At 59.2% G+C, this 52588-nt stretch carries 52 protein-coding genes (2 of these 52 only partly in view); 21 read left to right on the top strand and 31 right to left on the bottom strand.

The window, feature by feature from the left end:
* Window positions 1-478: the 3' portion of an elongation factor P gene (locus tag ACIONG_RS12310; protein WP_401299644.1), read on the top strand. It extends 38 nt beyond the left edge of the window; the window shows 478 of its 516 coding nt (coding positions 39-516); its start codon lies off the left edge, out of view; the stop codon is at window positions 476-478.
* Between the two features lie 176 nt (window positions 479-654).
* Here the strand turns inward: ACIONG_RS12310 and ACIONG_RS12305 are convergent, their stop codons facing one another.
* From ACIONG_RS12305 to ACIONG_RS12295, 3 genes are all read right to left on the bottom strand, one after another.
* Window positions 655-1074 carry an organic hydroperoxide resistance protein gene (locus ACIONG_RS12305; protein ID WP_007964807.1) on the bottom strand — a complete coding sequence of 140 codons (420 nt, stop codon included), beginning with the start codon at window positions 1072-1074 and terminating at the stop codon, window positions 655-657.
* Window positions 1075-1431: 357 nt separating this feature from the next.
* A complete protein-coding gene (locus ACIONG_RS12300) occupies window positions 1432-1887 on the bottom strand; it encodes a MarR family transcriptional regulator (protein WP_315445863.1) in 456 nt (151 codons plus the stop codon).
* A gap of 72 nt (window positions 1888-1959) precedes the next feature.
* Complete coding sequence (locus ACIONG_RS12295) at window positions 1960-2916, bottom strand: LysR family transcriptional regulator (protein WP_103304742.1); 957 nt, start codon at window positions 2914-2916, stop codon at window positions 1960-1962.
* A gap of 110 nt (window positions 2917-3026) precedes the next feature.
* Between ACIONG_RS12295 and ACIONG_RS12290 the strand changes: the two genes are divergently transcribed.
* On the top strand, window positions 3027-3776 hold the full coding sequence (locus ACIONG_RS12290; protein ID WP_401299639.1) for a sulfite exporter TauE/SafE family protein: 750 nt from the start codon (window positions 3027-3029) through the stop codon (window positions 3774-3776).
* Here ACIONG_RS12290 and ACIONG_RS12285 read toward each other — a convergent pair.
* Window positions 3766-4620, bottom strand: a complete 855-nt coding sequence (locus ACIONG_RS12285) for a LysR substrate-binding domain-containing protein (protein WP_177431414.1) — start codon at window positions 4618-4620, stop codon at window positions 3766-3768. The two genes, ACIONG_RS12290 and ACIONG_RS12285, sit on opposite strands and share 11 nt — an antisense overlap.
* Before the next feature lie 97 nt (window positions 4621-4717).
* Between ACIONG_RS12285 and ACIONG_RS12280 the strand changes: the two genes are divergently transcribed.
* Window positions 4718-4939 (top strand): DUF1127 domain-containing protein, encoded by a 222-nt coding sequence (locus ACIONG_RS12280; protein ID WP_103304745.1) that lies wholly within the window; start codon window positions 4718-4720, stop codon window positions 4937-4939.
* Window positions 4940-5003: 64 nt separating this feature from the next.
* Window positions 5004-6230: a winged helix-turn-helix domain-containing protein gene (locus ACIONG_RS12275; protein WP_401299636.1), complete on the top strand. Its 1227-nt coding sequence runs from the start codon at window positions 5004-5006 to the stop codon at window positions 6228-6230.
* Between the two features lie 132 nt (window positions 6231-6362).
* Here ACIONG_RS12275 and ACIONG_RS12270 read toward each other — a convergent pair whose 3' ends face one another.
* Complete coding sequence (locus ACIONG_RS12270; protein WP_103304747.1) at window positions 6363-7709, bottom strand: class II 3-deoxy-7-phosphoheptulonate synthase; 1347 nt, start codon at window positions 7707-7709, stop codon at window positions 6363-6365.
* 151 nt (window positions 7710-7860) lie between these two features.
* Here ACIONG_RS12270 and ACIONG_RS12265 point away from each other — a divergent pair, with 151 nt between their 5' ends.
* On the top strand, window positions 7861-8616 hold the full coding sequence (locus tag ACIONG_RS12265; RefSeq protein ID WP_401299633.1) for a spermidine synthase: 756 nt from the start codon (window positions 7861-7863) through the stop codon (window positions 8614-8616).
* Between the two features lie 107 nt (window positions 8617-8723).
* Here ACIONG_RS12265 and ACIONG_RS12260 read toward each other — a convergent pair whose 3' ends face one another.
* A complete protein-coding gene (locus ACIONG_RS12260) occupies window positions 8724-9515 on the bottom strand; it encodes a crotonase/enoyl-CoA hydratase family protein (RefSeq protein WP_103304749.1) in 792 nt (263 codons plus the stop codon).
* Window positions 9516-9938: 423 nt separating this feature from the next.
* On the opposite strand from ACIONG_RS12260, the gene ACIONG_RS12255 reads away from it, so the two are divergent.
* The gene (locus ACIONG_RS12255; protein WP_103304750.1) at window positions 9939-11612 is read left to right on the top strand and encodes a DEAD/DEAH box helicase; all 1674 of its coding nucleotides are present in this window, start codon (window positions 9939-9941) and stop codon (window positions 11610-11612) included.
* A gap of 117 nt (window positions 11613-11729) precedes the next feature.
* Here ACIONG_RS12255 and ACIONG_RS12250 read toward each other — a convergent pair whose 3' ends face one another.
* Window positions 11730-12497 (bottom strand): DODA-type extradiol aromatic ring-opening family dioxygenase, encoded by a 768-nt coding sequence (locus ACIONG_RS12250; protein ID WP_401299628.1) that lies wholly within the window; start codon window positions 12495-12497, stop codon window positions 11730-11732.
* Between the two features lie 102 nt (window positions 12498-12599).
* Here ACIONG_RS12250 and ACIONG_RS12245 point away from each other — a divergent pair, with 102 nt between their 5' ends.
* Window positions 12600-13256, top strand: coding sequence for a thiopurine S-methyltransferase (locus tag ACIONG_RS12245; protein WP_401299625.1), 657 nt, complete (start codon window positions 12600-12602; stop codon window positions 13254-13256).
* 200 nt (window positions 13257-13456) lie between these two features.
* Here ACIONG_RS12245 and htpX read toward each other — a convergent pair whose 3' ends face one another.
* Both htpX and ACIONG_RS12235 read right to left on the bottom strand, forming a co-directional pair.
* Window positions 13457-14344, bottom strand: coding sequence for a protease HtpX (gene htpX / locus ACIONG_RS12240; protein WP_007908619.1), 888 nt, complete (start codon window positions 14342-14344; stop codon window positions 13457-13459).
* A 304-nt stretch (window positions 14345-14648) separates the two neighbouring features.
* Window positions 14649-15860 carry a pyridoxal phosphate-dependent aminotransferase gene (locus ACIONG_RS12235; RefSeq protein WP_103304753.1) on the bottom strand — a complete coding sequence of 404 codons (1212 nt, stop codon included), beginning with the start codon at window positions 15858-15860 and terminating at the stop codon, window positions 14649-14651.
* A gap of 223 nt (window positions 15861-16083) precedes the next feature.
* Between ACIONG_RS12235 and msrB the strand changes: the two genes are divergently transcribed.
* From msrB to ACIONG_RS12220, 3 genes are all read left to right on the top strand, one after another.
* Window positions 16084-16479 (top strand): peptide-methionine (R)-S-oxide reductase MsrB, encoded by a 396-nt coding sequence (gene msrB / locus ACIONG_RS12230; RefSeq protein WP_103304829.1) that lies wholly within the window; start codon window positions 16084-16086, stop codon window positions 16477-16479.
* 101 nt (window positions 16480-16580) lie between these two features.
* The gene (locus ACIONG_RS12225; RefSeq protein WP_315445871.1) at window positions 16581-17066 is read left to right on the top strand and encodes a glutathione peroxidase; all 486 of its coding nucleotides are present in this window, start codon (window positions 16581-16583) and stop codon (window positions 17064-17066) included.
* Window positions 17063-17524, top strand: coding sequence for a MarR family winged helix-turn-helix transcriptional regulator (locus ACIONG_RS12220; protein WP_103304755.1), 462 nt, complete (start codon window positions 17063-17065; stop codon window positions 17522-17524). The genes ACIONG_RS12225 and ACIONG_RS12220 overlap by 4 nt, the downstream gene beginning before the upstream one ends.
* On the opposite strand, the gene ACIONG_RS12215 is transcribed toward ACIONG_RS12220, so the two are convergent.
* The gene (locus tag ACIONG_RS12215; RefSeq protein WP_315445873.1) at window positions 17508-19829 is read right to left on the bottom strand and encodes a response regulator; all 2322 of its coding nucleotides are present in this window, start codon (window positions 19827-19829) and stop codon (window positions 17508-17510) included. The two genes, ACIONG_RS12220 and ACIONG_RS12215, sit on opposite strands and share 17 nt — an antisense overlap.
* Window positions 19830-19995: 166 nt before the next feature.
* Between ACIONG_RS12215 and ACIONG_RS12210 the strand changes: the two genes are divergently transcribed.
* Both ACIONG_RS12210 and ACIONG_RS12205 read left to right on the top strand, forming a co-directional pair.
* Window positions 19996-20886 (top strand): ATP-binding protein, encoded by an 891-nt coding sequence (locus ACIONG_RS12210; RefSeq protein ID WP_103304757.1) that lies wholly within the window; start codon window positions 19996-19998, stop codon window positions 20884-20886.
* Window positions 20883-21365, top strand: coding sequence for a GAF domain-containing protein (locus ACIONG_RS12205; protein ID WP_401299616.1), 483 nt, complete (start codon window positions 20883-20885; stop codon window positions 21363-21365). The genes ACIONG_RS12210 and ACIONG_RS12205 overlap by 4 nt, the downstream gene beginning before the upstream one ends.
* On the opposite strand, the gene ACIONG_RS12200 is transcribed toward ACIONG_RS12205, so the two are convergent.
* From ACIONG_RS12200 to ACIONG_RS12165, 8 genes are all read right to left on the bottom strand, one after another.
* Complete coding sequence (locus ACIONG_RS12200; RefSeq protein WP_401299613.1) at window positions 21366-24311, bottom strand: HD domain-containing phosphohydrolase; 2946 nt, start codon at window positions 24309-24311, stop codon at window positions 21366-21368. It abuts the gene before it with no gap.
* A gap of 49 nt (window positions 24312-24360) precedes the next feature.
* Window positions 24361-28005, bottom strand: a complete 3645-nt coding sequence (locus tag ACIONG_RS12195) for a transporter substrate-binding domain-containing protein (protein ID WP_401299609.1) — start codon at window positions 28003-28005, stop codon at window positions 24361-24363.
* An 8-nt stretch (window positions 28006-28013) separates the two neighbouring features.
* Entirely contained in the window at window positions 28014-28640 is a 627-nt protein-coding gene (locus ACIONG_RS12190) for a response regulator transcription factor (protein WP_103304761.1), read from the bottom strand.
* A 392-nt stretch (window positions 28641-29032) separates the two neighbouring features.
* Window positions 29033-30361, bottom strand: a complete 1329-nt coding sequence (locus ACIONG_RS12185; RefSeq protein ID WP_103304762.1) for a deoxyguanosinetriphosphate triphosphohydrolase — start codon at window positions 30359-30361, stop codon at window positions 29033-29035.
* Window positions 30362-30431: 70 nt separating this feature from the next.
* Window positions 30432-31595: an EAL domain-containing protein gene (locus ACIONG_RS12180; protein WP_401299605.1), complete on the bottom strand. Its 1164-nt coding sequence runs from the start codon at window positions 31593-31595 to the stop codon at window positions 30432-30434.
* A gap of 124 nt (window positions 31596-31719) precedes the next feature.
* Window positions 31720-32058, bottom strand: coding sequence for a hypothetical protein (locus ACIONG_RS12175; RefSeq protein ID WP_103304764.1), 339 nt, complete (start codon window positions 32056-32058; stop codon window positions 31720-31722).
* Window positions 32055-32441: a phage holin family protein gene (locus tag ACIONG_RS12170; RefSeq protein ID WP_103304765.1), complete on the bottom strand. Its 387-nt coding sequence runs from the start codon at window positions 32439-32441 to the stop codon at window positions 32055-32057. The genes ACIONG_RS12175 and ACIONG_RS12170 overlap by 4 nt, the downstream gene beginning before the upstream one ends.
* Window positions 32442-32443: 2 nt before the next feature.
* Window positions 32444-32758: a YqjD family protein gene (locus tag ACIONG_RS12165; protein WP_103304766.1), complete on the bottom strand. Its 315-nt coding sequence runs from the start codon at window positions 32756-32758 to the stop codon at window positions 32444-32446.
* Between the two features lie 305 nt (window positions 32759-33063).
* Here ACIONG_RS12165 and ACIONG_RS12160 point away from each other — a divergent pair, with 305 nt between their 5' ends.
* Window positions 33064-34272 carry an ammonium transporter gene (locus ACIONG_RS12160; protein ID WP_401299600.1) on the top strand — a complete coding sequence of 403 codons (1209 nt, stop codon included), beginning with the start codon at window positions 33064-33066 and terminating at the stop codon, window positions 34270-34272.
* Here the strand turns inward: ACIONG_RS12160 and ACIONG_RS12155 are convergent.
* A complete protein-coding gene (locus ACIONG_RS12155; RefSeq protein WP_103304768.1) occupies window positions 34269-35981 on the bottom strand; it encodes a monovalent cation:proton antiporter-2 (CPA2) family protein in 1713 nt (570 codons plus the stop codon). The two genes, ACIONG_RS12160 and ACIONG_RS12155, sit on opposite strands and share 4 nt — an antisense overlap.
* 208 nt (window positions 35982-36189) lie before the next feature.
* Between ACIONG_RS12155 and ACIONG_RS12150 the strand changes: the two genes are divergently transcribed.
* The 3 genes from ACIONG_RS12150 (at window position 36190) to ACIONG_RS12140 (ending at window position 37810) form a co-directional block, all read left to right on the top strand.
* A complete protein-coding gene (locus ACIONG_RS12150) occupies window positions 36190-36426 on the top strand; it encodes a glutaredoxin family protein (protein ID WP_213026192.1) in 237 nt (78 codons plus the stop codon).
* Between the two features lie 111 nt (window positions 36427-36537).
* Window positions 36538-36855, top strand: coding sequence for a transcriptional regulator (locus ACIONG_RS12145; RefSeq protein WP_095189592.1), 318 nt, complete (start codon window positions 36538-36540; stop codon window positions 36853-36855).
* A 64-nt stretch (window positions 36856-36919) separates the two neighbouring features.
* Window positions 36920-37810 (top strand): pseudouridine synthase, encoded by an 891-nt coding sequence (locus ACIONG_RS12140; protein WP_213026191.1) that lies wholly within the window; start codon window positions 36920-36922, stop codon window positions 37808-37810.
* A gap of 77 nt (window positions 37811-37887) precedes the next feature.
* Here the strand turns inward: ACIONG_RS12140 and ACIONG_RS12135 are convergent, their stop codons facing one another.
* Complete coding sequence (locus ACIONG_RS12135; RefSeq protein ID WP_007908660.1) at window positions 37888-38109, bottom strand: YgdI/YgdR family lipoprotein; 222 nt, start codon at window positions 38107-38109, stop codon at window positions 37888-37890.
* Window positions 38110-38187: 78 nt separating this feature from the next.
* Window positions 38188-38790, bottom strand: a complete 603-nt coding sequence (gene mobA, locus ACIONG_RS12130) for a molybdenum cofactor guanylyltransferase MobA (RefSeq protein WP_401299594.1) — start codon at window positions 38788-38790, stop codon at window positions 38188-38190.
* A gap of 80 nt (window positions 38791-38870) precedes the next feature.
* On the opposite strand from mobA, the gene moaB reads away from it, so the two are divergent.
* Together moaB and glp are read left to right on the top strand one after the other, a co-directional pair.
* The gene (gene moaB, locus ACIONG_RS12125; protein WP_213026189.1) at window positions 38871-39410 is read left to right on the top strand and encodes a molybdenum cofactor biosynthesis protein B; all 540 of its coding nucleotides are present in this window, start codon (window positions 38871-38873) and stop codon (window positions 39408-39410) included.
* The gene (glp, locus tag ACIONG_RS12120; RefSeq protein WP_401299590.1) at window positions 39394-40620 is read left to right on the top strand and encodes a gephyrin-like molybdotransferase Glp; all 1227 of its coding nucleotides are present in this window, start codon (window positions 39394-39396) and stop codon (window positions 40618-40620) included. Before moaB ends, glp begins: the two co-directional genes overlap by 17 nt.
* A gap of 61 nt (window positions 40621-40681) precedes the next feature.
* Here the strand turns inward: glp and ACIONG_RS12115 are convergent, their stop codons facing one another.
* Window positions 40682-40990, bottom strand: a complete 309-nt coding sequence (locus tag ACIONG_RS12115; protein ID WP_103304830.1) for a hypothetical protein — start codon at window positions 40988-40990, stop codon at window positions 40682-40684.
* A 315-nt stretch (window positions 40991-41305) separates the two neighbouring features.
* On the opposite strand from ACIONG_RS12115, the gene yegS reads away from it, so the two are divergent.
* Window positions 41306-42223, top strand: coding sequence for a lipid kinase YegS (yegS, locus tag ACIONG_RS12110; RefSeq protein ID WP_103304774.1), 918 nt, complete (start codon window positions 41306-41308; stop codon window positions 42221-42223).
* Here the strand turns inward: yegS and ACIONG_RS12105 are convergent.
* The 3 genes from ACIONG_RS12105 to ACIONG_RS12095 all read right to left on the bottom strand — a co-directional run bounded on the left by ACIONG_RS12105 (window position 42207) and on the right by ACIONG_RS12095 (window position 44711).
* Window positions 42207-42866, bottom strand: a complete 660-nt coding sequence (locus ACIONG_RS12105) for a response regulator transcription factor (RefSeq protein ID WP_103304775.1) — start codon at window positions 42864-42866, stop codon at window positions 42207-42209. The two genes, yegS and ACIONG_RS12105, sit on opposite strands and share 17 nt — an antisense overlap.
* The gene (locus ACIONG_RS12100) at window positions 42863-43756 is read right to left on the bottom strand and encodes a sensor histidine kinase (RefSeq protein ID WP_103304776.1); all 894 of its coding nucleotides are present in this window, start codon (window positions 43754-43756) and stop codon (window positions 42863-42865) included. The genes ACIONG_RS12105 and ACIONG_RS12100 overlap by 4 nt, the downstream gene beginning before the upstream one ends.
* Before the next feature lie 481 nt (window positions 43757-44237).
* Window positions 44238-44711, bottom strand: coding sequence for a hypothetical protein (locus tag ACIONG_RS12095; protein WP_401299585.1), 474 nt, complete (start codon window positions 44709-44711; stop codon window positions 44238-44240).
* A 453-nt stretch (window positions 44712-45164) separates the two neighbouring features.
* Between ACIONG_RS12095 and ACIONG_RS12090 the strand changes: the two genes are divergently transcribed.
* Window positions 45165-46100: a chemotaxis protein CheV gene (locus ACIONG_RS12090; protein WP_003226705.1), complete on the top strand. Its 936-nt coding sequence runs from the start codon at window positions 45165-45167 to the stop codon at window positions 46098-46100.
* A gap of 211 nt (window positions 46101-46311) precedes the next feature.
* Entirely contained in the window at window positions 46312-47118 is an 807-nt protein-coding gene (locus ACIONG_RS12085; protein WP_401299582.1) for an MOSC domain-containing protein, read from the top strand.
* A gap of 73 nt (window positions 47119-47191) precedes the next feature.
* Here ACIONG_RS12085 and ACIONG_RS12080 read toward each other — a convergent pair whose 3' ends face one another.
* From ACIONG_RS12080 to atuC, 6 genes are all read right to left on the bottom strand, one after another.
* Complete coding sequence (locus tag ACIONG_RS12080) at window positions 47192-47476, bottom strand: pyrimidine/purine nucleoside phosphorylase (RefSeq protein WP_201237383.1); 285 nt, start codon at window positions 47474-47476, stop codon at window positions 47192-47194.
* A 71-nt stretch (window positions 47477-47547) separates the two neighbouring features.
* Window positions 47548-48090: an exonuclease domain-containing protein gene (locus ACIONG_RS12075; RefSeq protein ID WP_103304780.1), complete on the bottom strand. Its 543-nt coding sequence runs from the start codon at window positions 48088-48090 to the stop codon at window positions 47548-47550.
* A gap of 70 nt (window positions 48091-48160) precedes the next feature.
* Window positions 48161-50122: an acetyl/propionyl/methylcrotonyl-CoA carboxylase subunit alpha gene (locus ACIONG_RS12070; protein WP_401299577.1), complete on the bottom strand. Its 1962-nt coding sequence runs from the start codon at window positions 50120-50122 to the stop codon at window positions 48161-48163.
* A 68-nt stretch (window positions 50123-50190) separates the two neighbouring features.
* Entirely contained in the window at window positions 50191-50988 is a 798-nt protein-coding gene (locus tag ACIONG_RS12065; protein WP_401299574.1) for an enoyl-CoA hydratase/isomerase family protein, read from the bottom strand.
* Window positions 50985-52142 carry a citronellyl-CoA dehydrogenase gene (atuD, locus tag ACIONG_RS12060; RefSeq protein ID WP_401299571.1) on the bottom strand — a complete coding sequence of 386 codons (1158 nt, stop codon included), beginning with the start codon at window positions 52140-52142 and terminating at the stop codon, window positions 50985-50987. The genes ACIONG_RS12065 and atuD overlap by 4 nt, the downstream gene beginning before the upstream one ends.
* Before the next feature lie 30 nt (window positions 52143-52172).
* A protein-coding gene (atuC, locus tag ACIONG_RS12055; RefSeq protein ID WP_401299568.1) for a geranyl-CoA carboxylase subunit beta crosses the window boundary here: on the bottom strand, window positions 52173-52588 show its final stretch. Its footprint extends 1201 nt past the window's final position; 416 of the gene's 1617 nt are visible here — the last part of the coding sequence; its start codon lies off the right edge, out of view — the gene reads right to left on this strand; it ends in the stop codon at window positions 52173-52175.

Raw genomic sequence — 52588 nt, 5'->3', positions numbered from 1 at the left:
CCGTAACAGCGCTATCATTAAGACCAAGCTGAAGAACCTGCTGACCGGTTACAAGACCGAAACCGTTTACGGTGCGGACGACAAGCTGGACGACGTGATCCTCGACCGCAAAGAAGCGACCCTGTCCTTCATCAGCGGCGACACCTACACGTTCATGGACACCACTGACTACACCATGTACGAACTGAACGCCGAAGACATCGAAAGCGTTCTGCCTTTCGTTGAAGAAGGCATGACCGACGTTTGCGAAGCCGTGTTCTTCGAAGAGCGTCTGGTTTCCGTAGAGCTGCCGACCACCATCGTGCGCGTAGTTGACTACACCGAAGGTTCGGCTCGCGGCGACACTTCCGGCAAAGTCATGAAGCCAGCCAAGCTGAGCAACGGTACCGAGTTGCAAGTTGCTGACTTCATCGAAATCGGTGACAAGATCGAGATCGACACCCGCGAAGGCGGTTCCTACAAAGGCCGTGCCAAATAAGCACTGCTTTTTGCGGAAAGAAAAAGCCCGACCATTGAGTCGGGCTTTTTTGTACCTGCAATTTCACCTTCAACACCTATCCCCTGTGGGAGCGAGCCAGCTCGCGAATGCGGTGTGACATCCAATGAAGCGTTGTCTGACAGAACGCCTTCGCGAGCAGGGGTTTTGCATTTATCTCAAACGGTGGTGTGCAGGCGCACGTCAACGTTGCCACGGGTGGCGTTGGAGTACGGGCAAACCTGATGCGCCGCTTCAACCAGGCTCTGTGCATCGGCTTGTTCCAGACCCGGCAGGCTGATGTGCAGGTCGATGTCCAGACCAAAGCCGCCAGGGATTTGGCCGATGCCGACGTGAGCAGTGATCGAAGCATCGTCCGGGATTTTACGTTTGGTCTGGCTGGCAACAAATTTCAGCGCGCCGATGAAGCAGGCCGAGTACCCAGCCGCGAACAGTTGCTCAGGGTTGGTCGCCGCGCCGCCAGCACCACCGAGTTCTTTCGGGGTGGCCAGTTTGACGTCGAGGATGTTGTCGCTGGAGATCGCACGACCGTCACGGCCGCCAGTGGACGTTGCGATTGCGGTGTAGAGAGTTTGCATGGTGTGGGCCTCGTAGAGTGTTATGTGTTGCGCTAATTGTTTGCGCGCTAAGTAAGTGCGAGCTGAATGTAGCTCGCTAATATTTTGCGCGCAAGATAAATTTCGGAGGAAAGTGAGAATGCATGACGCGGCGTGGTGCATTACTTCACCGCAAGCATTGATTTAGAGCGCTGGACGGAAAGGAGGCTGACTGTAAAAAAATTCAGTCGGACAAGCATTCATCAGCAAATGAGGACCCTGTGGGAGCCGGGCTTGCCGGCGATAACGGCGTGTCAGTCGAAATCATGAAGGCTGACAGGACGCCATCGCGGGCAAGCCCGGCTCCCACAGGTTTTGTACTGCAACTGAATTGAGGATTCAGACCAGGCTGTCTTGCAGGTGGCTGCGCAGGGCTTGCAGTTCTGATTGCAGGTTTTGCAAACGCTCGATCGTGAAGCCGCTGGCGCCGAGAATGCATTGCGGGATGCTTTGGGCTTTGGTTTGCAAAGCGCGGCCCTGTTCAGTCAATTCGACAATCACCACTCGCTCATCCTCGCGGCTGCGGGTCCGGCTGAGCAAACCTTCGCCTTCCAGGCGCTTGAGCAGTGGTGTCAGCGATCCCGGATCCGTCAGCAGTCGTGTGCTGATTTCTCCCACGGTCAAACCATCTTTCTCCCACAACACCATCATCGCCAGATACTGCGGATAGGTCAGGCCGATGGCTTGCAGCATCGGTTTGTAGACTTTGGTCATCATCAGCGAAGTGGAATGCAAGGCGAAGCAGGCCTGGTTGTCCAGGAGCAAGTCATCGCAGGTGTCGCGTTCGGAAGTCATGTCAAAGCCTTGATCGGTGATGGGCATGAATCTAGCGCCCGAATGTTTAATGCGCCAGACAATTATCTGGGGCTAGTGCCGGCCAAAATCCCGCTGTAACGCCAGATCCCACGGCGGAACAGGGCTAAAGCGGGTTTTCAGATACTCCAGCAGCAAGCGGCTGCGCGAATTCGTCTGCTGTTCCATCCGCAAGGCATAGATCCCGGTGGACTCAGGTTTCGGCAGGCCGTTTTCGCAAAACAGCGGCAGCAGTTCGCCACGCAGCAGATATTCGCTGGCCAACCAGGTCGGCAGATGCGCAATCCCCAGTCCCGCCAACGCGCCGCAGACCAAGGCTTCGGCATTATTGGCGCTCATGCGGATGCGGGCCGGACGGTGCAGTTGCATCTGGCCATCCAGCTCGAAACGCCAGGCGAAGGGCGGGGCGAGGCCGTCCCAGTCCAGACCGTCGTGTTCACTCAATTGCGCGGGATGGCTGGGTACACCGCGATGTTTGAGATAGTCAGGACTCGCGCAGGCGATGCGCACCATGCTCGCCAGTGGCGTGGCAACCAATCGAGTGTCGGCCAGTTGACCGGCGCGCAGCACCAGATCGACCTTGCCCAGATTCGAGCCGTGCATGTCGACAAAGCTGTCGATCAGATGCAACTGCACGTCCAGTCCCGGATACAAAACCAGAAAATCGGCAATCACCGGTGCCAGGTGTCTGCGTCCGAACGCTGCCGGGGCATCGATGCGAATCAAGCCTTCCGGCGCATTGCTCAGGGAAACCGCTTCGGCTCGGGCCAGTTGCAACTCGGCGACGATCCGCCGTGCCCGCTCGGCAAACGCCAGCCCCGCAGGCGTGGCCAGTACCGCGTGGGTGCTGCGAATAAATAGCTGGCTGCCGACAGCATTTTCCAGGCTATCGATGCGCCGCGCGACCGCCGAGGGCGTCAACGGATGGCGACGAGACGCTGCGGAAAAACTGCCGCTTTCCAGCACATCAAGAAACAGCCCGAGTTGTTCGGTCAATTGATTGGGATTCATGTCATTTCAATGCTTGTGCGAATTCGGCACAGCCATTGTGCGTTGCTGTGCGTTTCCCCGCCAGCCGTGACTGCGTAGGATGAATCGCCTGACGTAAGAGGAATTCGGCTGTGATGGAGTTTTTGTTGTATCTGGTTTTCGGCGCCGCCCTTGGCACACTCGGTGGCATCTTCGGCATCGGTGGTGGCTTGATCGCCATTCCACTGCTCGGCGTGTGGTTCGGGCTCGATCAGCAGATTACCCAGGGCACGGCGCTGGTGATGGTGGTGCCAAACGTGATGCTGGCGCTGTGGCGTTATCACCAACGCAATCGTATTGAATTGCGTCATGCGTTGCCGTTGGCGTCGATGGGATTCTGCTTTGCGTGGATCGGTTCGATCTGGGCTGTGGGTATCGATGCGCAAACCATGCGCATCGGTTTTGTCGCGTTTCTCGTTGTCCTTTCGGCCTATAACCTGCTGAAGATGTTCGGCAAGCGCCCGGCGCCGACCTCCGAGATGCGTTATTCGTGGCCGTGGCTGGGTGTTCTCGGCGCGGCGTCGGGAACCATGGGCGGGTTGTTCGGTGTCGGTGGGGCAGTGGTCGCGACGCCAGTCTTGACCAGCCTGTTCGGCACCAGCCAAGTCGTTGCCCAAGGTCTGTCGCTGGCGCTGGCATTGCCGAGCACCGGCGTGACGTTGGTGACGTATGCGGTGCATCACGAAGTGGACTGGATGATCGGCCTGCCGCTGGCCATCGGCGGTCTGGCCAGCATCAGTTGGGGTGTGAAAGTCGCCCACGCGATGCCGGAAAAACTTCTGCGTGGACTGTTCTGCGGGTTTCTGGTGCTGTGCGCAGTGATGCTCGCGTTTAAAGTTTGAAACCTTCGACGATGTGCTCGGCCAGGCATTCGGTGATCGGCGAAGGGTTATTCAAATTGCGGATCAGCATGATGCTGGCCTCGGGCAGAAGCGGCAGATCTTCATCGGCGCCGAGAATGCGCATGTCCGGGGTGATCAGGCTTTCCAGTTGCGCGGTGATCGCCAGACCCGCGCTCACCACCGCCATCAGCGCCGAAAGGCTGGTGCTGTTGTAGGCGATGCGGTATTCGCGGCCCATGGCGTCCAGCGCATTGCAGGCCCACAAGCGGCAGAAACAGTCACTGTTGAACATCGCCAAGGGCAACGGCGTCTGCTCGTGGGCGCTGAAGTTTTGCGCCTCGGCCCAGACGAAGCGCTCCTTGCGCAGCAACTGGCCAATCTCGTTGCCCGGCTCGCGGGTGACAATCGACAGGTCCAGATCGGTGCGCTGCAACAACTGTTTGGTCGATTCGCAATGCACTTCGATCTGGATCAGCGGATAGAACTGCGCGAATCGCGACAGGATCCCCGGCAGAAAGCGCATCACGTAATCATCCGGCGTACCGATCTTCACGGTGCCGACCATGTGCGGCTCGCGCAGGGTGTTGAACACTTCGCTGTGCAGCTTGAGGATGCGTCGCGCGTATCCCAGCAGCACCTGGCCTTCAGCGGTCAGGCGCACCTGACGCCCGTCGCGTTCAAACAACTGGCGTTGCAACACGTCTTCTTCCAGACGCTTCATCTGCATGCTCACCGCCGATTGCGTGCGGTTGACCATTTCACCGGCGCGGGTGAAACCGCCCTGATCGGCAATCGCCACAAAGGTGCGCAAGACATCGGTATCGATACTGGGGTAGGCCGACAATTGATGAATCTCCGTGATGCATGCCATCAGAAACATTCGTTGGATTGATCTTAGCGCTGGCGAGAGACTTGAGCCATCCACAACGGAGGTCAACACGATGAAAGGTCAAAGAGAGTATGTAGACGAAGAAAAATTTTCCGGCCATGGCCACATGGTTTCCGACTTGCTGCACAAGTTTAGCCGCTGGTACGAACTTCACCGCGAACGCGAGATGCTCGCCAGTCTGAGCGACGAAGCGTTGAAGGACATCGGGGTCAGTCGTGCCGACGTCGAGCACGAGTCGGTTCGGCCATTCTGGGATGATCCGATGCACAAATGATGAGGCCATCGCTACACAAAACCTTCTGGACTGAGGTAGGTTGCGAGCAGACAAGGAGATGCTCATGCCCGCGACACTGTCCTTTTCCCTCAAACAGGCTCGACGTCTGGCGCTGGCTGCTCAAGGGTTCAACGGGCGCCAGCCGCCGACCGTCAAGGCAACGCACGTCAACCGGCTGATCGAACGGCTGGGCCTGCTGCAAATCGACTCCGTCAACGCCGTGGTGCGCTCGCACTACCTGCCGCTGTTTTCCCGTTTGGGCTCCTATTCTTCCGAATTGCTCGACCAGGCTGCCTGGAGTTCGGGGCGACGTCGCACCTTGTTTGAATATTGGGGCCACGAAGCGTCGCTGTTGCCGTTGTCGATGTATCCGTTGATGAATTGGCGCATGCAGCGAGCCAGGCAGGGCCGAGACATTTATCAGCAATTGGCAAAGTTTGGTCTGGAGCAGCAGGATGTTGTTCGCCGGGTGTTGAGTGCGGTCGAAGAGCGCGGCGCAGTGGGTGCGGGCAGTTTGTCGACCCGTGAAGACAAGCCCGGGCAATGGTGGGACTGGAGCGCAGAAAAGCATGCGCTGGAGTGGCTGTTTGCCGCCGGTGAAGTGACCGTGGCCGGGCGCCGTGGGTTTGAGCGTTTGTACGATTTGCCGGAGCGGGTGATTCCTTCCACGATCCTGCAGCAGACATTGCCCGATGAGGCCGAGGCGCAGCGTGGACTGTTAGTGCATGCGGCTGAGGCGTTGGGGGTTGGCACGGAAAAGGATCTGCGCGATTACTTCCGTTTGAGTCCGGCTGACGCGCGTCCGCGTCTGGCCGAGTTGGTCGAGGCCGGGCAGTTGTTGCTGTGCGAGGTCGCCGACTGGCGACAGATCGCCTATTGCCTGCCGGAGCCCAAGGTCCCGAGCAAGGTCACGGCCAGTGCGCTGTTGTCGCCGTTTGACTCACTGATCTGGGAGCGCAGCCGCACTGAGCGATTGTTTGATTTTCGCTATCGGCTGGAGATCTACACGCCGCAGGACAAGCGGGTTTACGGCTATTACGTGTTGCCGTTTCTGCACAATGAGCGGATTGCGGCGCGAGTGGATTTGCGCGCCGAGCGGGCGTCGGGACGGTTGGCGGTACATGCGGTGCACGAGGAGGAGTCGGGGCTGGATGAGGAGGGGATGCTGGCGTTGGCCGTGAATTTGCGGCAGATGGCGAGTTGGTTGGGGCTTGAGCGGGTGCAGTTGAATTGTCAGCGCGAGAGTGCGGGGCGGTTGCGGGTGGCATTGACGCAGATCGGGAGCGACTGAGCGGACGCCATCGCTGGCAAGCCAGGCTCCCACAGTGATCGGTTCGGTCACAAAGTCTGTGTACGACGCAAATCCTGTGGGAGCCTGGCTTGCCAGCGATGGGGCCAGGTCAGGCGATAAAGATGTCCAACCTCAGCGGCGGACTTGCTTCAGGGTTTCAGCAATCAGGAATGCCAGTTCCAGCGACTGATCGGCATTCATCCGCGGATCGCAGTGGGTGTGATAGCGATCCGACAAACCATCTTCAGTAATCGGTCGCGCTCCACCAATGCACTCGGTGACGTTCTGTCCGGTCATTTCGATGTGGATCCCGCCGGCATAAGTGCCTTCCGCTTCGTGCACCTGGAAGAACTGCTTCACCTCGCCGAGGATCTGCGCAAAGTCGCGAGTCTTGTAGCCGCTGCTGGCCTTGATGGTGTTGCCGTGCATCGGGTCGGAGCTCCACAGCACTTGCTTGCCTTCACGCTGCACGGCGCGAATCAGTGCCGGCAGGTGATCGCCCACTTTGTTCGCGCCCATCCGTGCGATCAGGTTCAGACGCCCAGGATCGTTGCTCGGGTTGAGCACATCGATCAGGCGGATCAGATCGTCGGGGTTCATGCTCGGGCCGACTTTGACGCCGATCGGGTTATTCACCCCACGCAGGAATTCAACGTGAGCGCCGTCGAGCTGACGGGTGCGGTCGCCGATCCACAGCATGTGCGCCGAGCAATCGTAGTAATCGTTGGTCAGGCTGTCGCGGCGCACGAAGGCTTCTTCGTAGTTCAGCAGCAGCGCTTCGTGGGCGGTGAAGAAACTGGTTTCGCGCAGTTGCGGCGAGCTGTCCATGCCGCAGGCGCGCATGAACGCCAGGGTTTCATCGATGCGGTCGGCGAGGTGGCTGTACTTCTCGGCCAGCGCCGAGTTGGCGATGAAATCGAGGTTCCACTTGTGCACTTGATGCAGATCGGCAAAGCCGCCCTGAGCAAAGGCGCGCAAGAGGTTCAGCGTCGCGGTGGACTGGTGATAGGACTGCAGCAGACGCTCGGGATCCGGTACGCGGCTCTTTTCGTCGAAGCCGATGCCATTGACGATGTCACCGCGATAAGCCGGCAGGGTCACGCCGTCGATGGTCTCGTCATTGGCCGAACGTGGTTTGGCGAACTGCCCGGCCATGCGCCCGACCTTGACCACCGGACAACCGGCGGCAAAGGTCATGACAATCGCCATTTGTAGCAACACTTTAAAGGTGTCGCGAATCTTTGCTGCGGAGAATTCGGCGAAGCTTTCCGCGCAATCGCCGCCCTGCAGCAGAAACGCCCGGCCCTGAGTCACTTCGGCAAACTGACGGCGCAGTTCACGCGCCTCGCCGGCAAACACCAATGGCGGGTAGCTGGCCAGGGTTTGCTCGACTTGGCGCAGATGCGCGGCGTCGGGGTATTGGGGTTGTTGCTGGATCGGCAGGGCACGCCAGCTGTCAGGGCTCCACGGTTGGCTCATCACGGTCTCGAGTTTTCTACGCACGGAAGGCCATGGTATCAGCAAATTAGTGCGTGACCTGTTCCCGCACCTTCGTCGACAATCGCCGCTTTGCCACGGCGCCATAGCGGCGTCATCGCGTCACCGCGCCCGGTGACCACCAGGAGACGAAATGACTGAGGAGCGCGTCGAGCTATTGCTCGCCGAAGTACAGGATGAGTTCGGCGTGATTCGCGTGCTGGAAGTGGCCGATTACCGCTTTCTGGAGTTCGGCGATGCCATCGAGCAGAGCTGCGTGTTCACCGCCGACCCGAGCTGGCTGGAGTACGACTACACCCGGGCGATGCTGATTGGTGCGTTGTGTCATGAACAACCGGAGAGTGCGCTGTTCCTCGGGCTGGGTGCCGGTACGCTGACGCAGGCCTGCCTCAGGTTTCTGCCGCTGGAAGATGTCGAAGCCATCGAGTTGCGTCCCGACGTGCCGCGTCTGGCCATCGAATACCTTGGGCTGGATGACGATCCGCGCCTGTACATCCGCGTCGGCGATGCGCTTGAGCTGCTGCCGACGGCGGAGCCAGCGGATCTGATCTTCGTCGACCTGTACACCGACGTCGGCCCGGGAGTCGGGCATCTGGCCTGGAGCTTTCTCGGCGATTGCCAGAAGCGCCTGAATCCGGGTGGCTGGCTGGTGATCAATCAATGGGCCACGGATGACGGCAAGCCGCTCGGTGCGGCGTTGTTGCGCGGGCTCTATCACCGGCATTACTGGGAGCTGCCGGTGAAGGAGGGCAATGTGATTCTGATTGTGCCGGCGGATCTGGATCAGGCACTGGACATGCAGGCGTTGACCGCCCGGGCGGAAGCGCTGGCGCCGCAGTTGGGTTATTCGCTGGAGTCGTTGATCAAGGCGATTCGCCCGGCGACTTGAGTTGTCAGTGATGGCCCTATCGCGAGCAGGCTCACTCCTACATTGGAATGCGCTCCCCCTGTAGGAGTGAGCCTGCTCGCGATGACGTCCTCACGGACACCGTACTTTCAGATCCCTTTAAAGACTCCAGGTCGGCGCTCCACCAGCGAGCGCACTCCTTCCTTGGCATCCTCACTGCCCAGCAACCTCTTCACCAGCGCCGGCAACGCCTGCGCCGCCGCCGTCTCGCCCTCATAACGCGCCTGTCGCGCCGACATCAGCGTCGCCTGCACGCCCAGCGGTGCCTGGCGCGCAATGCGCTCGGCCAGTTCAACCGCCCGTGGCAGCAAGTCCTCGCTGGCCATCACCTCCTGCACCAGACCCAGTCGCAACGCGTCGTGCGCATCGAACTCATCGCCGGTCAGCAACCAGCGCATGGCATTGCCCCATCCTGCCACTTGATGAAAGCGTAAAGTCGCGCCACCAAAAGGAAAGATCCCACGCTGTACTTCCATTTGTGCGAAGCGGGTATTGCTGGCACACAGGTTGATGTCGGCGGCGAGCATCAGCTCGATGCCGATGGTCAGGCAGTAGCCCTGCGCCGCAACAATCACCGGTTTGCTCACCCGTGGCCCGACGAAAACACCCCACGGATCGCAACCTCCGGTCGGAACCTGCCAGCCTTGAGCAAGTGCGGTGCTGGCATTCACCAGATCCAGACCGGCGGTAAAGTGCTCGCCATGGCCGAACACCACCGCTACCCGCGCCTCGCTGTCGGCCTCGAACTCGCCATAGGCCAGGCTCAGGTCATTGAGCAGGTCGAGGTCGAAAGCATTGCGTTTGGCCGCTCGGTCCAGACCGATCAGATGGACATGACCACGACGTTCACGGCTGACGCGGCCGGGGCAGGGCTGATTCATGGATAAATCCTCGGGCGGGAAGGGCGGGTGCAGCGACGGTATGCCGCACATCGGTGAATCGTTTAAGCGTCATCACCCGCAGGGCCGGGCCTTTGAAAAATAGACCTTGGCACGATTATCCGCAAAACCCCGTTACACAGCGGTGACACACGCATTCAGACGATAAAAAAAGCTCCCTTTTTGGGCAAAATCCGGTATAGTGCGCGCCGGCCTTTAACCGGGCCGCGTTTAGGTAGCGCAATTTCCCGAAGTCAGCTTCGGCTGCACGTCCGCATTGCGGGCTCTTCCCGGACGATTCTTTTTTTCATTCATACGTTTTCGCAAATCCCCGCCGACAAAGCTGCCAGGGCGACTCTTGAGTCTCAACACGGCATGCGCAGCTTTGGAGCATGGGTCTTTGCGGATGCACTTAGAGGCAGACCCATGACCCAGGAAACCGGCGGATTCGCCGCTTTTAATCTTAATCCGAATATTCTTGCAGCCGTCGCAGCGACCGGCTACGAAGAGCCTTCGGCGATTCAGCAGCAATCGATCCCGATCATCATGGCCGGCCAGGACATGATTGGCCAGGCGCAAACCGGTACCGGTAAAACCGCCGCGTTCGCACTGCCTATTCTGCACCGCATCGATCCTGCCAAGCGCGAACCGCAAGCCCTGATCCTGGCGCCAACCCGAGAGTTGGCGCTGCAAGTAGCAACCGCTTTTGAAACCTACGCCAAGCAAATGCCAGGCGTTACCGTTGTCGCCGTATACGGCGGCGCGCCGATGGGCCCGCAGCTCAAGGCTATCCGTAACGGCGCACAGATTGTTGTCGCTACCCCGGGTCGTCTGTGTGACCACCTGCGTCGCGACGAGAAAGTCCTGTCGACCGTGAACCACCTGGTTCTCGACGAAGCTGACGAAATGTTGAAGCTGGGCTTCATGGATGACCTGGAAGTCATCTTCAAGGCTCTGCCAGCGACCCGTCAGACCGTTTTGTTCTCGGCTACCCTGCCGCAGTCGATCCGCGCCATTGCCGAACGCCACCTGCGCGATCCGCAACACGTCAAGATCCAGACCAAGACTCAAACCGTTACCGCGATCGAACAGGCTCACCTGTTGGTTCACGCTGACCAGAAGACTTCGGCCGTTCTCAGCTTGCTGGAAGTGGAAGACTTCGACGCACTGATCATGTTCGTGCGCACCAAGCAAGCGACTCTGGACCTGGCCAGTGCCCTCGACGCCAAAGGCTACAAAGCCGCTGCGCTGAACGGTGACATCGCCCAGAACCAGCGTGAGCGCGTCATCGACTCGCTGAAAGATGGCCGTCTGGACATCGTTGTGGCGACCGACGTAGCTGCTCGTGGTCTAGACGTTCCGCGTATCACTCACGTGTTCAACGTGGACATGCCGTACGATCCTGAGTCCTACGTGCACCGTATCGGCCGTACCGGCCGTGCCGGTCGCGAAGGTCGTGCACTGCTGCTGGTGACTCCGCGTGAGCGCCGCATGCTGCAAGTGATCGAGCGTGTAACCGGTCAGAAGGTTGCTGAAGTTCGCCTGCCGGACGCTCAGGCTGTTCTCGATGCACGCATCAAGAAACTGACCAACAGCCTGTCGCCGCTGGTTGCTGATGCCGAATCGACTCACGGTGAGTTGCTCGATCGTCTGACCGCTGACATCGGCTGCTCGCCGCGTGCTCTGGCTGCTGCGCTGCTGCGCAAGGCTACCAACGGTCAAGCGCTGAACCTGGCAGCGATCGAGAAGGAGCGTCCACTGGTGCCGAACAACGCACCGCGTGGCGACCGTCCTGAGCGTTCCGGTGATCGTCCGGATCGTGGTGATCGCGAGCGTCGTGCGCCAATGCCTTTGGGCGAAGGCCGTGCTCGTTGCCGTACCGCGCTGGGTGCGCGTGACGGTATCGCTGCGAAAAACCTGCTGGGCGCCATCCTCAACGAAGGCGGTCTGGCCCGTGAAGCGATCGGTCGCATCCAGGTGCGTGACAGCTTTAGCCTCGTCGAGCTGCCGGAAGATGGTCTGGACAAACTCCTGACCAAGCTGAAGGACACTCGCGTTGCTGGCAAGCAGTTGAAGCTGCGTCGCTATCGCGAAGATTGATCCGCCCTTGGGCTGATTGATCGAACATAAAAAATCCCCGACTGGTTCGGGGATTTTTTTTGCCTGCTGTTTGGGTTTATACAAAACCCTGTGGGAGCTGGCTTGCCAGCGATCGCGTCAGCCGAAACGATAAATATCCATGCCCAGCGCACCCATGGTGAAGCCTGTATGCGCCACGCTGAACTCGCCTCCCGCACCCCGCGCAAAATACAACGGCAACAAATGCTCATCACTCGGATGGCTACGCACTGCATTTGGTGCCTGCTGGCGGTAATCATGCAGGGCTGCTTCGTCATCGGCCGCAAGCTTGTCGATCACCCAGTCACGGAAGTCCCGGGCCCACGGCTCGACGCTCTCCGGACCGGCGTGCCAGTCCAGCTCGCGCAGATTATGGGTGATGCTGCCGGAACCGATCAGCAGAATCCCTCGTTCGCGCAGGCCGGCCAACGCACGGCCAACCCGGGTTTGCAGCGCGGGGCCACCGCGACTCGGCAGCGAAACCTGTACCACCGGAATATCCGCCTGCGGGTACATCAGCGACAACGGCACCCACACGCCGTGATCGAACGGTCGTTGCGGATCAAGACGTGCCGACAGGTTGCTGGCGCTCAGCAGATGGGCGACTTCAGCAGCCAGTTGTGGATCACCCGGCGCCGGGTACTGCACTTCGAACAGTGCCCGGGGGAAGCCGCCGAAATCGTGCCAGGTCTCGGGTTGCGGATGGCTGCTGACCAATAGTTCGTGGCTCTCCCAGTGTGCGGAGACAATCACGATGGCTTTCGGCCTGGGCAGTTCGGCAGCCAGTCGCGCCAATGCCGGGCCGCTGGCGCCGGGTTCCAGCGCAAGCATGGGTGAACCATGAGAAATAAACAGGCTGGGAAACATGATGGGTTCCTGAGCGTTAAGATGGCCCATCTTCAGTCAGATCATTGATCTAAATCTAATATAAGTTTTAACGCTTTTTGATCGATTTTTTGGGAGTGATACATGCAGCCTGAGTTTTGGCACAAGAAGTGGGAATCGAACCAGATCGGCTTTCATCAGCCCGAGGTCAACCCGTATTTGCAGCGGCACTGGCCGGATCTGGCGGTTGCAGCGCAGGCTCGCGTGCTGGTGCCGTTGTGTGGGAAAAGTCTGGATTTGCTGTGGCTGGCCGGGCGCGGCCATCAGGTGCTGGGCATCGAACTGTCGGAAAAGGCCGTCGAGGATTTTTTCAGCGAGCAGCATTTGCAACCTGAAGTCAGCGAAGGCGGCGCGTTCAAGGTCTATCGCGCGGGAGCTATCGAGTTGTGGTGCGGTGATGTCTTTGCGTTAAAGGCCGAGGATGTCGCTCATTGCACGGCGCTGTACGACCGCGCCGCGTTGATCGCGTTGCCGCCAGCGATGCGTGAGCAATATGCGGCGCATTTGCTGAGTATCTTGCCGGAATGCTTGCAGGGTTTGCTGATTACGCTGGACTACGATCAGGCGAAGATGCCCGGGCCACCGTTTGCCGTGCCGGATGCTGAGGTGCAGCGCTTGCTTGGGAATGACTGGCAGGTCCAGAAGCTGGAAGAGCAGGATGTGCTGGGCGAGAGCTGGAAGTTCTTGCAGGCTGGCGTGACGCGGCTGGAGGAGCGGGTTTATCGGGTTTCCGGGCGGTAGAATTTTACTGGAATTGCCGGCCCCATCGCTGGCAAGCCAGCTCCCACAGTGATCTGTGGTGTATCGGAAATACTGAAAACCTCCTGGACCCTGTGGGAGATGGCTAATCAGCGATTGGGCCATCAGGAACATCCCGTTAATCAAGCCCACAAAAAAGGCCCGCATCACTGCGGGCCTTTTTCATTGTTACATCGGTTGAATCAACCGCGACGACGCAAGGCGTCAATACGCTCTTCCAGCGGTGGGTGGCTCATGAACATGCGGGCGAAGCCCTGTTTGATGCCACCGTTGATGCCAAACGCATTCAGGGTGTCCGGCATGTGTACCGGCAGGCCCTGTTCGGCGCGCAGACGCTGCAGAGCGCCAATCATTGCGCTGGTACCGGCCAGGCGAGCACCGGCTTCGTCGGCGCGGAATTCGCGTTTGCGCGAGAACCACATGACGATCGCGCTGGCCAGGATGCCCAAGACCAGTTCAGCGAAAATGGTTGCCACGTAATAGGCGATGCCCTGACCTTCTTCGTTCTTGAAGATCACCTTGTCGACGAAGTTGCCGATGATCCGCGCAAAGAACATCACGAAGGTGTTCACCACGCCCTGGATCAGCGCCAGAGTGACCATGTCACCGTTGGCCACGTGACCGATTTCGTGGGCCAGCACGGCTTTCACTTCGTCTGGCGAAAAGCGTTCGAGCAGGCCCTGGCTGACCGCGACCAGTGCGTCGTTCTTGTTCCAGCCAGTGGCGAAGGCATTTGCTTCGTAGGCCGGGAATATACCGACTTCGGGCATCTTGATCCCGGCTTCGCGGGACAGTTGCTCGACAGTTTGCAGCAGCCATTGCTCATGCCGGGTACGTGGCTGGCTGATGATCTGGGTGCCGGTGCTCATCTTCGCCATCCACTTGGAGATGAACAGCGAGAACAGCGAGCCGGCGAAACCAAAGACCGCACAGAAAACCAGCAGCTGACTGAGGTCGAGATCAACCCCGTTGGCCGCCATGAACCCGTTGAAGCCGAACAGGCTCAGGGTGATGCTGGCTATCAGCACGACCGCCAGGTTAGTGGCCAAAAACAGCAGGATGCGCATCATGGTTGTAGAAATCTCCTCAAGCTAAAGATGTAGCGTACTGCGGGGTATATAAGGTGCTGCACCGGGCTATTCAACCGAGTGACTATTTCAAACTGTGTCCTACAGCGGTTTCCTCGGCGCACGACCCATTTCCCACGACAGACTCCGACACGGACGACGGACAGCCGCGACCCGTCGCCATTGCGTCAGACGCAAGTGACGGGTACGAATCGCAAGTGTAGAAGGCGCGCGGAGGCGGGGAACGCAGAAGTGTTGCTGAATCAGACAGTGCGCAACGTTCGGGCCGTTGCGCACTGATGGGCAGTTACTGGCGGTAGGACTTGAGGAAGTTGCCGATACGACCGATAGCCATTTCCAGATCATCGACGCGGGGCAGGGTGACGACGCGGAAGTGGTCTGGCCACGGCCAGTTGAACGCGGTGCCCTGCACCACCAGCAATTTCTCGGAGAGCAGCAGGTCGAGGACGAATTTCTCGTCGTTGTGGATCGGGCAGACCTTCGGGTCGATCTTCGGGAACGCATACAGTGCGCCCATCGGTTTGACGCAGCTCACGCCCGGAATGTCGTTGAGCAGCTCCCAGGTGCGATTGCGCTGTTCCAGCAGGCGGCCCTGCGGCAACACCAGATCGTTGATGCTCTGATAACCGCCAAGCGCGGTCTGGATCGCATGCTGGCTCGGCACGTTGGCACACAGGCGCATGTTGGCGAGCATGTCGATGCCTTCGATGTAGCTCTGGGCATTGTGTTTCGGCCCGGAAATCGCGATCCAGCCGGAGCGGAAACCGGCCACGCGATAGGACTTCGACAGACCGTTGAAGGTCAGGCAGAGCAGGTCCGGGGCCAGCGAAGCGGTGCAGATGTGTACGGCGTCGTCATACAGAATCTTGTCGTAGATCTCGTCGGAGAACACCACCAGATTGTGCTGACGGGCCAGTTCCAGCATGCCCAGCAACACTTCCTTCGAATACACCGCGCCGGTCGGGTTGTTCGGGTTGATGATCACCATCGCCTTGGTGTTCGGAGTGATCTTGGCCTTGATGTCGGCCAGGTCCGGGAACCAGTCGGCGCCTTCGTCGCACAGGTAATGCACGGCGTTACCACCGGCCAGACTCACGGCAGCGGTCCATAGCGGATAATCCGGGGCCGGCACCAGCACTTCGTCGCCGTTGTTGAGCAGGGCCTGCAACGACATCACGATCAGCTCGGACACGCCGTTACCCAGGTAGATGTCTTCGATGCCGACACCTTCAACATTTTTTTGCTGGTAGTACTGCATCACCGCTTTACGCGCGCTGAACAGGCCTTTGGAGTCGCTGTAGCCTTGCGCGGTCGGCAGGTTGCGGATCACATCCTGAAGGATTTCGTCCGGCGCTTCGAAACCAAACGGCGCGGGGTTGCCGATGTTCAGCTTGAGGATGCGCTGACCTTCCTCCTCCAGACGTTTGGCGTGCTTGAGCACCGGGCCGCGAATGTCGTAGCAGACGTTGGCGAGCTTGTTCGATTTGCTGAACTGCATGGCGATGTGATCCCGAAAATGAACGATCCAGGCGGCGGATGGACAACCGTACTGGGATTCCTGCGTCTTCACACAGGCGAAATCTTGCGCCTTGGCGCCGAGAATCCGTTTGAATGCGCCCGGTCTGGCTGCCAGACTGGCGCGTGACGAGGCGCAATCATACGTGCCGCCCGATCCGTGGAAAAGGTACAGATCGGGCTTTTTCAGCCGCTGAGGTGTGATGATGGAAAAGTTGCAAAAAACCCTGGAAGAATGGAAAGCCATGCTCGACCCCGAGCAGTACAACGTGTGCCGTCTGAGCGCCACCGAGCGACCGTTCTCCGGCAAATACAACGACACCAAGACCGATGGTGTCTATCACTGTGTCTGCTGCAACGAAGCGCTGTTCGACTCGAAGACCAAATTCGATTCCGGCTGCGGCTGGCCGAGCTTCTACGCGCCGATCGGTGAAAGTGCCATGACCGAGATCCGCGACACCAGCCACGGCATGATCCGTACCGAAGTGAAATGCGCCCGCTGCGATGCACACTTGGGGCACGTGTTCCCGGACGGCCCGGCGCCGACCGGTTTGCGCTATTGCATCAATTCGGTGTGCCTGAATCTCGAACCCCGCGAGTAATTGAGTGGGCGACCTGCGGGTCGCCTTTCGGATAATTAAATTGCGCACAATTTAATTGCTCGCTATGTTTGGCCTTTCCCGATAACCCGCGGAGCCGACCCATGAGCGACAACCTTCTGAATATCCCTGTCACCAATATCAAGGGCGAGCAAAAGACCCTCGCCGATTACGCTGGCAAAGCGGTGCTGGTGGTCAACACCGCCAGCAAGTGCGGGTTCACTCCGCAATACAAAGGTCTGGAAGAGTTGTGGCAGACCTACAAGGATCAGGGCCTGGTGGTACTGGGTTTCCCGTGCAACCAGTTCGGCAAACAGGAGCCGGGCAACGAGGGCGCGATCAGCGAGTTCTGTGAGCTGAACTACGGCGTCAGCTTCCCGCTGTTCAAGAAGATCGAAGTCAACGGTGCAGGCGCCCATCCGCTGTTCGTACAACTGAAAAAACGTGCTCCGGGCGTGCTCGGCTCGCAAGGCATCAAGTGGAACTTCACCAAGTTCCTGATCGGCAAGGATGGCCAGTTGGTCAAGCGCTTTGCCCCTGCTACCAAGCCGCAGGATCTGAGCCGCGAGATCGAAGCTCTGCTCAAATGAATAAACTGTCGGTTGATTCGCTGAAGCTCGACAGTCAGTTGTGCTTCAAGTTGTACGCCGCTTCGCGGGCGGTGATTCGTGGCTACAAGCCGATGCTCGATCAGCTCGGCCTGACGTACCCGCAATACCTGGCCATGCTGGTGTTGTGGGAGTGGCAGGACAGTGCGCCGGAGCAGCCGACGGTCAAGGCCTTGGGTGAGCGTCTGGCGCTGGACTCCGGCACGCTGACGCCGTTGCTCAAGCGCCTGGAGCAGTTGCAACTGGTTCAGCGTCAGCGTTCGGCGCGTGATGAGCGTGAAGTGCATCTGAGTCTGACGCCTGCCGGGCTGGCACTTCGCGAACAGGTCGGGCCGCTCAAGGCGCGATTGCTTTGCGACAGCGGGGTGGACCTGGACCAGCTCAATGCCTTGCGCGACGGTCTCGATCAACTGCTCGGGCAGATCAAGGCGCTGTCGTAGGCGCAATCCACTGATCCAGCAAGGCCGCCAATTCTTCACGGCGGAACGGCTTGGCCAGATAGTCGCTCATGCCCGCCGCCCGGCAGCGCTCGCGTTCTTCGGACATGGCGTTGGCGGTCAGGGCAACGATCGGCAGGTTTGGCCAGCGTCCGCTCTGGCGGATTTGCCGGCTCGCTTCGTAGCCGTCCATCACCGGCATATTGCAGTCCATCAGCACCAGATCGAAGGCGTGATACTCCAGTTGATCCAGCGCTTCGGCGCCATGGGCGGCGACGACGACATCACAGCCGAGTTTACCGAGCATGCCTTTGGCCACCAGTTGATTGACCGGGTTGTCCTCGACCAGCAGCACTTTTCCGCGGCGTACCAATGGCGTCGTTTCCAACTGCGTATCGTTGATGGTGGCGACCTCGGGATGCAGGGTCCGTCGCAGATTCTGGTAGAGCGCATTACGCGCCAACGGTCGCGCCTGTTGCTGCAGAGGGGCGAGCGCCGCCGCTTCTTCGCTGGGCAGAAAACTGCCATAGGCAGTCACCAGCAAGATGGGCGCGGTGAGGGTTGGACGCAGCCCGAACAGGCACTCCGGACAATCGGTAATCAGCACATCTGGCGTCAGCCCCAACAGCGAGTCGTCGATCGTGCGTTGTTCGTATTCAAGTCCCCAGACCGGCAGCAGACTGCGGAGCAACTCCGCCAGACCGCTGCTGGCTGCGGTAATGGCGAGAACTTTGCCGTGCAGCTGCGTCGGCGGCAGAGCGCGGGTATGGCAGGGCAGTGGCAGTTCGGCGCAGAACTGGCTGCCGAAGCCGGTCTCGGAGCTGATGGTCAGGCGCCCCTGCATCGCTTCGCAAAGGTTGTAAGTCAGGGCCAGTCCCAGCCCGGTGCCGCCGTACTGGCGGGTGATGCCGGCACCCGCCTGGGTGAACGGCTGGAAGATTTTCACCTGGGCTTCCTGCGCGATGCCGATACCGGTGTCGCAGACCTCGATGCGTACGCCATCCTTGTAGGTCGACAAGCGCACATCCACCCGGCCGAAACGGGTGAATTTCAGAGCGTTGGACAGCAGATTGCTGACGATCTGCCGAACCCGGGTGGGATCGCCCAGCACCAGCGCCGGAAAGTGCGGATCGATCAGGCAGGTCAACTCGACGCTGGGTGCCGCGTTCTGCGACAGCAGGTTGGCGGTGTCTTCGATCAATGAGCCGAGATCGAAGGGAATGTGCTCAAGCTCCAGTTGCCCTGCGTCGAATTTCGACAGGTCGAGAATGTCGTTGAGCAACTCCACCAGCACCTTGCCTGAGTCGTGGGCGATCGACAGTTGTTGCTGCTGTTCGGCATTCAGTGGCCCGTCGAGCGACAGCGCGATCATCCCCAGCAGACCGTTGAGCGGTGTACGGATCTCGTGACTCATGTTGGCGAGAAATGCCGAGCGTGCTTCAGCCATTTCCAGCGCGGTGCTGCGGGCGACTTCGAGTTCCTGATTGGACTGGCTGAGCCGGGCGTTGATCGCCTTGAGTTCGGCGGTTCGCGCCGAAACGATGTTTTCCAGTTGGCCGAGGTAGTCGGTCAGACGGTTTTCGGCATTGCGTCGCTGCTGGATCTCGGTGGCGATGTTCTCGAATTGCTGATTGGCGACTTTGACCAGTACGCCGATTTCATCATTGGCGTGGCCGCTCGGGCATTCCAGCGTGGTCGGTTCGGCGCTGCGCGGATCACGCCCGCTGAGTTCGCGGATCACCCGCACCAGCGGTTTGGTCAACATCACGTAGAACAGCGCCAACAGGATGCCGGTGAGGATCAGGCTGCGGGCGAAACCGTTGAGCAGGGTGACTTCGGCGCGACGCAGAAAGCGGCTGCCGAACGCATAGGTGTCAACCTCAAGGCTCAGGACTCCCAGCGATTCATTGGGCAGATGATCCAGATACAGGCGATCTTCGAATTGGCGCTTGGCGCCGAACAGGAAGTCGCTGATCAGCCGATAGCCGCTTTGCAGCTCGGGACGTTTGACGCTGGCCAGCACGGTATTGTTGTTGTCGGTCAGTTGCGCAGAAATGATGGCCGGGGAACGCAACAGGCCCAACGTGAGTTCTTGAGCCAGTTCGGCATCGATGTTGTAGGCGATGCGTGATGCCGGGTTATGGCTGATTTCCAGCAAAGACAGGATTTCACGGTTGATGGAGGCGTCTTCACTGGCATAATCGATGCCGATTTGCAGCAGGCTGAGCAGCGTGCCCAGAATGAACCCGACCAGCACAGTAAGCCTGGCTTGCTTGTACGACAGCCGGTGGGTGAATTTGATATCCATGGGGTGTTGAACCACTTCCGTTTCCCTTCGCTGCTCAAGCATAGTCGATCATGTATCGATACCGAGGTTCCCGAATCGCCTTGTAACAAGGCGCGGGGCGAGAATTTTGATCTGCGTGTCGTCGCTGGATCGTCATCATTACTGTGAACGTGCCCGAGGAGAAGACGTGGATTCCCGATTGAATGCTTTTCTTGAACGCGCCGAGTCGGTTCTGGCGCGGATCGAACCGCTGTTGCCGGCACCGCGCCCGGTGATCGACTGGGGCACTTGTCTGGCCGCGCGTTGGCAGCGTGACGGCCGCAGCGGGTACCTGCTGCCACTGGAAGTCAGCCTCGACATGCGCCTGTCCGACCTGATCGGCGTTGATCGGCAACTGGAGCAACTGGGCCGCAATACCCAGCAGTTTCTCGATGGCATGCCGGCGAACCACGCGTTGCTCTGGGGTTCGCGCGGTACCGGCAAATCCTCGCTGGTACGCGCATTGCTCGCGGAACATGCCGGCGCAGGCCTGCGGCTGATCGAGATCGAGCGCGATCACCTGGCCGACTTGCCGCGAGTGGTCGAGCAGATCGCCAAACTGCCGCAACGTTTTGTGTTGTTCTGCGATGACCTGTCGTTCGAATCCGGGGAAGGCGATTACCGTGTGCTCAAAAGCGTGCTCGACGGCTCGCTGGAGCAGGCACCGGACAACGTTTTGCTGTACGCCACTTCCAACCGTCGCCATCTGGTGCCGGAGAAGGAAAGCGACAACGAGAACTGGAAGCGCGTCGATGGCGAACTGCATCCCAGCGAAGCGGTGGAAGACAAGATCGCGCTGTCGGACCGCTTTGGTCTGTGGTTGTCGTTTTACCCGTTTACTCAAGAGCACTTCCTGAATGTCGTCGAGCACTGGATCGGCCAGTTGGCCGCCAAGGCCGGCCTGAGTTGGCAGCGTGACGAAGCACTGGATATCCTCGCCGTACGTTGGGCCACCGGCCGCGGTAATCGCAACGGACGTTGCGCGTACCAATTCGCCCGTTACTGGGTGGGACTGAAATTGTTGGAGCACAAGGCATGATTGATTTGCAACAAAGCGGCCAGGGCCTCGAAGGCTATGGCATGTTGGCCGCACAACTGGAATCGCTGTTGGCGGACGAGCGCGATTTCATCGCCAACGCCGCGCAGTTTTCGGCATTCCTGTTTAACCAGCTCGATGATCTGAACTGGGCCGGTTTTTACCTCAATCGCAACGAAGAACTGGTGCTCGGCCCGTTCCAGGGCCAGATCGCTTGTGTGCGCATTCCGTTCGGTCGCGGTGTCTGTGGCGCTGCCGCGGCCAGCCTGCAGACGCAGCGGGTTGAAGACGTGCATGCGTTTCCCGGTCATATCGCCTGCGACAGTGCCTCGAACAGTGAACTGGTGGTGCCGTTGGTCAAAGAGGGGCGTCTGATCGGCGTGCTCGATCTCGATAGCCCGAAGATCGCCCGTTTCGGCGCGGATGATCAGGCCGGTATCGAGCAACTGGCGGCGATTTTCCTGCGTCTGACCGATTGCTGATCACGCGGCAAGGCCAGCCTTGTGCAGCAGGCTGGCCGGGTCCACGGCATCGATCTGCCGGGGATCGAGAAAACGCACGGCGTACTGCATGTACACGCCATCGCTGATGAACAGTCCGAACAGCTGCGCGTCGATGTGCGCCTCGCGGCACATGGTCGCCATGATCCCCAACGCTTCGCTCAATGTCTTGGCTTTTTTGTACGGGCGATCGGCCGCGGTCAGTGCCTCGAAAATATCGGCAATCGCCATCATCCGCGCCGGCAGGCTCATTTCTTCGCGCTTGAGGCGTTTCGGGTAACCGGTGCCGTCCATTTTTTCATGATGACCACCGGCGATCTCGGCAATGCTGTCGAGGTGGCCGGGGAAGGGCAGGTGGCTGAGCATCATGATCGTCTGCACCATATGGTGATTGATGATGTAGCGCTCTTCGCGGGTCAGCGTGCCGCGGGTGATGCTCAGGTTGTACAACTCACCGCGATTATATTTGTAACGCGGCACGTCCAGCTTGAACCCCCACGGATTGTCTTCCGGGATCAACTCGTTTCTGTCACGTTCGAGCAGATGTTCGGGCTTGTCTGCGAGCAGCTTTTCGCTGACTGGCAAGGTCGGCGCGGGTGTTAGCGCCTGACGCCGGTTTTCTTCCCACGACACGCCCAGGCGGTCATCCAGGGTGCGCATCCAGGTGCGCTGGGACAGATCATTCAGTCGTTGCAGATCGGCCTCGGCCATCGCTTCACTGCCCAGGTTGCAACGGGCAACAAAGGCAAAGTCCTCGTCCAGTGCCGTCAGGGTCGCATCGCGCAATGCGGCAATTGACAGTTCGTCTCCACCCAGAGCCAGTGCCTGCCAGTAACTGATCCAGGCATCGCGCTTGAGCACTTCGAAACGCGTGCGGATCTCGTGGATGCGGTCGTTGATGGTTTCCAGTTTGGTCGCCTTGTCGACCACATACTCCGGCGTCGTGACCTTGCCGCAATCATGCAACCACGCGGCAATGTGGAGGGCCTCCCACTCGTCTTCGGTGGGCTGATAGGCACTGAAGGCGGGCGCCTGACTCGCCGCAGCTGCCTGGGCGAGCATCAGGGTCAGTTCCGGCACGCGCTGGCAATGCCCGCCGGTATACGGGCTCTTGGCGTCGATGGCGCCGGCGAGCAACTGAATGAAAGCATCGAGCAGTTGCTTCTGCCGGGCTTGCAGGCGCTGGCTCTCGATGCTGACTGCGGCGGCGCCGGACACTGCTTGCAGGAAAGCGATGCGGTCGGGTCGCAGTTTTTCCAGATCGGCCGCGGTGCCGCTGTCGTTGACCAGCAGGATCAGCAGGCCGATGGTTTGGTCATGGCGGTTGTGCAGGCGAATGCCGATCAGATGTACGCGGGGCGAGGCCATCGCGAACAAGACTTTCTGCAGGTCACCGGCCTGATCAACGCCAAAGTTGCTGACTACATTGTTGCTGCCGACCAACTGCTCGAACCACACCGGGCCTTTGCTGTTTTGCAGATCGTGACCCTGGATCTCGAACGCCTCCGGTGCATGCGGTATGCCATCGATCACCAGACCGTAAGGTTCCATGCGCGTACCGTCGTTTTCTCGCAGATAAATCAGTCCGGCCTGTGCCTGGGCAATCTGCACCGTTTCGAACAGCACCCGTTGCAGCAGCGGGGCGAATCGGGTTTCGGCGCCGAGGGTGTCAGTGATGCGGAAGAAACTCGCCAGCGTGTCTTTCATGCGCGCCATCGACACGCTCAATTGGTCGACTTCCAGCACCGGCGAGCGTCGGGTCAGCGGGAAATTGAAGTCGAAACTGCGGATTGCGTCGGCTTCCTTGACCAATGCGTGCAACGGCTTGACCAGAATCCGCGAGATCACCCAGCCCAATGGCAGGCACAGCAGTAAGGTGGCCAAGGTGATCAGCGCGCCCTGCCAGCGCATGCGATAGGCGTCGACCAGCAGTTCGTCCTCCGGCACCAGCAACGCCAATTGCAGGCCTTTCGGACCGCCTTCGGCAATGCTGCTGCGGGCCACAATCCACTGGCGGCCAGCCGCTTCAAGGCGATTGCCCGTGCGTGCACCGGACAGCAGCGCGTGCAGACTCGGGCTCAAGTCGGCCGCTTTGGCCAGATGCGCGGTGCTGTCATCGACGATCAGACGGCGACTGTCGGGGTAGGCCACGGCATTGCCGTCGGCATCGAACAGGGCGATTTCGGTGGACGGCGTCACCACATGTTTGCTCAAGGTGGCAGACAGGGTGGCCAGTGTCAGGTCGGCGCCGATCACCGCATTCTCGCCACTGCGCCGGGCCAGGGTCGTACCGACATTGTGGGTGGAGAAAAACACGTAGGGTTCGGTGGTGATCTGTTCGCTGTGCTGACGGGCATTGACGAACCAGGCGCGGCTGCGCGGATCGTAGGGTTCCTCGGGATTGTCCTGGCGGCTGATCAGCGTCAGTGCCTGATCGAAGAACAGCGATTGCGAGCGCAGGTTGCCTTGCGGGCCATGCTCGATGCTCCAGACCTGATACGCCGCTGCGTCCGGAGCTTTGAGCAGCGTCTTCAGGGCGGTGCTGCGCAATGGGCGGACCATGAAGAAATCGCCATTGGCATACCCCAGGTACAACGAGGCGAGGTTCGGGTTGTCCGTGAGCGACTGGCTGAACGGCCTGAGCAACGGCAAGCGTTGTTCGAGGCGCGCAGCCTGGGTCGCGGGGTTGTCTGCCAGCAGGCTGAGCAAGTGCCGGATCGGTTGATAGGTCGCGGACATGTCCAGGCGCACGTCCTGTTCGATCCTGTCGAACAGCTTCTCGCTGCTCGACAGGATGATCTGCGTTGTCTGGCGGTAATTGAACAGTCCCAGCACCACGCCCGTGAGCAGCAGGAGAAAGGTGAACATGACACTGATGTGCACGTGCAGCGGGAACCGGCGTTGTTCCGGGCGCAGTGGGCTGGGCATTTCCGGTTCTCCATGATGGTTTAACTCACTGCTCAGCGCCAAAGCATAGTTAAGGCAAGCTCATTGCGCCTTGATCAGACGATGCCAATTGTTGCTGCAAGGCTTGCTCCAGTTCGACCATCGCCCGGTTGCTCGCCTCGCAACGGCGATTGATCTCATCGGTGTCCATTGCCTGTGCACAGGCTTGTTCAAGGGCCTCGCAACATTCGATCACGCGCACTGCCTGGGCGATGCGCGCCGCCCCCTTGATCTTGTGGGCGACCACCGCCAACGCGCCGCGATCCTGCTGTGGTGACAGTCCGAGCAGTTCCTGGCGATCGAGACGGCTGCTTTTGAGCAGTTCAACCAACAGTCGTTTGGCCTGCGCAGGACTGCCGCCGGTCAACATGTTCAGGCTTTGCAGGTTGAAAACGGGGGGGCGAGACGCCGGGGTGATGCCATCGACCCACTGGCTAAGCAGACTCAGGCTCAAGGGTTTGAACAGGCAATCGTTCATGCCGGCCTGTTTGCAACGCTGGATTTCCTCGGGTTGGGCGTTGGCCGTGAAGCCCAGCACGATGCAGGGTGGGCAGCGGTTCTGCAGCTCCTGCTGGCGAATGGCGCGAGTCAGTTCATAGCCATTCATCAACGGCATGTTGCAGTCGACAATCACCAGATCGAAGCCACCTTCCTGCCACAGTTTCAGCCCGCTACAGCCGTTTTCGGCGATGCTGAAGTGATGGCCGAGGAACTCCAGTTGTTGGCACATCAACAACCGGTTGGCCGGATGGTCGTCCACCACCAGCACGCGCAGGGGCGTCTGGGATGTCTTTATCGAGGGCTCGTCCTTGGCTGTGCTGACTTGTGCAGGCAAGGTTTCCAGCGGCAGCGAAACACAGACTTGCGTGCCTATGCCGGGTTGGCTGCTCAACTGCAACTGACCTCCCATCATTTCGCACAGGTTGCGACTGATGACCAGCCCCAGCCCTGCGCCGCTGCGGGCCTGCTGATGGCTGTTTTCCGCTTGGGCGAAGGGTTCGAACAAGCGCTGCTGATCCTCTGCGGCAATCCCGATACCGCTGTCCTGAACGCTCAGTTGCATCAGCGCGCGCTCAGTCATGTCGGTGGTCATGAGATCCACGGTAATCCTGATGTGGCCTTGTTCGGTGAATTTGATGGCATTGCTCACCAGGTTCGACAGCACTTGCTTGAAGCGCAACGGATCAAGATGAACATCGACCGCCATATCCGGCGGATTGAAGATGACTTGCAGGGCGAGATTCTTCTGCCGGGCGAGGCCGTCGAAGATCCTCGCGACGGACGTCACCGTGTCGACCAGATTGACTCGCTCCGGGCACAGGCTCAGGCGACCGGACTCGATCCGTGCGATGTCGAGAATATCGCCGATCAGCCCGAGCAGATCCTTGGCCGAATGGTAGGCGGTGTCGATCGAGGAGCGATCCGGATGCTGTTGATCCATGCGTCTCAGAGTCAGTTCGAGCATGCCGATCACGGCATTCATCGGAGTGCGGATTTCGTGGCTCATGGTGGCCAGGAACGTGCTTTTCGCGCGATTGGCCTCGTCGGCCTGCTCCTTGGCGGTGCGTAACTCTTCGAACAGCTGACGGCGTTCGCTGATGTCGATCCAGCCACCGATGATGCCTTGCACATCGCCGCTGGAATCGCGATAGGGAAGTATCCAGTGATAGATCGTCAGGCGCCGGTTGCCGATGTGCAGCGGTCGGTCGAGCAGCAGCGGCGTGCCTTCGGCAACCACTCGCTGATAATCGGCGTGGAAGGCGTGAGCTTCGAAGGCGTTGCTCAAGGTGCCTTGAATGACGCTTTTGCCGATAACGTCCTCACGCTTGGCATTGAACGCTTCGAGGTAGCTGTCGTTGCAGCTTTGCAGCAGACCCTGGCGGTCGCGGACGTAAATCGGATGCGGCGTTCCATTGACCAGCGAGCGCATGAATTCGAACTGGTCGTTCAAGGCCCGTTCGGCGGCCTTGCGTTGCTTGATCTGGTGTCGCATGTAGGCATTCCAGGCCAGCAAGAGCAGCAGGAGCAGGCAGGCGCCGATAATCACTTGATAGAACTGGCGCTGGTAATTGCGCCAGATGTTTTGCGAAGCGGTGGAGTAACCGCGCCAGCGGCCATTGATCACGCCCAGTTCTTCCGGGGAAATGCTCAGTAACGCTTTGTTGATGATCGAACCCAGGTCGGTGTTGTCCCGTGCGGTGACCAGAGAAAACGCAGCCTGACCGGTGCCAATGGTGGTAGTGATCTGGAGCGCTCGCTCGAAGATCCGCGAAGAAATGAAGTAGTTGGCGATCACCAGTGAATTCACCGCGCCGTCGACATGACCTTCGGCAAGGAGCGAGACAGCGCTGAAGGTGTCTGCTGTTTCGATCAACTGGATCCGTGGAAACTCGCGTCGCAGGTATTCGACCATCGGGTTGCCTTGGGCGATTGCCAGTTGTTTGCCTTTGAGCTGACCCAGGTTTGTCGGGCTGTCGGCGCTCTTGCGCGTCAGCAGGACATAAGAGTTTTCCAGATAGGGTCGACTGAAATCGAGGGTTTTCTCCCGCTCGGCAGTGGGTAGCAAAGCAGCGATGAGATCGGCCTGATGGCTGTCAATCTGTCTGATCATTTCGGCGTCGTTTCGACTGCGATGGATCTCGAAACGCAGGCCGGTGCGCAGGCGGATCAGTTCAAGCAGATCGGCGCTGATCCCGCGAAAATTGCCGCCACTGTCGAAGAACGTCAGCGGCGCATAAGCCTCGTTCACGACCACTTTCACCACGGGGTGCTGTTTGAGCCAGGTTTCTTCACGTTCGGTCAGTTGCAGCTTTTGATCGGTCAGCAGCAGGTCGCTGCCAGCGCTCCAGCGTTTGGCAATGTTCTCGCGTTCGCTGCGTGGCACGGCGTTGAGCACGGTGTTGACGATGTCGAGCAACTGCGGGTTGTTGCGACGTATGGCGAAACTGAATCCGTGAGCGTCCTGCTTGCCGAAATTGGCCATGCGCACGTTGTTCAGGTAGCCCTTGTTGATCATGTAGTGGGTGGAAATGGTGTCGCCGAGAAACACATCGGCCTGATCGAACGCGACGGCGTTGATTGCATTCTGGTAGGAGGGGTAGCAAGTAATGAGCGCTTTGGGATACAGCGCCTTGACCTCGTGCAAGGGCAGGTAGTGATACACCATGCTCAAGCGCAATCCAGCGAGCCCATTCGTCAGGGAGCGGGTATCGTCTTCGCGGGTGACGAGCACGGGCTGATCATTGGCGTAGGGTGCGGAAAGCGCGAGGTTGGCGTTATTCGCTTCATAGCCGTTCGCCGTACCGAGAAGGTCAACCTGACCGTCGACCAGTGCGCGAATCGCGGCATCGCGCGAGGGAAAGCGTTTGACCCGGATCGGCAAACCGGTGCTTTGACTGAGCAGGCCGACATAGTCGGCGGTCAGGCCCTCATAATCGTGTCCGCTGACGGTCATGTCGAAGGGGGGATAGTCCGGCGCGGAAGTGCCCAATATCAGCTCACTACGGGTTTGCAGCCACTGTCGTTGAGACTGTTCGAACGCGACGGGCACTGACTCGCTCGCCGATCGGCTGAGCAAGGCATAGCCCGGTGAAGCAACCGGCATGGCGAACACATTGGCGCTCAGGCACAGGCCGGCGATCAATGTCATTAAATAGTCCTTTAAACGACTGGGCATGCGGGGTCTCACACGAGTGCGTTGCGTTTGGCCATCTCGATAAGTTCTACAAGGGATTTGGCTTTGAGTTTTTGCATCAGGCGTTTTTTATAGGTGCTGACGGTTTTATTGCTGAGAAACATGCCCTTGGCGATTTCCTTGTTGGTGCGACCCTGGGCAAACAATTGCAAAACCATCAATTCGCGATCATTGACGGACTTGAAGAGTTCCAGCTCCGTATAACGAATGTCGTCACTGCGAACCGGATTCAATGCCTGACTTGGGAAATAGTTGTAACCGGAAAGTACCGCTTTTATCGCACTGACCAACTCGCTCAAGTCTTCCTGCTTGCAGACATAACCGGAAGCGCCGGATTGCATGCAGCGAATACCGAACAAGGTCGGGCATTGGGCCGTCAGCACCAGGGTTTTCAATGGCGAACTCATTGCGTTGAAGCGGGCCAACACTTCCAGGCCGTCGAGTTTGGGGATGCTGATATCGAGAATGATCAGGTCTGGCATGCACTCGCGCACCATCTGCATGGCATCGACCCCATTATCGGTTTCACCGACGACCTTATAACCTTCATGTTCGAGCAGCATGCGAACGGCGAGACGGATGACCGGGTGATCGTCGACAATAAAAACGGAGTTCATAATCAAATCCCATACAAGCACGAATAAAGCGCGCACCTTAGCTCAGATGAATGAGCACTCGCATGAACTGACATCGCTTCAGTCGTGCTATCGGATTAATCCTACAATTAATGAGGAAAGGGACTACGGTCAAACTAGGTTCGACGTAAGGAAGTGCGGGATTTGCAGCGGTTTATAGTTCGCTTTGAATGTTTTGCAAATGCTGGCTATGACAGACTTTTTCGTAGGTGTTTAAAGCTTGTGGCTGCTGGAAAGTTTGTTGTTTGTATCATGTAGTTACATTGCGTCATCAAATCGCTGAAAACGCGAGCGGCGACTCTAATATCGGACGTTGCAAGTGATTGTAATGTAGTCAACTGGCCGATCTTGCCGGCCAGTTGAATATTGTTTGATCAGTGACTGGAGCGACCGGTCATTTCCAGCGCCATGTCGCTGGCGTAACTGTCGGTCATGCCGGCAATGAAATCGATCATGCGCAAAAAGGACGTGTGCAATGAACCCTGTGGATCCGGTGCGTTGTTGCCAAGCAAATCGAGGATACGACGGCTCTTGAACGATGGGGTGCGCCCGTTGTGTTGTTCCAGCGCTGCACCGCAGAACGAATTGAGCAGAATCTCCAGCGTCGTGTAAGCGCCGATTTCGTGCAGGGTTTTGCGTTTGTCCTGAAAGATTTTCTTGCGGGCAATGTCCTTGGCGTTCAGCACGCAGCGTTTGGCCGGGCCATGCATATGCTCGACCAGATCCCCCTGCAAGGTGCCAGCGAGCAGTGCGTCCTGTTGCTCGACGAAGGCTCGCGCCGCCGCATTGGTCAGATGCTCAATGGCCTTGCCGCGCAGGATCGCCAGTTTGCGCCGCCGCGAATCCTGCGGACCCAGTTGACGATAGGTTTCCGGCAAGTCATCGCCGACCAGCCCGAGTAGCAGCGATTCGACTTCGGCGTACTCCAGCAACTCCATCTCGAGACCATCTTCGAGGTCGATCAGCGCATAGCAGATATCGTCGGCAGCCTCCATCAGGTACACCAACGGGTGGCGCGCCCAGCGCTGGTCTTCCAGTTGTGGCAGACCCAGTTTGTGAGCGATCTGCTCAAGCAATGGCAGTTCGCTCTGATAGCAGCCAAACTTGTGTTTCTTGTAGCCGAGAGAGTCGGCGTGACGGGCGGTCCACGGGTATTTCAGATAAGTGCCGAGGGTGGCGTAGGTCAGGCGGGTACCGCCGTCGAACTGATGGTACTCAAGCTGAGTGAGCACCCGAAAACCCTGGGCATTGCCTTCGAAATTGAGGAAGTCACCGCGCTCGGCTTCGCTCATGCCGTCCAGCCAGCCGCGCCCGGCGGCCTGTTGAAACCAGTGGCGAATGGCGTCTTCACCGGAATGGCCGAATGGTGGATTGCCGATGTCGTGAGCCAGACATGCCGATTGCACGACCATGCCCAGATCGCTGGGGTCGCACCATTCCGGCAGGGCGCCGCGCAGGGTTTCACCAACGCGCATGCCCAGTGAACGGCCGACACAACTGACTTCCAGCGAATGGGTCAGACGCGTGTGGATGTGATCGTTGCTGGTCACCGGGTGGACTTGCGTCTTGCGTCCCAGGCGACGGAAAGCGCCGGAGAAGATGATGCGGTCGTGATCTTTGTGAAAAGGGCTGCGGCCGAGTTCTTGCGGGCTGTGCAGCGGCTTTCCGAGGCGTTCGCGGTTGAGCAGGGTATGCCAATCCAAGGCTGATTCTCTCCGTCTGATGGCTGAATTGCCCTAGCTTCCGGGTTCGGCCTTGCACCTGCAAGCGGAACTACAATCCCGCTGCATCAATGTCGATCAGCAGCAGGCGTTCGCCATTGTCGAAGAACTGCCCGGCCGTCAGGCAATACTGGTTGCTGGTGGCATCGCGGTAGGTGTTTGAGAGGGTCAGGCGACGCTCTTCCCAGCCTTCGGCGAGCAAATGGTAGAAGTACGGCCGCCATGACCAGTTGTGCCCCAGATAGCGGTCATCGGCGATCCAGCCGTTATGGCGCCATTCCAGGTTAGGCGTCAGTTGCGTACCGTGGCGGTCGCACTGATAAAACCGCAGCAGCCATGGGAAGGCCTCCAGTTGTGGCAATGCGCTGAGCGGCGCATGGGCCTGGGCCCAACTTTGCAGGATCGTCATCAACTCGCCGAGTTGCTGGCGCATTTGCATCAAACGCCCGCGTTCTGCCAGTTTCTGCCGGACATAGCGTTGGCGCAGTTCAGCGAAGCGGTGCACGAACGCTTCAGTGGGGTAAAACGCCTCTTGTGCCCGGGCGAACAGAAAACCCTGCACATAACGCGACCCGCACTCCAGCGCGAAATTCAGTTGGGCCTCGGTCTCGACCCCTTCGGCAATGATCCAGCAGCCGGTCTTCTCGGCCATCTGCGCCAGGGCCTTGACCACGTCGCTGCTCGGTCCGCCGAGGGCTGCGGCCTGAAACAGGCGCATGTCGAGTTTGAGGATGTCCGGTTGCAGCGCCAGCACGCGATCGAGTTGCGAATAACCGGCACCAAAATCATCAATGGCGATTCGCGCACCAGCCTCGCGATACCGCGCCACCACTTCGGCCAGGCGTTGGCTGTTGCCGCCCAGTTCAGTGATTTCAAACACGATGCGTTGTGGATCGACGCCGTGCCGCGCCATCTGCTTGAGGCTGGGCAGTGCTTGGTCGGAACGCAGGCGGCTGATCCAGCGCGGCGACATGTTCAAACTGAGAAACCAGTCCGCCGGGGCTTCGTGCAAACGGCTGAGGGCGTTGTCACGAATCTGCCGGTCGAGGCGACGCAAAGCGATGGCCGGCGTGCGCGGGTCGGCAAACAGCGGCCCGACTGACGTCAGTTGCCCATCGGCCTGGCGCAGGCGGCCCAACGCTTCGACGCCAGCAATGCGTCCGGTGGCGGTATCTATGAAAGGTTGAAAGCAGGCGAGCGGTTGCCCGTCGATCACGGGGCCTCCTTAGTCGTTCTTGTTCTGACTGAACCCCGTCGACCGGGTAGGCGCACGGGATTGAACCTCTGGATAAAGAGGTTCATCCCGCCGTCATTGCAAGAATGTAGCCAGATGCGTCAGGTCAGCGCTTGCCCGAACTCTGCATGACCAATCTGATCAGCGGCCCGAGGCTGGTGCCGAGACGAACCAACCGCGTCAGTCCACCGACACCGCCACTTTTCGCGCCCTTGCCGGTGATAAAACCCAGCAGCGTGACAGCGGCCACTCCCCACAGCGGGGCGTGTTTGATGCCGAAACCACCTTGCAGGTTTTGCGTCATGCCGCGCATGCGCTGCAGGGGTTGCAGCACTTGCCCGGCTTCATGACGAATTTCCTGCCGATGCATTTCCATGCGCAGACGAATCAGCGCCTTGCGCATTTCCCGGCGCGAGCTGTTGTGTGGAAGTTCAGGCAGGCTCATGGCAGCAGGCGCTCCCGATCATTGGCCAATTCTTCCAGAGTGCCATGGAAGGGCGAGGATTCATCGAAAACCGCAGCCTTCAAACGCAAGCCGCAGAAGGCCGCCGCCAGGGTATAGAACACGCACAGGCCAATGATCGCGGGCAGGCGATAGGTGTCCCAGAACACGATCAGTACCAAGGTCGACAAACCGACCAGCAACAGCAGGGCAAACACCAGCGCCAGACCCGCAAACAGCAACAGGCTGACGGTGCGTGCTTTCTGCTCCTGCAACTCGATGCCGAACAACTCGACATGGCTGTGCAACAAGCCAAGAACGGCGGCGCCCAGACGCCGCGTGGAGGATGCGGTGCCCGCAGTCGGGCCGGATTCACCGATCGACATGATCAGCGCCGAGTAGCCAGCAGGCCAATCAGGAAGCCGACACCGGCCGCGATGCCGACGGACTGCCAAGGGTTGGCCGATACGTAATCTTCGGTGGCGGTGACCGCAGCCTGACCGCGTTCGCGTACGGTTTCTTCGGTCAGCTTCAGGGTTTCCCGTGCCCGCAACAGGCTTTCGTGGATCTGCTCACGCAGCTCATCCGCCTGATCACCGGCCAGAGTGGCGGTGTGTTCGAGCAACCGTTCGGTGTCGGCAACCAGTGTCTGGAAATCGTTCATCAGAATGTCTTGAGCAGTCTTTGCCTTGATGCTGGCCATGTTTGGATCTCCGTAAGTGGCGTCTGAAGCGTTCGAGTATGAGCCTTGCGCGAAGGTTCAGTACAAATGACTGGTACAGCTTTTGCTATGTCGTGGTGCGTTGCCCGATAGTCGTGCGCTGTTGCCGGGCGTGCAAGCCGCAAAACCTTAACTCAAATAATCCCGGTTCGTGTCAGGACATCGACCTTGTGCGCCAAAGCGGTTCATCGGACCTGCGGATCCGTGACTGCGTGGTCGCAACTTGGTGCATGAAATGCCCGCATGAACTGCTTTGGTGCTTTTTTACCTTTCAGGTCTGCCTCTTTATGGAAAATCTGCAAAGCGCTGTGGAGACTCTGGTTCACAGCTCCAATACGTTGTTCATCTTGATCGGCGCGGTGATGGTGCTGGCGATGCACGCCGGCTTCGCCTTCCTCGAAGTCGGCACGGTTCGGCAGAAAAATCAGGTCAACGCGTTGTCGAAAATCCTCAGCGATTTTGCCGTCTCGACCCTGGCCTATTTCTTTATAGGCTACTGGATCTCCTACGGCGTGACCTTCATGCAGCCGGCTGCCGTCCTGAGCGCCGATCATGGCTATGGGCTGGTGAAGTTTTTCTTCCTGCTGACTTTTGCCGCAGCCATCCCGGCGATCATTTCCGGCGGCATTGCCGAACGTGCGCGCTTCGTTCCGCAGTTGTGCGCGACGGCATTGATCGTGGCATTCATCTATCCGTTTTTCGAAGGGATAATCTGGAACGGCAACTTCGGCCTGCAAGCCTGGCTGACGGCGCAGTTCGGGGCGGCGTTCCATGACTTCGCCGGTTCCGTAGTGGTACACGCCATGGGCGGCTGGCTGGCGCTGGCGGCGGTATTGTTGCTCGGCCCGCGCAATGGGCGTTATCGCGATGGCCGGTTGGTGGCCTTCGCGCCGTCGAGTATTCCTTTTCTGGCGCTGGGTTCGTGGATTCTGATTGTCGGCTGGTTTGGCTTCAACGTGATGAGTGCGCAGACCTTGCAAGGTGTCAGCGGCCTGGTAGCGGTCAATTCGTTGATGGCGATGGTTGGCGGCACGGTGGCGGCGTTGATCGTCGGGCGCAACGACCCGGGGTTTCTGCATAACGGCCCCTTGGCCGGTCTGGTGGCGATCTGCGCCGGTTCCGATCTGATGCATCCTGTCGGCGCTCTGGTGACCGGGGGCATTGCCGGTGCGCTGTTTGTCTGGTGCTTCACCGCGGCGCAGGTCAAATGGCGCATCGATGATGTATTGGGTGTGTGGCCGTTGCACGGCTTGTGCGGTGTGTGGGGCGGGATCGCCTGCGGTATTTTCGGCAAGACCGCACTTGGCGGCCTCGGCGGCGTCAGCCTGATCAGCCAGCTGATCGGCACCGCGCTCGGCGTCGCGGTAGCGCTGATCGGTGGCTTTGTGGTTTACGGTGTGATCAAGGCGCTGCATGGGCTGCGCCTGAGTCAGGAACAAGAGTATTACGGCGCTGACCTGTCGCTGCACAAGATCGGTGCCGTGAGTCAGGATTAGGTTTCCTCATCGTCGGCCCCCGGATAAAAACCGTGCAGCAGACGATAGCGATCGATGCGCACCTGATCGACTTTCTCCTGCACTTGATGCGCCGGCAGACCGAGCATGATCAGCGCGTGCGAGGCGAGCATCAGGCTCGACTCCAACAGCTCCGGCACCACTTCGGTGGCGCCGGCGGCTTTCAGTTCGGCCCATTGGCTGTCGTCGCGGGTGCGCACCAGGATCGGCACATGCGCATTGAGGCGGCGGGCTTCCTTGAGGATGCGCAAGGCGATGTCGCTCTGGTCCACGGCAATCACCAGCAAACGTGCGCGCAAGAGGCCGACGGCGGTGAGCAGATCGGCGCGTGAAGAATCGCCGTAATGCACGTCACTTTCCCCGGCGGCCGCTTCCTGTACTCGCACCGGGTCGTTGTCCAGGGCGATATAAGGCTGCTTCGCGTTACGCATGAAGCGCCCGATGGATTGGCCGACGCGCCCGTATCCGCAAATCACCACATGCTTGTCGAGGTCGGCATTCAGCGCGCTGATCTCCTCGATCTGTGCTTCCTGATTGGGCTTGCGGTGCAGGGCCAAAGCAATGCGTGGCGCCGCGCGCAGTAATAGCGGTGTCAGCAGCATCGAGCAGAATGTCGCCGCGAGCAACAGAGCGCCCAACTCGGCAGGCATCAGATTGTTTTGCTGCATCTGCGCCATCAGCGCAAAACAGAATTCGCCACCCTGAGCCAAGGCCAGACCGCTGCGCCATGCCGTTTCACTGTCACTGCCGCGCCACTTCACCAGCAGCGCCACCACGATGCCCTTTATCACCATCAAACCGAGGGTGAGGCCGAGGATCAAGAGGCTGTGACTGACGAACAATTGCAGGTCGATCAGCATGCCGATGCTGACAAAAAACACCCCGAGCAGAATGTCGCGGAAGGGCCGGATATCGGCTTCGATCTGATGCCGGTAATGGCTTTCGCCAAGCAGCATGCCGGCGAGAAATGCGCCCAGTGCAGGGGACAAGCCGAGCAGGTGGGTGAGCCATGCGGTCAGCAGCACAATCACCAGCGCCAATAGCACAAACAGTTCTGCCGAGCGCGAGGCGGCGACTTCATGGAACAGCCGAGGCAACAGCCAGCGACTGGCGAGCAGCAGCCCGACAAACAGCACCACGGTTTTCGCCAGGGTCAGTGGCAGTGCCCAGTACCAGGCCTGATCACTGCTTCCGGCGAACACCGGCACCAGGGTCAGCAGCAGTACCGCAACCACGTCCTGGAACAGCAAAACGCCGACGGCATTCTGGCCGTGGCTGCTGAACACCTCACCGAGGCTGCCCAGCTCCTTGGTGACGATCGCCGTGGACGACAACGACAGTCCGGCACCGAGCAAAAGAGCGGGCGTCATCGGCATCCCCAGCAGCATCAACAGCAGACCCAACAGCACCGCTGTGATCATCACCTGCTGACTGCCCAGGCGAAACACCACCTGGCGCAGCGCAATCATTTTCGACAGGGAAAACTCCAGACCCAGCGAAAACAGCAGGAACACCACGCCCAGTTCAGCCACATCGGGCAGATGTTCGCTTTCGTTGACCCAATCGAATGCACTCGGCCCGACCAGCAATCCCACGCACAGGTAACCCAATACCGGTGGCAGTCGCAGGCGACGGAACAGGGCAATCACCACGAGGGACGAGGCGAGGATGATCAACAGGTTGGCAAACACTAGACACTCCGATGTCAGGCTCTGGCTTCTCAAGCGTAGAGGCAAAAAGTCGGGGAGCATCGCGTAATTGGTATTTGGCCGGACTGATTTGCGTCAGGGTTTTGCGAGTGAGACGCCACAAATGCGCTGCAGCCTTTTGGCGGCGCTGGCTCGACGGGTTTTCTGCAGCGGCCTAGAATAGGCGCACTATTTTTTTGGTCGAGCAATCATGCTGCCTGAATGTCAGTTGTTCGGTACTTTGGGGTGTCATCTGTGTGAAGTCGCGGAAGCCATGCTGATGGAGTTCGTCGAGCGCGGCTTGCTCGTCGAACTGGTGGATATCGCAGATGACGAGTCCTGGTACGAGGCTTACAGCCTGCGGATTCCAGTCCTGCGCCGAGTCGATACCGGGGCGGAACTGGGTTGGCCGTTCAGTGCCGATCAGGTTGTGGCATTTCTTGGTTGATGCGATTTCTGCCTCATTCCGCTGGTCGCCACTGCCAATCCATCCCTTGGCACTTTGCGGCTTATTCAGTTACTGTATGTTCATACAGTAATTGGGTCAGAGGGATGAACCGTGGTCAATGTCGAACAGTTGAAGAACAGCGTGAACCGGATGTCGGTTGACGTGGTGCGCGAGGCCGTTCTCGAACTGCGCCTGGACGGGCTGGTCACGGAAGGCAAGACGCCATTCAACAAACTGCATTTCAACACCTGCTTTGCCGAGATCGAAGCCTTGTTTCAGCGCGCCGGCTATCACCGGCAACTGGATGTGGTCGGTTATCAGGGGCTGCTTTACGCCTTGTATGACCCGGGCCGCTGGGAGGCTGTCGACGTCTTGCGCTGGCTCAAGGAATTCACTGAAGCGGCGGCGCTTAAATCGATTCCTGCCTGAAGACTAGGTTCGTTCTCGGCAGTGTTGGATAATGCCGGCCTGCCTTGAGGGTTCGAATTTCCGTATGTCCATATCAACATTTTCTGCTGCACAGAGTCAGGCCAGTACGCTTTATCTGCCGCCGGGGCCTTGGCTGACCGTACTCGACTGCCTGTGCGAGCATTTCAGTGCCATTGGCCGCGAACAATGGCTGGACCGAATCGCTCGGGGCCGGGTGCTGGATGGTCAGGGGCAGCCGATTGCGCTGGACCTGGCCTACAAGGAAGGCCTGCGGATTCACTATTTTCGTGAAGTGCCGGATGAAAAACCGATTCCGGTGGTCGAGTCGATCCTCTATGCCGATGAGCATCTGGTGGTGGCGGACAAACCGCATTTCCTGCCGGTGACGCCGGCCGGCGAATATGTCGAGCAGACCTTGCTGCGCAGACTCATCCGTCGCCTCGACAATCCCCATCTGGTGCCCCTGCACCGAATTGACCGGCATACGGCGGGGCTGGTGATTTTCTCGGCCAATCCGCAAACCCGTTCCGCCTATCAGTCGCTGTTTCCGACGCGGCAGATCGACAAGCGCTATGAAGCGATTGCCCCGGCATTGCCTGGGCTGGAATTCCCCCTGGTGCACAAAAGTCGTCTGGTCGATGGCGAGCCGTTTTTCCGCATGCAGGAAGGCCCGGGTGTCAGCAACACAGAAACGGCCGTGGAAGTTCGAGAGAAGAACGGCGATCTCTGGCGCTATGGCCTCTATCCGGTGACCGGCAAGAAGCATCAACTGCGTGTCCATATGACTGCGTTGGGGGCGAGTATCTGCAACGATCCGTTTTATCCGGATGCGCTGAAAGACGTCGAGGATGATTACGCCAATCCGCTGAAACTGCTCGCACAGGGACTGCGTTTTATCGACCCGGTCACCGGCGAGGCGCGCGAATTCGAAAGCCGCATCACCCTGCAGTGGTGATTTCGCAGCTTTTTCGAGCGCCCATGAAAAAGCCCGCATGAATGCGGGCTTTTTTGTATCCGGTGTCGACCCAGAGCTTACAGCTCTTTAACGGTACGAACCTGATCCTTGTTGATGCGAGTTTCTTTGCCGTCCAGCTGTTTGAACTCGTAGAAGCCCGAATCGTCATCGTATTTCGGGGTGTCGACGGCCTGGATTTCGCGACCATCATTCAAGGTGATCACTGTTGGCGAGGAGCAACCAGCGAGGGTAGCCAGGCCCAGTGCGAGCATGAAAGTGGCGAGGGTCCGTTGAGTCATGAGTGTGTCTCCGAATGGGAATTCTTTTGGTTACTGAGCTTGAGACGTATACAAGGCGTGAGAGTTCCTTGAATGGTGTCAGTCTGACACAGTGTTATGCGAATTTAACAGTTCGGGGGTGTTGAGGTTGGCCAGTCGCGGGTCATTGTCGGGACATTGCAGTGCCGTGGTGCCGAGATTGCGCATGATCCGTCCGGGGCTGCGCTCACCGGCGTTCCAGGCGTCTTCGAATGCCGCAAGCAGGGCGACCGGAATCACGCACAACAGAGGTTCCCAATGCCCGTCATGACGCAACATTAAAGGTTTTTCAGGATTCTGTCGGGCGGCTTCACGCATGTCCTGCAGCAGGGCGCCGTCGATTCGCGGGACGTCGCAGGGCAATACCAGCAGATGCCCATGGCGAGCGGCTTTCAGGCCTGCACGAATGCCGGCCAACGGCCCTGGAAAATCGTCCTGGTCATCCACTACCAACTGATCGGCGTACGGCGCGTAACGCTCTCGATTGCGATTGCACGAGATGATCAAGTCATCGGTCAGAGGGCGCGCCTTGCGCTGTAAATGTGCAATCAGCGGTTCGCCCTGCCATTCCACCAGACCTTTGTCCTGACCGCCCATGCGTTGGCCGCGTCCGCCTGCCAAAAGCAGAATGGAGCAGGGCGGCAATTGCGTATTCAAGGTCATGGCACTCTCCAGAGGGGCGGCGAAAAAATGGGGCGCTGTGATATAACACCGGGCTGTTTCTCCTACAACTGGACGAGCCTATGAAAGCCAAGGCTGATGTACCTTTCGTGCCGCTGAATATTGCGGTGCTGACTGTCAGTGATACCCGAACCCTGGAAACCGATACCTCAGGCCAGGTCTTCGTCGACCGTTTGGCGGCTGCCGGCCACCATCTGGCGGCGCGGGTACTGCTCAAAGATGATCTCTACAAAATTCGTGCGCAAGTCGCCAACTGGATCGCCGACGATGTCGTGCAGGTTGTGCTGATCACCGGTGGCACCGGGTTCACCGGTCGCGACAGCACGCCGGAAGCGGTGGCCTGTCTGCTCGACAAGCAAGTGGATGGGTTTGGCGAGTTGTTCCGGCAGATTTCGGTGGCCGATATCGGTACTTCGACTGTGCAATCCCGTGCGCTGGCCGGTTTGGCCAATGGCACGCTGGTTTGCTGTTTACCGGGCTCGACCAACGCCGTGCGCACCGGTTGGGATGGCATTCTTGGAGAGCAACTGGACGCACGCCACCGCCCGTGCAATTTCGTGCCGCATTTGAAACAGGCGACGCCTTGTGAATCACGTGGGTAAGCCGGGCAAGACCGGCTCGCTGATGCCGGTAGAAGTTGCGCTCGCGCGTCTGCTGGAAATGGCCGAAGCCACGCCCATTGTCGAGCGCGAGTATTTGCCGCTGGCTCAAGTCGAGGGCCGAGTGCTGGCAGAAGATCTGATTTCGACTCTGGATCTGCCGCCATGGCCCAATAGCGCCATGGATGGATATGCCCTGAACTTGTCTGACTGGAAGGGCGAACCGCTGCCAGTCAGTCAAAAGGTGTTCGCCGGGCAATCGCCCGAGCCCTTGCAACCGGGTACCTGTGCGCGGATTTTCACGGGAGCGCCGGTGCCAGCGGGCGCCGATTGCGTGGAAATGCAGGAAAACGCCGATGTTCAGGCCGATGGGCGTGTGCGCTTCATCGAACCGATGAAGATCGGTCAGAACATTCGCCCGCAAGGCCAGGAAACAAAGGTCGGCGAGCTGATTCTGCCGGCCGGCACCCGACTTGGTCCGATTGAGCAAGGCTTGTCCGCATCGCTGGGCTGCGCCGGGCTGAATGTTGTTCGCAGGGTACGAGTGGCAGTGATTTCCACCGGCGACGAATTGGTCGAGCCAGGTCAGGCTCTGGGCCCGGGGCAGATTTACAACAGCAATCGGGTGGTGTTGTGCAGTTGGTTGCAGCGTCTGGGCTGTGAAGTGATCGATGCCGGTATTCTTCCGGACGACCTGGCCACCACTCGCGCCCGTTTGGGTGACTTGCAGGATGTTGACCTGATTCTTTCGACCGGTGGCGTATCGGTGGGTGAAGCGGATTTCCTCGGTATCGCTCTGCGCGAAGAGGGCGAACTGGCGCTGTGGAAACTGGCTATCAAACCCGGAAAGCCGCTGACATTCGGCCATTTTCGCAATGTACCGGTCATTGGCTTGCCAGGTAATCCGGCTTCAACATTGGTGACCTTTGCCTTGCTGACCCGGCCTTACCTGTTGCGCCGTCAGGGCGTAAAGGACGTCGAACCTCTGAGGTTCAGGGTGCCGGCAGGATTCACCTGGCCTGTTGCCGGAAATCGGCGTGAATACCTGCGCGGACGTCTTGAGCAAGGGCGGGCGACGATCTACCGCAACCAGAGCTCGGGTGTGCTGCGCAGTGCTGCGTGGGCTGACGGTCTGGTGGAAGTGCTGGAGGGCAGGACGCTGCTTGAAGGTGAGGAGGTGGTTTTCATTCCTCTGAGTGATCTTCTGGGCTGAGTCCTGTCTTGCAAACGCAGGCGTCGGCTGATCCGGTCGATGCCTGCGCGGTTTCATTCGATCAGTTGCTGATCAGCGCTACCAACTGGTCGAATCGGCTGTTGGCTACCCAACCCAGCAGAACCAGCACTACCGCTGTTGCACCCGCCGAATAGGCGAGGCGGTGTTTGATCGTCTTGACGTCACTTCGGACTTCATCCATGTCTCTTCGAATGTATTTGAGGTGAGCCTCCAATTCGATAACACGAGGTTCCATATCAACTTCTCCAGTGGTCTTGGCGCTGTTCCTGAATTCGGACTTGTGATTCGCACGATTCTCGGCGAGAGGGGCAACCGGACTCACTGGCATTCTGGCTTCATGGCTTTGCATGGAAGTACCCACCGGTATTTTCCAAAGTACGTTGGTGACCTGTTGCATCTTTTGGGCTTTTAAAAGCCTTGGGGGTGTATCCACTCATTACATGCACGTCCTTGTGGTGTTGGATTGATGATTGATACCGCCAGCGCACGGTGACCCAATGATCGTGCAGGGTCAATTAAGCCGATTCCGCATGTTTTGTAAGAAAAAATACCGGTGTGTAGGACGCGTCGATCAGACGCTTGAATTAATTGTCATTTTTTGCGGCTTTTTTGCGTGCCGCAGTGGTCAAGATGAATCAACCGATTCAATTCAGGGAGTGACGCTATGAGTGAGCGCCGAGCGCTGTTGATTCTGCATGGCAAGCAAGCCGCGAACGAGGAGGTTCGCACTGCGGTCGAGGACAAACGCAAGCAAGGCTGGGAGCTGGCGGTGCGCCTGACCTGGGAGGCGGGAGATGCTCAGCGTTGGGTGGAGCAAGCGTTGGCGGATGGCTATACGAAGATTATTGCCGGCGGCGGCGACGGTACTTTGCGCGATATCGCCGAAGCTCTCGCGGCACATCCGAGGAAAGCCAGTCTGATCCTTTTGCCATTGGGAACCGCTAACGATTTTTCCCGCGCGGCGGGAGTGCCGCTGGAACCGGCAGCAGCGCTGGAGCTGCTGGACGTACCTGCGTGTGACATTGATTTGGGTGAGGTAGGCGGGCAGATTTTCCTCAACATGGCCACCGGCGGCTTCGGCAGTCAGGTCACGGCCAATACGTCGGAGGATCTGAAAAAGGTTTTGGGCGGTGCGGCCTATCTGTTCACTGGCCTGTCCCGATTCAGCGAACTGCATGCCGCTTATGGCGAGTTGCAAGGGCCGGATTTCCACTGGCGCGGCGAGCTGCTGGCATTGGGCATTGGCAATGGCCGTCAGGCTGGCGGCGGGCATGTTTTGTGTCCGCAGGCACTGGCTGACGACGGCTTGCTGGATATCAGTATCCTGCCGGCACCCCAGGAGCTGGTCGGCACCTTGAAGAGTCTGCTGAGCGATGGTTTTGGCATCGACAACATGTTTGTCCGGACCCGTTTGCCTTGGGTCGAAATCAAAGTCGCCGAGGGGCTTTATATCAATCTTGATGGTGAACCGCTGGAAGGCGACAGCATGCGGTTTGAGGCGAGGCCGGCGGCGCTGCAGATCCATCTGCCGAAAGACTCGCCACTGTTGAGCGTTAAATCGGCTGTCAATCGTCCAGACTGATGATCTGTTCGCGCACGGCGAACAGCACCAGGCCCGCCACATCGTAGATCTGTAGACGTTTCATGATCTGCGAGCGGTGGGTCTCGACGGTCTTGATGCTCAAGCCCAGGCCATTGGCGATTTCCCGGGTGGATTTCCCGCGCACGATCAAGCGCAGGATTTCCAGCTGGCGTGCGGTCAGGTTGTGCGAGTCGGCGATTTCCGGCTGCTGCTTCTGGTTACGCGTCAGTGCCTGGTTGATCACTGTGTGGGCGATGGCCGGACTCAAGTAGCGCTCGTTGTTGCGCAGGGCTTCGAGTGCGTGTTCGAGTTCGGTGGCTGTGGTGTCCTTGAGCAGATAACCGTGCGCGCCGGACTCCAGCGCTTGCATGATCAGCGCCGGGTCGGTGTGCATCGACAGGATCAGTACTTTGCTCTGCGGACGTACGCGCTTGAGACGTTGCAGGGCTTCGAGGCCGCCGGTTTCTTTCATGGAAATATCCAGCAGCACGATGTCGGGGTTCAGTTGCTCGACCATTTCGAGCAGCTGCGAGCCGTCATTGGCCTCGCCAATCACCGCGTAACCGGGAATATCCAGTACCAGAGCGCGCACGCCGGCCCTGATCAGCGAGTGGTCATCCACCAGGAGTAAGTTACAAGTCAACGCATAACCTTATTCGTACTGGCCCGCTCGAGTGCACGGGGCGCCCAGGGGAAAAGTGCTTCGATTTGTGTGCCTTTGCCCGGCTCGCTGATAACGCTCAGGGTGCCGCCCAATTGTTCGATTCGTTCAGCCATCCCGGCCATGCCCCGTTGTCCTTCGCGACCCGGATTGGCCGCCGGGGCAAATCCCTGCCCGTCGTCGCTGATGAGCAATGTCAGGCCCTTTGGCAGGCGTTGCACGCGTATCAGCAGATTCTTCGCCTGCGCGTGACGCAGGATATTGGTAACGGCCTCCTGAGTAATACGAAAGGCGGCGACCGCCATTTCTTCCGGGAGGCCGTTGAGGCGCTGCTGGCAATCGAGGCTCCAGTGCACGCTGGTGTTGGTCAATGTCTTGAGCAGATGCGCACGCAGGCTGGCTTCAAGACCCAGGCTGGTCAACTGGCGTGGATTGAGGATGGCTGAAACGTCGCGCACCTTGTTCAGCGTTTCTTCAAGTGTTTCGCACAGCGCCGTGCAGTGTTCCTGCAGATCTTCCGGCATGCGTCGCTTGAGCCAGTCGCTCTGCAGCTTGGCCGCCGTCAGCAATTGGCCGATATCGTCGTGCAACTCGCGGCTGAGTCGATGGCGCTCGTTTTCCTGAACTTCCAGCAAACGGTCAGCGAGTTCCTGTGGCTGGAACTTGATCGATTTGCGCGACAACCGATATTGCACCCAGACGCAGGCAGTGGCGGCGATGTTCAACAGCAGCAACCCGAGGCAAAGCTGCGCGGAAAAACCATAGGTCAGCAAGCTGCCAAGCGTTGCCGCGACACACATTATGAGTGTGAACCGGCGTGCGTTTTCCCGGGAGGGTGGCCATGTAGTGATTGACTTGAGGCTGGCGTACATAACGGATGGAGCCAATGGATGTTCGCTGCGGGCAGACCGGCCGGTGGCAGGCGAGTCTCTGTCTGAAAATGCTGTCAATTATGTTATTGGTTTCAACGTGGTTCAGTGAATGTATTCCACCGCCAACTTCAACCGATGCCTATGTCTGAAATCACTGTGCCATTAATATGAGAGCAATTAGTGGGCGGCATAATACCACTTAAGATACCGTTGGTCGCGTTTGCTATATATGTCCAGTGGGTCAGGAATCAAGCCATATTGGACGTGAGTTCCATAATGGAAAAAAGTCGATTTATTGTGTTCGACAGATATCGACATTGCCTGAAGTTGTACTCTTTGGACACAGGCAAACCCTGAGCCCGGCTGGAAATATCCGTTGCTGTCAGGTGAGATTATTTAATTCGATTTGTCGCTGGCAGGTATGAACTATTCAAATACGACATGCAGTGGTGGTGTTTCGCGCCCCTCGATACGTGCCGATTCAGGCCTGTCGTTCCGAAGGGTAGGACAGCATTGGCAAACGTTTTATTGTGAGGGCAGGCTGAAACTGAGGCTGGCCAACCTGAAAGGCGAAGGCTTCGATCAGCGAGGTCTGTTCACTGTCATCCAGGCTTAATTGTCCGGTGCTCTGATCCACCAGCTCAAGTTGCCAGGCCATCAGGGTGAAGCAGTCCTTCAAGGCAGTCAGGGCCTGTTCATGCAGGTCGACGTGATCCTGTGCCAGATTGAGCAAGCCGTAAATGTGCAGGGAGAACTCGGAAATCGCCTCCAACGCCAGGGCTTCAGCCCGGCTTGCAAGCTTGAGGAGGGTGCTGAGCATGCAGTCGATGGCGTCCTTGTCGTTGCTGATCAACTGCAGATGGCTGAGGCATTCTTCGGACTTCGCCAGGAGCGTTTCAGCCTCGACAAGAAATTCGGGGAAGCGTTGCGCCCACTCTTTACGGTCGATTGGCATGCTTATCTCCACACCGTCATGTCTGATGAGGGAATGCCGTGTGTGGCGACGATCATGGATCGACGGGAGATCGCGCCCAGGCGTGCAGGTGCACAGGCTGAGGGGTTGCAGAGGGTTTGGTTCCGCTGAACTGCGATCGCACACAATAGCCTGACTCCGTTCATGCAATGAGAATGGCGTCACATTAATGGCTATTGGATATTGCGAATATCAGGTTGGGCCTGATTGTTACTAGGGGAATCCCTTAGACGCGGGAACCTACCGTGCAAACCGAGGTCGCGCCGCAAAGACTGTAGCAGATGAAAATCACGGGGCCAGTAAAGCATGATGTTAATGTGACATCAATGCCCGCATATGGCATTTTGATCGCGAACTTTGCGGGGATCAAGATTCGCTACGCGCAGCCGATAACCCTTTCTAGTGAATTCATCAGAACAAGCCCAGGAGTCATTGATGGCCGGCATTCTCGACACGGTAGACCAACGCACGCAACTGGTGGGTGAGAATCGCCTGGAAATTCTCATGTTCCGACTGGCCGGGCGCCAATTGTTCGCGATCAACGTGTTCAAGGTTCAGGAAGTGCTGCAACTGCCGAAGTTGACCCTGATGCCTCAGCGTCACCCGTTTGTCTGCGGTGTGGTCAATTTGCGCGGGCAGACCTTGCCGGTGATCGATCTGTCCCAGGCAATCGGCATGCGTCCGCTGGTGCCGGGCCCGAACAGCACCATCATCGTTACTGAATACAACCGTTCGGTGCAGGCATTCCTCGTCGGCGGCGTAGACCGCATCGTCAACATGAACTGGGAAGCCATTCTGCCGCCGCCGACCAGCGCTGGCCGCCAGCACTACCTGACGGCCATCAGCAAAGTCGACGATCAATTGGTGGAAATCATCGACGTCGAGAAAGTCCTCGCCGAAATCGTCCCGTACAACGCCAAGGTCTCGCGCGACAAGCTGGATGATCCGGTGCTGGAGCGCGCCCGTGGCCGCGAGGTGTTGCTGGTGGATGACTCCAATGTGGCGCTGTCGCAATTGCGTGACACCCTCGGCCAGCTCGGCGTGAAAATGCACATTGCCAGCGATGGTCTGAAGGCGCTGAACATGCTCAAGGCCTGGGCCGACACCGGCGTGAACATGACCGACAAACTGCTGATGGTGTTCACCGACGCGGAAATGCCGGAAATGGATGGCTACCGCCTGACCACCGAAATCCGTAATGACCCGCGCCTGCGTGGCCTGTACGTGGTATTGCACACGTCGTTGTCCGGCAGCTTCAACGACTCGATGGTGAAGAAGGTCGGTTGCGACAATTTCCTCTCCAAATTCCAGCCGGACAAACTGGTCGACGTGGTGCGTCAGCGTCTGATGCTCGACGAAGTGCCGGCCTGATACCTGCTGCGATTACTTTGTGGTGAGGGAATTTATTCCCGATGCGCTACGGAGTGGTCCCTTTCTTGAAATCGAAAGAGGGGCTGCTCCGCAACCCATCGGGGATAAATCCCCTCGCCACGGGTGTTCATCTTCTAGTGGATTCACTCAGCCTTTGATTCGCCGATAAAGCTCGTATAGGGTGGCGTTTTTGTCCGTCAGGGAGCTGGCCATGCTGCGTCTGAGCGCGCTTTATCGTTACCCGTTGAAATCCGGCAAAGGCGAGGTTCTGCAAGGCATCGGCCTGGACAAGCTGGGGCTTGAGGGCGATCGACGCTGGATGCTGGTGGATGAAGCCAGTGGCCGTTTTCTGACCCAACGCGCCGAAGCGAAAATGAGCCGGTTATCGGCGCTGTGGAATGCTCAGGGCGGTTTGACTCTGAGCGCGCCGGAACAGGCTTCAATCGAAATCGCCTTGCCCGGCGACGATGCCGAACTGCGTGGCGTGACCATTTGGCGTGACACCTTGCGTGTCCCTGACGCTGGCGATGAAGCGGCCCGTTGGGTCAGCGACTTCATCGGTAAACCGACCCGCCTGGTGCAAGTGCCTCTGGATCGTGCGCGTATGACTCAAGCGGGTTACGGAAACGATGACGATCAGGTCGCGTTCGCCGATGGTTTCCCATTGCTGTTGATTGGTGAGGCGTCGCTGCAGCACCTGTCGCAAGCGGTCGGACGTCCTTTGGAAATGCTGCGTTTCCGGCCGAATCTGGTCATCGAGGGCAGCGAGGCTTACGCCGAGGATGGCTGGAAGCGTATTCGCATTGGCGATGTCGAGTTCCGCGTGGTCAAGTCGTGCTCACGGTGCATTCTCACCACCATCGACCCGCAAACCGGTGAGCGCAGTGCGGATCGTGAACCGCTGGCGACGTTGCAGAAGACGCGCGCCCAAGCGGACGGGGCGATGTTCGGGCAGAACCTGGTGAACGACCGCAACGGTCGTCTTGAGGTCGGGATGCCGGTGGAAATTCTCGAGTAAGCCGTCTCTTAAACAAAAAATGCCCGTGTCGTTGGACACGGGCATTTTTTTTGGTGCGATGAAAGCCGTGGGTTTAGCCGCGGTACTCGCACAGGTAAGCGGTGTCGACGGCGACTTTCAGCTGAAACTTGCTGTTGGCCGGTACGTTGAACTGGCTGCCAGCGGCGAAGGTTTCCCAGTCGCTGCTGTCCGGCAGTTTGACGGTCAGGGCGCCGGACACCACATGCATGATTTCACGCTGGCTGGTGCCGAATTCGTATTCGCCCGGGGCCATGACGCCGATGGTCGCCGGACCTTCAGGCGTGCCAAAGGCGATCGACTTGACGGTGCCGTCGAAGTACTCGTTGACTTTAAACATGGGCGATTCCTCGAAAAGGGCTAAAAAGTGGGGCGGCCAGTATGCACAAGGCTTTTGGCGCCGTCACGCCCCTATAGCGGCAGAACCAGCGGCAGCAACCGCGCGGTATTGCGGGCATCCTCCAGCGCTCGATGTTGCTGACCGCTGAACTGCATCCCCGCCAGTTGCAGTGCGCCGTTGAGCCCCAGCGGCCGCTCCAGGCGCCGGGCCTTGGCGAAACGTTGCTTGAGGTTCATGTGGGGCACTCGACTCAGTGCGCTGTCGAGTTGCAGCCGCTGCCATTCCTGAAGTAACTGCCTGCGGTCGTAATCGCCCCAACTGGCCCAGCCCTCAAGGCGCGTCTGATGTTGAGCGAGCCAGCGCTCGAATGCCGGCCAGACTTCGCTCAAGGGCTGCGCCGTATCGATATTGGCCTGGGTAATGTGCGTCAGCTCGCGACAGAAGGGCGTCAGCAATGGCCGTCGTGTCGGTTTGACGAAACGTTGAAAGTGGTCCTGCTCGCGCCCGGCGCGATCGACCAGCGTGGCACCGATCTCGATAATTTCCATTTCCGTGACCGGCCAGCCACCCTCGTCGGTGGTGGCTTCCAGATCAATGACGAGCCAGTGGGGCATCGCAGGGTTCCTGATTTCCGCGTTCTGATTATTCAGAGCGTAGTCAAACCCTGCGTTTGCGCCTGGATGACTACTCGACCTGCAACAGAACCTGACGATTTTTTACCTGATCGCCGACCTTGACCTGCACCCGTTTGAGTACGCCGTCGATGCCGGCCTTGAGCGGGTGCTCCATTTTCATTGCCTCCAGCACCACCAGCAACTGACCTTTGCTGACCGGACTGCCTTCGCTGACCAGTACGTCGACGATGGCACCGTCCATCGGCGCCTTCAAGGTGCCTGAGCTGACGCTGGTCTGACTGCCGATCACGGCATGAGTTCGATCCTCCAGGCGCAGGCTGCCCGGATGGGTAAACAGCCACAGGTGCCCGCCATCGTGGCGATAGGCATGACGTTGGCGCAGGCTGTCTATTTCCAGCGTTACCGAGGTGGCGCTGTGATCGATGAGCTTCAATTCGAAGCGGCGGTCAGCGATTTGCACCTGAATCAGATCGCCCGGGCACTTGAGCAGTTGCACACTCCAGTTTTGTTCATCAACACCAAGCCGATAGTGCAGCGGCACACTGGCGTTGTTGCGCCAGTGGCTCAACGGTGCGCGATGCTGTTGCGCTGATGCGAGATAAAACAGCGCTGCGGCGATGGCCAGCTCTTCGGCGCTCGGCGTGTAGGTGTGCAGGCACGGGTGAGCGCTGAAATGCTGCGCGATGAACCCGGTGCTGAACTCGCCGCTGATGAATTGCGGATGTTGCAGCAGGCTTTCGAGTAGTCGCTGATTGCTTTGCACACCAAGCAACACGGTGTCTTGCACCGCGCGCAGCAGTTTGCGCCGCGCCTCTTCACGGGTGGCACCGTGGGCGATCAGTTTGCCGAGCATCGGGTCGTAAAACGGGCTGACCGATTGACCTTCGCACAGGCCATGATCGATACGCGCACCGTGCGCGAACGCCGGTTCCCAGGCCTCGATGCGGCCCGTCTGCGGCAGAAAATCCTGCGCCGGATCTTCGGCATACAGCCGCACCTCCATGGCATGACCGGTGAGCTGGACTTGCTCCTGGGTCAGCGGCAGAGGCAAGCCCTCGGCAACCGATATTTGCCACGCGACCAGATCGAGCCCGGTAATCAGCTCGGTCACCGGATGCTCCACTTGCAGGCGGGTATTCATCTCCAGAAAGTAGAACTGGCCACGCGCATCGAGCAGAAACTCCACGGTGCCGGCGCCGACGTAATTCACCGCGCGCCCGGCCTTGAGCGCGGCTTCACCCATGGCCTGGCGCAACTCGGCCGTCATCACCGGGCAGGGCGCCTCTTCGATAACTTTCTGATGGCGGCGCTGGATCGAGCAGTCGCGTTCGCCGAGGTAGATCAGGTGGCCGTGGTGGTCGCCGAACAACTGCACTTCGACATGGCGCGGCTCGACCAGTGCCTGTTCGAGGATCAATTCGTCACTGCCAAAGCCGTTCAGTGCTTCAGAACGTGCGGTGCGCAACTGCGCTGGCAATTCAGCCGCGTTGTGCACCAGACGCATGCCGCGACCGCCGCCCCCGGCGCTAGCCTTGATCATCAACGGATAACCGATGCGTTCGGCCTCGCGCAGCAATGTCGCGTCGTCCTGCGCTGCACCCTGATAGCCGGCGATGCAGGGCACGCCGGCGTCGAGCATGGCGATTTTCGACAGGCGTTTGCTGCCCATCAGTTCGATCGCGTCGGGGCTCGGGCCAATGAAGGTCAGGCCGGCCTGTTCGCAGGCGCGGGCAAACTCGGCGTTTTCCGAAAGAAAGCCGTAGCCGGGATGGATTGCATCGGCGCCGCTGCGGCGGGCGGCGTCGAGGATATTCGGGATACTCAGGTAGGACTGCTGCACCGGCGCGGCGCCGATGTGCACGGCTTGATCGGCCATTTGTACGTGCAGCGCATCGGCATCGGCGTCGCTGAAGACCGCGACGGTGCGGTAGCCCAAAGCCTGGGCGGTGCGCTGGATGCGGCAGGCGATTTCACCGCGGTTGGCGATCAGGATTTTGTGGATGGCGGGCATGGTGATCTTCCTGAAGTTTTAACGGTGAATGTGCTGGCCTCATCGCGGGCAAGCCCGCTCCCACAGGGTCAGGTGGCCCACCCGGGTTTGCGTTTTTGCATGAATGCCAGGGTCCCCTCGATGCCCTCGGCACCGGTCACCGCTTCGCTGAACCATTGCGCCGCCTCATCGAGCAACTCACTCGACGGCTGCCCGGCACTGGCCAGCAGCAACTGCTTGGTCAGCGCATTCGCCTGTGGCGCGCAACACAGGACATGTTGCAGCACTTCATCCAGCCGCTCGGCCAGCGCCTGCGCGTCCTGCTCGACAAAATGCACCAGGCCCAGACGCCGCGCCTGATGGCCGTCGAAACGTGCGGCGGTCAGGGCCAGTCGGCGGGTTTCGGTGAGGCCGATACGCTGCACGACAAATGGCGCGATCTGCGCCGGCAACAGGCCGAGACTGGTTTCCGGCAGGCCGAATTGCGCCTGGTGATCAGCAATCGCAATATCGCTGACGCAGGCCAAACCAAACCCGCCGCCCATCACCGCACCTTGCAACAGGCAAATCAGCACTTGCGGCGCGTGCTGGGCTTCTTGCAGAAGCGCGCCGAACGTCCGGTTCAAATCACGGTAAGCCTCGGCCCCTTGGGCGCGGGCGTTGGCCATGTCCTTGATGTCGCCACCGGCGCAGAAATGGCCGCCACTGCCGCTGAGCACCAAGGCCCGCACGGCGCGGTCATCGCGAACTGCGGCGAGCACGGCGCGCAATTCTGCGACCATCTGCAGACTCATCGCATTACGGCTTTGCGGGCGATTGAGGGTGATGTGCAGCACGCCGCCATGCAGTTCCAGCAACAGCGTCTGGCAATCGGGCAGGCTGCTCATTTCCGTTTCCCCGGCAGGATGCCCATCAGTTTGCAGATGATCCCCAGCATGATTTCGTCGGCGCCGCCGCCAATCGACACCAGCCGCACATCGCGATAGGCGCGGGCCACCGGGTTGTCCCACATGAAGCCCATACCGCCCCAATATTGCAGACAACTGTCGCTGACCTCACGGCCAAGGCGCCCGGCCTTGAGCTTGGCCATCGACGCCAGGCGGGTGACGTCCTGACCTTTCACGTACTGCTCGGTGGCCTGATAGACCAGCGCCCGCAGGCATTCGATTTCGGTCTGTAATTCGGCGAGGCGGAAGTGGATCACCTGATTGTCGATCAGCGCATTGCCGAAGGTCTTGCGCTCCTTGCAGTACTCGATGGTGCTGTCGACGCAGTATTCCAGTCCCTTGATCATATTCGCCGCGCCGAACAGGCGTTCCTCCTGAAACTGCAGCATCTGCATCATGAAACCCGCGCCTTCGTGGCCGATGCGATTGCGTTGTGGCACGCGCACGGTGTCGAAAAACACCTGGGCGGTTTCCGAACTGCGCATGCCGAGCTTGTCCAGATTCGAGCTGAGGCTGATGCCGGGTGTGTTCATCGGCACCATGATCAGCGACTTGTTGATGTGTGGCTTGTCGTCGGAGGTGTTGGCCAGCAGGCAAATGAAATCGGCGCTCGGCGAGTTGGTGATCCACATCTTGCTGCCGTTGATCACGTAGTCGTCGCCGTCCTTGCGTGCGGTGGTTTTCAGCCCGGCGACGTCCGAGCCTGCGCCGACTTCGGAGACGCCGATACAGCCGACCTGCTCGCCGGTAATCGCCGGGCGGAGGAATTCTTCGCGCAGCTCATCGGAGCCGAAACGGGCCAGCGCCGGAGTGCACATGTCGGTCTGCACGCCAATCGACATCGGAATCCCGCCGCAATGGATGGTGCCAAATTCTTCGGCGGCGACGATCGAGTAGCTGTAGTCGAGGCCCATGCCACCGAATTTTTCCGGTTTGGAAATTCCCAGCAGACCGAGGTCGCCGGCCTTGCGGAAAATCTCGTGGATCGGAAAGCGGCCGGCCTTTTCCCATGCCTCGACGTGCGGGTTGATCTCGTGTTCGACGAATTGGCGGACGGTGCGACGCAGTGCTTCGTGTTCCGGGGTGAAGATCATTTTTATTGTTCTCCTTTCAATCCGTGGCAGTCAGAACCGGCTGACGCCGAAGCTGTTGGGTTGCAATGCGCGAATGTCGGCTTCGTGGCAGATATCCAGCAGATAGCCGAGCAGGGTGCGGGTGTCACGCGGATCGATCAGCCCGTCGTCCCAAAGGCTGGCGCTGCCGTAGAGCGCGGTGGACTGGCTGTCAAGTTTCTGCGCGGTGACCTGTTCGAGCATGTCGAGCATTTTCGGGTCTGGTACGAGGCCGTCCTTGAGTTGCTTGGCTTCGGTAACGATGCGCAGCACTTTGCCGGCCTGCGCCCCGCCCATCACCGCGGTGCGACTGTTGGGCCAGGCGAAGATGAAGCGTGGGTCGAGACCGCGCCCGCACATGGCGTAGTTGCCGGCACCGTAGGAGCCGCCGACAACAATGGTCAGCTTGGGCACCCGCGCATTGGCCA

Source organism: Pseudomonas sp. NPDC087817 (genome assembly GCF_044742875.1).
Lineage (GTDB): Bacteria > Pseudomonadota > Gammaproteobacteria > Pseudomonadales > Pseudomonadaceae > Aquipseudomonas.
Note: the sequence above shows the minus strand (reverse complement) of the source record. Positions and strands in the feature narration are given on the sequence as shown.

Coding starts and splice junctions, on each gene's coding strand:
- ACIONG_RS12305 (WP_007964807.1), bottom strand. CDS start 1,074: ATGCAAACTCTCTACACCGCAATCGCAACGTCCACTGGCGGCCGTGAC.
- ACIONG_RS12300 (WP_315445863.1), bottom strand. CDS start 1,887: ATGACTTCCGAACGCGACACCTGCGATGACTTGCTCCTGGACAACCAG.
- ACIONG_RS12295 (WP_103304742.1), bottom strand. CDS start 2,916: ATGAATCCCAATCAATTGACCGAACAACTCGGGCTGTTTCTTGATGTG.
- ACIONG_RS12280 (WP_103304745.1), top strand. CDS start 4,718: ATGAAAGGTCAAAGAGAGTATGTAGACGAAGAAAAATTTTCCGGCCAT.
- ACIONG_RS12275 (WP_401299636.1), top strand. CDS start 5,004: ATGCCCGCGACACTGTCCTTTTCCCTCAAACAGGCTCGACGTCTGGCG.
- ACIONG_RS12270 (WP_103304747.1), bottom strand. CDS start 7,709: ATGAGCCAACCGTGGAGCCCTGACAGCTGGCGTGCCCTGCCGATCCAG.
- ACIONG_RS12265 (WP_401299633.1), top strand. CDS start 7,861: ATGACTGAGGAGCGCGTCGAGCTATTGCTCGCCGAAGTACAGGATGAG.
- ACIONG_RS12260 (WP_103304749.1), bottom strand. CDS start 9,515: ATGAATCAGCCCTGCCCCGGCCGCGTCAGCCGTGAACGTCGTGGTCAT.
- ACIONG_RS12255 (WP_103304750.1), top strand. CDS start 9,939: ATGACCCAGGAAACCGGCGGATTCGCCGCTTTTAATCTTAATCCGAAT.
- ACIONG_RS12250 (WP_401299628.1), bottom strand. CDS start 12,497: ATGTTTCCCAGCCTGTTTATTTCTCATGGTTCACCCATGCTTGCGCTG.
- ACIONG_RS12245 (WP_401299625.1), top strand. CDS start 12,600: ATGCAGCCTGAGTTTTGGCACAAGAAGTGGGAATCGAACCAGATCGGC.
- htpX (WP_007908619.1), bottom strand. CDS start 14,344: ATGATGCGCATCCTGCTGTTTTTGGCCACTAACCTGGCGGTCGTGCTG.
- ACIONG_RS12235 (WP_103304753.1), bottom strand. CDS start 15,860: ATGCAGTTCAGCAAATCGAACAAGCTCGCCAACGTCTGCTACGACATT.
- msrB (WP_103304829.1), top strand. CDS start 16,084: ATGGAAAAGTTGCAAAAAACCCTGGAAGAATGGAAAGCCATGCTCGAC.
- ACIONG_RS12225 (WP_315445871.1), top strand. CDS start 16,581: ATGAGCGACAACCTTCTGAATATCCCTGTCACCAATATCAAGGGCGAG.
- ACIONG_RS12220 (WP_103304755.1), top strand. CDS start 17,063: ATGAATAAACTGTCGGTTGATTCGCTGAAGCTCGACAGTCAGTTGTGC.
- ACIONG_RS12215 (WP_315445873.1), bottom strand. CDS start 19,829: ATGGATATCAAATTCACCCACCGGCTGTCGTACAAGCAAGCCAGGCTT.
- ACIONG_RS12205 (WP_401299616.1), top strand. CDS start 20,883: ATGATTGATTTGCAACAAAGCGGCCAGGGCCTCGAAGGCTATGGCATG.
- ACIONG_RS12200 (WP_401299613.1), bottom strand. CDS start 24,311: ATGCCCAGCCCACTGCGCCCGGAACAACGCCGGTTCCCGCTGCACGTG.
- ACIONG_RS12195 (WP_401299609.1), bottom strand. CDS start 28,005: ATGCCCAGTCGTTTAAAGGACTATTTAATGACATTGATCGCCGGCCTG.
- ACIONG_RS12190 (WP_103304761.1), bottom strand. CDS start 28,640: ATGAACTCCGTTTTTATTGTCGACGATCACCCGGTCATCCGTCTCGCC.
- ACIONG_RS12175 (WP_103304764.1), bottom strand. CDS start 32,058: ATGAGCCTGCCTGAACTTCCACACAACAGCTCGCGCCGGGAAATGCGC.
- ACIONG_RS12170 (WP_103304765.1), bottom strand. CDS start 32,441: ATGTCGATCGGTGAATCCGGCCCGACTGCGGGCACCGCATCCTCCACG.
- ACIONG_RS12165 (WP_103304766.1), bottom strand. CDS start 32,758: ATGGCCAGCATCAAGGCAAAGACTGCTCAAGACATTCTGATGAACGAT.
- ACIONG_RS12160 (WP_401299600.1), top strand. CDS start 33,064: ATGGAAAATCTGCAAAGCGCTGTGGAGACTCTGGTTCACAGCTCCAAT.
- ACIONG_RS12150 (WP_213026192.1), top strand. CDS start 36,190: ATGCTGCCTGAATGTCAGTTGTTCGGTACTTTGGGGTGTCATCTGTGT.
- ACIONG_RS12140 (WP_213026191.1), top strand. CDS start 36,920: ATGTCCATATCAACATTTTCTGCTGCACAGAGTCAGGCCAGTACGCTT.
- ACIONG_RS12135 (WP_007908660.1), bottom strand. CDS start 38,109: ATGACTCAACGGACCCTCGCCACTTTCATGCTCGCACTGGGCCTGGCT.
- mobA (WP_401299594.1), bottom strand. CDS start 38,790: ATGACCTTGAATACGCAATTGCCGCCCTGCTCCATTCTGCTTTTGGCA.
- moaB (WP_213026189.1), top strand. CDS start 38,871: ATGAAAGCCAAGGCTGATGTACCTTTCGTGCCGCTGAATATTGCGGTG.
- ACIONG_RS12115 (WP_103304830.1), bottom strand. CDS start 40,990: ATGCAAAGCCATGAAGCCAGAATGCCAGTGAGTCCGGTTGCCCCTCTC.
- yegS (WP_103304774.1), top strand. CDS start 41,306: ATGAGTGAGCGCCGAGCGCTGTTGATTCTGCATGGCAAGCAAGCCGCG.
- ACIONG_RS12100 (WP_103304776.1), bottom strand. CDS start 43,756: ATGTACGCCAGCCTCAAGTCAATCACTACATGGCCACCCTCCCGGGAA.
- ACIONG_RS12095 (WP_401299585.1), bottom strand. CDS start 44,711: ATGCCAATCGACCGTAAAGAGTGGGCGCAACGCTTCCCCGAATTTCTT.
- ACIONG_RS12090 (WP_003226705.1), top strand. CDS start 45,165: ATGGCCGGCATTCTCGACACGGTAGACCAACGCACGCAACTGGTGGGT.
- ACIONG_RS12085 (WP_401299582.1), top strand. CDS start 46,312: ATGCTGCGTCTGAGCGCGCTTTATCGTTACCCGTTGAAATCCGGCAAA.
- ACIONG_RS12080 (WP_201237383.1), bottom strand. CDS start 47,476: ATGTTTAAAGTCAACGAGTACTTCGACGGCACCGTCAAGTCGATCGCC.
- ACIONG_RS12075 (WP_103304780.1), bottom strand. CDS start 48,090: ATGCCCCACTGGCTCGTCATTGATCTGGAAGCCACCACCGACGAGGGT.
- ACIONG_RS12070 (WP_401299577.1), bottom strand. CDS start 50,122: ATGCCCGCCATCCACAAAATCCTGATCGCCAACCGCGGTGAAATCGCC.
- ACIONG_RS12065 (WP_401299574.1), bottom strand. CDS start 50,988: ATGAGCAGCCTGCCCGATTGCCAGACGCTGTTGCTGGAACTGCATGGC.
- atuD (WP_401299571.1), bottom strand. CDS start 52,142: ATGATCTTCACCCCGGAACACGAAGCACTGCGTCGCACCGTCCGCCAA.